This is a genomic window from Amycolatopsis sp. NPDC001319 (genome assembly GCF_042896185.1).
Classification (GTDB): domain Bacteria; phylum Actinomycetota; class Actinomycetes; order Mycobacteriales; family Pseudonocardiaceae; genus Amycolatopsis.
Genome location: NZ_JBIAWY010000001.1, coordinates 692,332 through 748,200 on the forward strand (window position 1 = coordinate 692,332; position 55,869 = coordinate 748,200).

Sequence of the window (55,869 nt, forward strand, 5' to 3'; positions counted from 1 at the left end):
TCGTGCCGCGCGACGAGCTGGCCGTCCTTGGTCGGCACGAGGTCGACGTCGACGAAGTCCACGCCCATGCGGAACGCGAGCTCGTAGGAGGCGAGCGTGTGCTCCGGGCGGTAGCCGGGCGCGCCCCGGTGTCCGACGATCACGGGGTCATCGTGCCGGTGCGCCGCCGCGCCCGCCACCTGCTGCGGGGCCGCCGTGGCGGGACCGATGGCCAGGCTCGCGACCCCGAGCAGGGCGAGACCGGACAGGGCGAGCACACCCACGCGTTTGCGCTTCATGGGAAAGGGACCTCTCTCTACCGGGCGCTCCGTCCTCATCTGACGGATTTGCCACACTGCGCCGTTTATTTGCCAATCCGACCACAGTCACGGCGGAAACTGGCGGCAGGAAGGCGGCTGCCAGTCCGGTACCGCCTACTTTCGGCCGGTTTGGCAACGCCCGCCGCCACCCTCACGGCCGCAAGCGTCCGGTGAGCGGCACAGGGCGGGCAGACGGCTGACAAACCGGTAAACGGTGCATGGAATCCGCTTCCGGACAGCACGGGACAGGTGCCTCACGGACGGCGAAATGCCCCCGCCGACCCGAGCCCGTTACGCTGGTCGGCGTGCGCGTACTGGTAATCGGGTCCGGCGCCCGGGAGCATGCACTCGTCCTCGCGGTGTCCGGCGATCCCGCCGTCACCGCGCTCGCCTGCGCGCCCGGCAATGCCGGGACGGCCGCGGTCGCCGAGCAGATGGGTGTCGAACCGGCTGATCCCGAAGCGGTCGCTGCCCTGGCGAGCGGGTGGAAGGCCGACCTCGTGGTGGTCGGCCCCGAGGTTCCGCTGGTCGCGGGCGTCGCCGACGCGGTGCGGAAGGCGGGCATCGCCTGCTTCGGACCGTCGGCCACGGCCGCGCGCATCGAGGGCTCGAAGGCCTTCGCCAAGGACGTGATGGCCGCCGCGAACGTCCCCACCGCGCGCAGCGAGGTCGTGGACACTCCGGCCCGCCTCGACGCCGCGCTGCAGCGCTTCGGTCCCACCTGGGTCGTGAAGGACGACGGCCTCGCGGCCGGCAAGGGCGTGGTCGTCACGCAGGACGTCGAGGTCGCGCGCAAGCACGCCCTGATGCTCCTCGACGGCGGGCACCCCGTCCTCCTGGAGTCCTTTTTGGACGGACCCGAGGCGTCGCTGTTCTGCTTCGTCGACGGCCGCACCGTGGTCCCGCTGCTGCCCGCGCAGGACTTCAAGCGCGTCGGCGACGACGACGCCGGCCCGAACACCGGGGGCATGGGCGCCTACGCCCCGCTGCCGTGGGCGCCGGAAGGCCTGGTGGACGACGTGGTCGCCCGCATCGTGCAGCCCGTGGTCGACGAGCTCGACGCGCGCGGCGCCACCTTCTCCGGCCTGCTCTACGCCGGTCTCGCGCTGACGTCCGAGGGCCCGCAGGTCATCGAGTTCAACTGCCGCTTCGGCGACCCGGAGACCCAGGTCGTGCTGGCGCTGCTGCGCACGCCGCTGGCCGGCCTGATGCACGCGACGGCCACCGGCAAGCTCGCGAAGCAGCCGCCGCTGGAGTGGTCGGGCGGCGCGGCCGTGACGGTCGTGATCGCGGCCGACGGCTACCCCGGCAAGCCGCGCACCGGCGACGTGATCACCGGCGGCGAGCTCGAAGGCGTGCTCCACGCGGGCACGCGGCGGCGCGAGGACGGCGCCGTGGTGTCGGCGGGCGGGCGTGTGCTGTCCGTGGTCGGCACGGGCAAGTCGCTCAAGTCGGCGCGCAAGCACGCGTACGAGACGGTGGAGCGCGTGCACCTCGCGGGCTCGCACCACCGCACCGACATCGCGCTCAAGGCGGCCAACGGCGACATCACCATGCCGGTGAACGCCTGAGTTTCCGCCTCCCGATCACCCGGCGGTTGGTAGCCTCGTAGCGGGGCCGAACGGTCACACTCCGTATTACCGAGGGGGAGCGCATGGCGGGAAGCAGTCCGCTGTCCGACCTGGCGTCGTCCGTCCCGGCCGCGCCCGGCGTCGCGGACCTCATCGTGGCGCCGGAGAAGCTGCTGGACGTGGCGAAGGCCGTCGACGAGCAGGCCAACGCACTCGAGGACAAGCTGCTCACGCGCCTGGGCGAGCTGCGCATCGACACGCCTTCGGCCGACGCGGTGAGCGTGAATTCCGTGGCGGCGTGGAACATGATCGTCGCGGAAGGTGATCACTCCTACGCGGCCGAAGCGCGCGCGTACGTCGCCAACCTGCGCCGCCTCGGCGAGCAGCTGCGGGCCGCGGCCCAGACCTACCAGGCGAGCGAAGACGACAAGGCCGCGGCGTTCGGGGACCGTGGTGCGCACGGCATTCACTAGTGCTCTCGTCGCGGCGCTCGCGCTCGGCGCGGCCGGGTGCTCGTCCGGCGATGCCGGCACGGCCGTGCCGGTGCCGACCGCGGTGAGCTCGGCTTCGCAGGCCGCGAAGGCTTCGCAGCTGCCGCCGCGCCCGGCCGACCTCCCGCTCACGGGCGTGGACCCGTGTGACCTGCTGGGCCAGGCGCAGCTCGACGAGCTGCAGGTCAACGCCGTGCCGCGCAAGGCCGCCGATCCGCAGGACGGGCCCACGTGCGTGTTCGACGCGGACAAGACCGAGCCGTTCCACGCCTACCACCTGCGCACCGTTACCGCCGACCTGCAGGAGTGGCTCACCGGCGCGCGGCGGAAGAACAGCATGACCACGGCGCCGTTCGCGGTCGAGGGCTACCCGGCGCTCACGAACTACCGCGCGGCCGGCACGCCTTCGGACTGCGAGGTGCTCGTCGGCGTCGCGAAGGGCCAGACGCTGGCGGCGCAAGCGTTTGCGGTCACCGCCGGTGCGTTCACCCAGCAGCAACTGTGCGACCAGGCGACGCAGGCGGCCGACCTGGCGCTGCAGTACCTCAGGACACGGACCTAGGAGGGCGCGTGGAGATCTCCGACCTCGCGGGCAAGATCCGCGACCAGCGCTTCGACGGCTGGACGGACACGTCCCTCGCGGACGAGATCCGGAAGTTCTCCGACGGCGACGGCATCGGCAGCATCGGCACGGCCGTCGACGCGCTGAAGGCCGTCGCGACCGCGCTCGCCGAGACCGACCAGGCGCTGCGCACGCAGCTGACGCAGCTCGGCGTCGAGTGGCAGAGCCAGGCGGGCGGCGCGGCCGGGCAGGTGTTCACCGACCAGGCCGGGTTCTCCCAGGACGCCATGCGGAAGGTGTCCAACACCGCCGAGCTGCTTTTCGCGCAGGGCGAGGCCTTCAACCGCACCAAGTTCAAGCTGCCCGACCCCGCCACGCTGATGAAGGGCGCCGGCGGCTACACGCTCGGCGACTCCGTGCTGAGCCTGATCGGCTTCGAGACCGACCACGCGACGGCGGTCGACGCGGCGCAGAACGCGCGAAGCCAGGCGCTCGAGGCGTTGAACGCGTACGCGCAGCAGAGCGGCGAGAACCTGTTGGCGTCGGAGCCGCTGAGCCAGCCGCAGTCGCTGTCGATGACGGAGCCGGACGGGCGCAAGAGCGTGCTCGACCTGGCCGGGTCGGCGGTGGACGTGACGCCGGACGGCGGAGTGCGGCCGGCTTCGGCCTCGGTGCAGTCGCGGCACGTGGATCCGCCGGTGGTGCAGCCGGTGGCGAACCGGCTGGCGGTGGATCCGCCGACGCCGGCGTTGGGGATCGCGATGCCTGGTGGGTCGGCCGGGTCCGGTGGATCCGGCGGTTACACGGCGCCGGCTTCGGCTCCGGGGCGGCCGGCTGCGCCTCCGGGGCGGCCGGCTGCGCCTCCGCCTGGGGCGGCCCCCGTTGCTCCTCCGGTTTCGGGTCGGCCGTCGACGCCGCCGCCCGGTTGGGAAATGCCTCGGGGTGGCGGCCGGCCGGACGTGCCTGGACGGCCTGGGTTCGGTGGGCCTGTCCGGGGTGGTGGGCCTGGTTTCGGTCCTGGTTTCGAGGGGCAGCCCGGTGCCGGGCGTGGTTTCGTCGGAGGGCCCGGGCCCGGCTCCGGCAGCGCTGCGCCGGGTGGATCGTCGACCGGGCCTGACGCCGTCCTCGGCCGCGGTCCGGCCGGCGGGACCGGTGGTGGCGACCCGGCGTTGAGCCGGGGCCGGATGGTCGGCAGCGGTCCGCAGTCACCCGTTGTGCCGGAGGAGAGCGTGAGCGGTCCCGCCGCGCCGCCGCGGCCGGGTGCGTCGGCCGGCGAGCTCGGCGCGGGTGCCGCGGCGCTCGGCGCGGGCGTGGCCGGCGGTGCCGTGGCCGGTGACCGGGAACGGCAGGGCCGGGGTTTCGGTGGTGCGCCGTCGAAGGGACCCGTGCGTCCGCTGCCGGTGGGCGAGCTGCCGGAGGAAGAGGCGATCGCGCTGCGCAAGACCGAGCAGATCGAGCCCAAGCAGCCTTCGGGCGACGCGAAGTTCCTCGCCCCCGCGGCCACGCAGAACGAGGACGACGCCGACCACGTGCGCCGCTTCGGCGTCGACGACAAGGACCTCTTCACCGACCCCCGCCTGGTCTCCGACGACGTGATCGGCGACGACGCGTGAACCTCGTGCTCTCGACGCTCGAGTTCGACGTCCTGTGGGAGTCGCTCGAGCTGGGCCGCCGTCCCGCCGCGCTCGGCGTGCCCTCGCCGGGCCGCACGCATTCCGAACGCGCTGAGTTGATCGACCAGGCGTGGGCGGGACTTTCGCGCCGCCGCCTCGCGCGCGGGCGCCGCGCGTCGGGCGAGCTGTTCGACCAGCTGCACCTGCTGTCGCGCCCGCAGTCCGCCCTCGACGTCTGGGTCTGGGCCGACCGCGAGATCCACGGGCGCGCCGTCAGCCGCGGCAGCCAGGCCGTGCTCGCCGTCGTCGACCGCGACGAGGTCTGGCTCATCCCCGCCGACGAGGGCGCGCTGGCCGAAGCCGCCGTCCCCGTCGCCGGCGACCTCTCCGCGGGCCTCGGCCAGAGCGTCTCGGTGCCCCACGCCACCCTCGTCGCCGCCGACGCCGAAGCCGGCGGCGACCCGAAAGCACTGGTCACCGCCCTCGAGGATCGCGGCCTCGCCCTGTGGGAAGCCCAGGAACTCGCCGGCATGCTGCTCGGCCAGGAAGCCCGCGGCCAGTTCACCGCCGAACGCACCCTCCGCGACGGCACGATCCGCCGCTCGCCCCACCCCACCGCCTTCTTCGACACCGACGCGGGCCGCTACCTCTTCCAACTCACCGACGACCCCGACGGCCACACCTGGGCCACCATCACCCCGGCGGACAACGCGGTGCTGGTGGAACGGGTACGGGAGCTGCAATCCGCGTTATGAGGCCTTCTTGATGTTCGCCGCGACCACTTCGGCGAACTTGCGCGTGGTGTCACAAGTCGGCCCCGAGGGCGTCGTGTCCTCAGGCCCGATCACCACGATTTCGTCCCACCAGCCGGCTTCGTGCTGCGGGTAGGTCCATTCGACCGTGCACCCTGCTTGGTCGGCCTCGTAGCACACCTGGATGTCACCGACTTGGGTGCGCTGTGGATTGGAGATACCAGCACCGGGCTGCGTCACGCGGTCGACTGAGATGTCAAAGAGCTTGTTGCCTTGCCAATAACACCGGTGGATACCTTGGACCTCGGTCCGCAAGTTGTCTTGGACGGCTTCTTCGAGCGGCTGCCTGAGCTTGGGTGAACAAAGATCGGCGTCGACCAGGCTGCCCGGTGGAAACGGATACGTCGGTCAAGGTGCACCCGTTGGCGTCTTGGCTTTGGTGGCGTTGAACGAGCCGACGTTCGTGCGGTCCCCGGCTTGAACCCGCGAGCGACGCACCGAGAGAAATGTTGAGGCTCGACACCTCGGCGTAAGTCGGGGTCTTTTCGAGGTAAAAATCGCATTGCTCAAAGGGCTCTGAGGTGAGGGCTTGAGGATCGGCCCTGTCTTCGGCAGCGAATCGCGGGTCAGCAGTTGGCACGGGTCCACGCGACGGAGCGCAGCGAGATCGCACCGATTGCACCGGGAGCGGGCCGACGGCGTCGATCGCCTGTCGCAGCGACGGGCCGGCCACGAACACCGACGCGAGCCACGGCAGGTCGGCGTCGGGATCGGCGTCCATCACCGCGGCCGTGTACGCGCCGGACACCATCCGCGACGACTGAACCTCTCGCCGGAACCGCGAGCGGAACCCGGGATCGTGCGCGAACCCGGGATGAACCTGCTTGACCGCGGCAAGCCGACCGTCCTGCGACACCCCCAGCGCGACGCGGCCCATTCCCCCTTCGCCGAGGGAAGCGACAAGACGATAGCGCCCGACTTGTCGTGCTTCGCCCGGATTCAATGGCTTCACTTCTGCTCGTACCTCCCCGATGATCATGCTAGTGCGGTGCACGCGGGTGGAAGTTCCGGAGATCCACACCGGCGGTATGGCCGAGGTCTTAAAGTGAGCGGGAACCGGCCTGGTCAGGTGCGCGTCTGATCGGACGGGAAGCGGAAGGGGATGACGCACGGTGCCTGTTTACGACCCGGACTCCATGGCCATCGTGGCCAAGAAGGTCGAGCAGCTGAAGGACGAGTTCGAGAAGTCCCGGCAGCACCTCACCGGAGTCGACGACGAACCTGAAAGTCCTTTCGGAACAATGGGGGGTTCGAAGGACGTGCACGGTGCCGTCGGTCAGTTCAAGCAGGGTGTGCACGGTGAATTCGAGGCCGCCGGGAAACTGATGGAGGCGACCGGCTTCATTCTCCGCAAGGCCGCCGGCCTGATGGCGGAGACCGATGCCGTGGCCAAGAGCGACCTGACCGTTCACGAAGACCGGAACTGAGGCTGGGACGCATGCGTGAGGGGGCAGCAGGGTGGCGTTGATCGACTTTCCGCCCAACTGGCAGACGGTGACGCAGAAGGCGTCGAAGGTCGACGGGATCAAGCCCGAGGCGATCGAGAAGGCGGCGCAGCAGTTCAAGGACGCCGCGCAGCAGGCGGGTGACCACAGCGCCGCGCTGAAGTCGTCGACCGATTCGCTGGCGAGTGGCGTGTGGAAGGGCGACGCGGCCGATTCGTTCGTCGCGTACGTCCGGCAGATCACCACCGCGGGTGACAAGGTGCAGGGCCACCTCACCGACGTCGGCAACGACCTCAGTCAGCTGTCGTCGAACTTGAGCACCCTCAAGGGCAAGGTCGTCACCGCCAGGGATCAGGCGCACACGGCGATCCAGAACCGCATCAACACCGAAACGCCCAAGGTGCAGGCCGCGCAGAAGGCCGAAGCCGACTACGCGAACTCGGACAAGAAGGGCGCGGCGCCGAGCCCGACTTCGCAGTCGATCATCGACGCGGCGAACGCGGCGAACCTCAAGGACGCCACGGCCGCGGAGCAGACCATCGACCCGCTGCTGACCCAGGCGGACGGCATGGTCAAGAGTTCGCAGCAGTTGATGCAGACGCAGATCGAGGGCGGCTACTCGAAGGTTCCCCTCCCCGGCAAGGACGGCACTGTCCCCCAGAGCACCGGCGGTCTCCACACCAGCTCCCACCACGGCGGTGGCGGCGGAGGAGGCGGCGGCGGTGGCGGTGGGGGTGGCGGCCTCGGACCCAGCGGCGGCCCGCCCGGGTCCCCGCCGCCGGGCAACGTGCAGGAGTGGATCGACGAGGCCATCAAGATCCTGCAGGCCAACGGTGTGAACGTCACGGAAGCCGACGTCAAGAACATCTGGGCGATCATCCAGCACGAATCGGGCGGTAACCCCAACGCGATCAACAACTGGGATTCCAATGCTGCCGCCGGGCACCCTTCCAAGGGTCTGATGCAGTGCATCGACTCGACGTTCCAGGCGCACAAGCTGCCGGGCCACGACAACATCTACAACCCGGTCGACAACATCATCGCGGGTGTGCGGTATTCGCTCGACCGGTACGGGTCGATGAGCAACGTGCCGGGCATCGCCGCGATGGCTCACGGTGGCGCGTACCGCGGGTACTGAGCAGGGCAGCAAGGCACGACAGCAGAGCAAGACAACCGAAGCGCGGCTCGTGAGCGGCAACCGTTGCTCACGAGCCGTGCCCGGTTAGCCTGGCGGCATGGTCGACATCGGTGCTTTCGGTGGGCCCGCGCTGCGGGCCGGCGTTCCCCCGTTCCACGTGATGGACGTGCTGTCCGCGGCGCAGGCGAGGCAGCGCAGTCACGGGGACCTGGTGTCGCTGGCGGCGGGGCAGCCGTCGGCGCCCGCGCCGGAGGCGGTGCGGCGGGCGGCGAAAGAGGCGCTGGACAAGTACACGCTCGGCTACACCGAGCAGCTCGGCATCCCGGAGCTGCGTGAGGCCGTCGCGGGGCATTACCGCAGTACGTACGACGTGGATGTCAGCGCGCAGGACGTGGTGATGACCACCGGGTCGTCCGGGGGTTTCCTGCTGAGCTTCCTCAGCGCGTTCGACCCCGGGGCGCGGGTGGCGATGGCGCGGCCCGGTTACCCGGCGTACCGGAACCTGCTCAAGGTGCTCGGCTGCGAGGTCGTGGAGTTCGCAACGACCGCGGAGACCAACTTCCAGCCCACCGTCGACCTGCTGGACGAGCTGGGGCCGCTGGACGGCCTCATCGTGGCGAGCCCCAGCAACCCGACGGGCACGGTCCTGCCGCCCGGGGAGCTGGCGGCCATCTCGGGCTGGTGCGCGTCCCACGGGGTGCAGCTGATCAGTGACGAGATCTACCACGGCATCTCCTACGAAAAGCAGCTCGACTGCGCGTGGCAGTACGGCCGCGAAGCGCTCGTGCTGGGCTCGTTCTCGAAGTACTTCGCGATGACGGGCTGGCGGCTGGGCTGGATGCTCGTGCCGCAGCGGTTGCACCGGGCCGTGGACGTGCTCACGGGCAACTTCACGATCTGCCCGCCCGCGATCGCGCAGCACGCGGCCGTCGCGGCGTTCACGCCGGAGTCGTATGCGGAGGCCGACGCGCACGTGGAGCACTACCGGCGCAACCGCGATCGGCTGTTCGCGGGGCTCAAGAAAATCGGTCTCGACAAGCTCGCCCCCGCCGAAGGGGCCTTCTACGCGTACGCCGACGTCTCCGCGTACACCACCGACAGCCTCAGCTGGTGCCAGCGCCTGCTCGCCGACACCGGGGTCGCCATCGCGCCGGGCGTGGACTTCGACCCGGTCGACGGCGGGAAGTTCGTGCGGTTCTCGTTCGCCGGGGCCACCGAGGACGTCGACGAAGGCGTCCGCCGCCTGGGGGAATGGCTCAGGTGAACCGGTCAGGGGGAACCCCGATATCCCCCTGAACGTTGGCTGGACGGAGAGAGTTTTCGCGCCGCGGGTGGCACGCTGGACAGCACCGGGCCGGCGTGGCGCGGAAACGTCATGGAGGAGCCATGTTCTGGAAGATCGTCGGAGGGCTCATCGTCGCCTGGATCGCCTTCATGGTCCTCGGCGCGGTGATCGGCTTCGTGTTCAAGGCCGTGCTGTGGATCGCGATCATCGGCGGCGTGGTGTTCCTGGGCACCGCGGCCTACGGCGCGATCAGCGGCAAGAAGGACGCGAAGCGCATCGGGCGCTGATCACTCGGGCTTCAGGGGGACGCGACCTTCGGTGCGGCGACCGGCCACGACGGCTGGGCGCCGCATCGACGTTTTCGCACCCTGACCTGATCCTCATCGCTTCCTCACATCGGTCCGCCACCGTGGAGCGCGTACCGCTCCGCCGAGGAAGGACCGATGAGCACCACTCGAACCGCCGGGTCACTACTCGTTCTGCTGTGTGCACTCGCCGTCACGGCGTGCTCGGCCAACCCCAACGCCGCCGCCAAGCCCCAAGCCACCGCCCCTGACCAGCCGGCACAGCAGACCTCGACGCGGCAGACCTCCACAAAACCACCGGAGACCCAGCGGCCGCCCGCCACCCCGCCGCGGCCGTACGAGGTCACCGTGCCGGAGCGTACGCGCAAGACCGCGTCGGGTTTCCCCGTCAACACCTGCGTGCCCGACCGGCTCGATCCGCAGGTGCTCAGCCTGACCACGTCGGACGGCTTCCACCTGCCGGCGATCGAGTTCGGCTCCGGTGACCGCGGGATCCTCCTCGACCACGAGTCCGGCTACTACATCTGTTCCTGGCTGGACACCGCCGAGAAGCTCGCGGCCAAGGGTTACCACGTGATGGTGTTCGAGTACCGCGGCCATGGCGCGGCGCAGAAGAACGGCGGCTCCATCACCGGCAATTTCGACACCGACACCAGCGCCGCCCTCGCCGAGCTGCACCGGCGCGGCGCGAAGTCGATGCTGCTGGGCGGCGCCTCGTGCGGCGGCAGCTCGGCCGCCCGGCTCGCGGCCAAGGAACCGCAGTTGGTGGGCCTGCTGATCCTGTCCTCGCCCAGCAACTGCGGCGGCGACTCGGTGGCGGCCATCCGCAAGGTCACCAAGCCGGCGTTCTTCGCCGTCGAGCCGGACGACTACAGCGGCAACATGATCGGCGAGGTGAAGAAGCTGTACGAAGCGTCCGGGGCGCCGCCGGCCGACAAGCACCTGGAGATCCTGCCCGGCGGAACCCACGGCACCGACATGTTGCGCGACCCCAAAACCCAGGACCGGCTGGAAAAGCTGATCTTCGACTTCGTCGAATCGTGTTTCCGGCGGAACTGACCACAGTGGACTAAGGAACGCGCGCGACCCCGGCCAGCGTCGTGAAGTTCGTCGGCGTGAGCGGCGCCAGACGCGGGCCGCCCGGCCACCACAGGTGGGGGTACGTCAGGCCAGGCGGCAGGAGCTCGAGCCCGGTGAACAACGACGCGATCTCCTCGCGCGTGCGGTAGAGCGTGTCGAGGCCGGTGGTGGCGAAGCGGGATTCCAGAGACGTTGCCAGCTCGGCGGCCGCGCTGCCGTCCGCGGGGTTGTACTGGTGCAGCAGCACGACGTACGAGCCGGGCGCGAGCGCGTCGACGTAGGCCTTCACCACCGCCCGCGCCACGGCGAAGTCGGGGATGTGGTGCACCACCGCGCACAGGATGAGGCCCAGCGGACGCTCGAAGTCCAGGTGGGCCGTCACGTCCGGGTGCGCCAGCGTGCGCTCGGGGTCGAGCAGATCGGCGCCGACCATGTGCGTGTAGTCGTTCTCCGCCAGCAGCGCGCGGCCGTGGGCCTGCACCACCGGGTCGTGGTCGACGTACACCACGTGCGCCTCGGGGTTCACGCGCTGCGCGACCTGGTGCGTGTTCTCCACCGTCGGGAAACCCGAGCCGAGGTCGAGGAACTGGTCCACGCCCAGGCGGTCGGTGAGCATCCGCACCGCGCGCACGAGCCACTGCCGCACTTCCTGCGCCATCGTCTGCGCGGCCGGCGCGAGCTCCAGGATCTGGCGCAGCACGGCGCGGTCGGCGGCGTAGTGGTCCCGGCCGCCCATCAGGGCGTCGTACACCCGCGCGTTGCTCGGCCGGTCGAAGTCGACCGGCGCGAGGTGGTCGGCCACAGGGCACCTACCGGGGAAGATTCGTCGGGACGCGCACAGCTTAGGTGATCGGGTTCACGCCGGGTGGGCGGCCGGGTCGCGAGGGTGCGGCCTCAGTCGAGCGCGGCGCGGGCGGCCTCGGCGCCGTCCCACAGCTGTGCCCGGATGCCGACGGCGCGCGCTCCCTCCACATTGGACTCGCGGTCGTCGAAGAACAGGCACTCCTCCGGCTTCGCTTCGAGCTTTTCCAGTAACAGGTGGAAAATCTCGGGGTCGGGCTTGGCGAGTTTCACGTCACCCGAGAACAGCGTGACGCGGAACAGCTTCGCCCACTCCTGCTCGCGCACCCACTTGCCGAACGACGAAGGCGCGTTGGACAGCAGTGCCAGCGCGGCCCCGGCTTCCGACAGCGCTTCGAGCAGCTCCAGGGACGACGGTGCCAGGTTCGACCAGCCCGCGACGTCGATGGCGGTGAGCTCCTCCGACATCGTGTCGTCGACTCGTACGCCCACGCGATCGCCGATCGACGTCCAGTACTCGAGGTCACTCGAACCGCGGTCGTACGCCTCGCGTACCGCCCAGTAGACGGGCTCGAACTCCTCGGCGGGCACGCCCATCGTGGCGGCGAGCTTCGGCAACGCGGTGGTGCGCGTGCAGAGGACCTCGCCGTAGTCGAAGACGATCCAGTTCATCGCGAGGCCGCCTTGATGCGCTGCAGCGCGTCTTCGACGGCGGTGGGTTCGAGGTCGCGGTGCAGCACGAAGCGCACCTTGCCGGCCATCGGCAGCGCCTGGATGCCGAGCGAGCCGAGCCACTCCAGGGCCACGGCGAGGTCGGGGACCTCGGCGAGCACGATGTTGGTGTCCGGCGTGGCGACGCCCCAGCCGTGCTCGGCCAGGCCCGCGGCCAGGCGCCGGGCGTGCTCGTGGGTCTCGGCCAGCTCGCCGACGTTGTCCAGCGCGACCAGGCAGGCCGCGGCGAGAACACCGCCCTGGCGCACGCCGCCGCCGAGCATCTGGCGCATCCGGCGCGCCCGCTCCACGAACTCGACGCTGCCCGCGACGACCGAGCCGACCGGCGCGCCGAGGCCCTTGCTGAAACACGCGCTCACGCTGTCGACACCGACGGTCAGCGCCGCAGGCGGCACCCCCAACGCGACCGATGCGTGCCAGATGCGCGCGCCGTCGAGGTGGACGTTGAGCCCGGCCTCCTTCGCGACGGCCACCAGCTGCGCGTGCTCCTCGGGCGGGGTGACGGCGCCGCCGGCCGCGTTGTGCGTGTTCTCCAGGCAGAGCAGCGTGGTGCGCAGTGTGAAATACGGACCGGGGTTGCCGATGGAGGCGCGCAGCAGGTCGGGCGTGGGGCGGCCGGGGCCGGCGTCGTGCTCCAGGATGTCGGGCATGCCGCCGGCGAGCCACGCGGCGGAGCCGAGCTCGTTGGTGAGCACGTGGGCGCCGCGCGTCGCGAGGAAGCGGTCGCCGCGCTGGAGGTGCACGGACAGGGCGATGAGGTTCGCCATGGTCCCGCTGGGCGTCCACAGCGCGGCGGGCATGCCGAGCGTCTCGGCGGCGCGCTCTTCGAGCCGGGCGATGGTCGGGTCGATGCCGATCACGTTGTCGTCGACCTCGGCCTCGGCCATGGCGGCCCGCATGCGCCGATCCGGGCGGGTGACGGTGTCGGAGCGGAAATCGAGCGGAGTCGAGGTCACGCCGCGATCACATCACACCGCCACCCGCGCGATCAATGCGGCGGGGGGTGGAGGGAATCGGCGGTCTCGTGCAACCGTGGACGCCCCCGGTTCCGTCATTGAGGACGGATGAGCAGAAGAGCGGAGCAGCAGACCGCGTGGACCAGCGCGACGAAGACGAGTTCGCGGAGTACTTCTCCGCGAAGCGGGACGCCGTGCGCCGGACCGCGTACTTGCTCTGTGGCGATTGGCACAAGGCCGACGACCTCGCCCAGACGGCGTTCGTCGCGCTGCACCGGAGGTGGAAGAAGATCAGGGACCGCGCCGCGACCGACGCGTACGTCCGCAAGACGCTCGTGCGCGCCGTCATCGACGAGTCGCGCCGGCCGTGGCGCCGGGAGTGGCAGACCGAGGTCATGCCGGAGCCGGCACCGGACGGCCCCGGCCTGGCCGACAGCGTCGCGACCAGGGAAGACCTGCTGGCGGCGTTGAAGGAAGTGCCGCCGAAACAACGCGCTGTGCTGGTGCTGCGGTTCTTCGAGGGCTTGGACGTGACGGCCGCGGCGAAGGCGCTGGGCTGCAGCGAGGGCAACGTGAAGAGCCAGACCGCGCGAGGGCTGGCGAACCTGCGAGAGGTGCTGGAACGGGAGGTGGAGGCCAATGGATGAGCGTGAGTTGTTCTCCACTCTGCCTGGCGAGGTGCCGCCTGCCACGTTCACGAAGGACGACGTCGTGCGCGAGTCGCGCCGGCTGACTTTGCGCCGCCGCAACCGCATTGCCGCTGGTGGCAGCGCTGTGGTCCTGGCTTTGCTGGGCTTCGGCGCGTACGGGCTCGTGGCCGGTACGGGCGGTAAGCCCGATTCCGCCGCTGTCATGAATTCGGCCGAAGCTCCCGCGCAACCCGGTGTGTCGGCTGCGCGTCCTTTGGGTACTGGGGAGGGGAACTTCCCGGCTCTGCCGCCTCAGCAGGGAGGCAGTGGAGACGGGAGGACCGGCCCTCGGGTCGAAGGCGCCTCCGGGTGCGAAAAGGTGGACTGGGAGCTCGCCACCGCCCTCGCTGGCGAGCTCCCAGGCCACTTCACCGCCACGGAAGCCTCCCAGGGCAGCGTCTGTACGACGGGCGCCCGCGGCGCCGGGTTCCCCCTGCCGGACGGCGCGATCTCCGTGGCCGTCTTCCCGCGCGGGGCGCCGGTGACGTACCCGGCCCAGTCGGCCGGAGCGGTCACCGCGCGTGCTGCCACCGGTACCGGCGGGACCCTCGTGCTGGTGAGTGTGCCGGGGACGTTCGGGCACCCCGCGCCGTACGCCGGTGAACTGGCGCGCTTCGCCGCCTCGCTGGCACCCCGGTTCTGACGGCCCGTTGATGGCGCGGCTGGCAGAATGACCGGCCATGACGGCAGCAGCAACCACCCCCAAGGGCGAGCGCCGCCGAGCCACCCTCGTCGAAGCCGCGGCGGAGCTGCTCGCCGAAGGCGGATTCGACGCGGTGCGCCACCGAGCCGTCGCCGAGCGGGCCGGCCTGCCGCTCGCGTCCACGACGTACTACTTCGACTCGCTCGAGGACCTGGTGACCGCCGCGGTCGAGCACCACTCGCAGGTGGAGCTCGCCAACGGGCGGCAGCAGCTGGAGGAGCTGGCCACCCGCAACCGCGGCGTCTCGGCGACCGTGGAGCTCGTGCTCGACCTCCTGCTCGGCCCGCCCTCCGGCGACCCGGAAGCCGACGCCGAGGCCGTGCTGCTGCGCTACGAACGCCTCGTGGCCACCGGGCGGCGGCCGTATCTGCGACCGTTGATGCGGACGCTGTCGGACCAGCTGAACGAACTGCTGCTGGAGATCTTCACCCGCTCGGGCACGCCCGTGTCCGCGGCGGAGCTGGAGCGCCTGGTCGCACTGGTCGACGGCGCGGTGGTGAACGCCCTGATCGCCATCGACCCGGCGCCGCGGGCCGCTGCGGCGAGGATGTTGCAGGCGGCGCTCGCCGAGAGCTGACCGCCTACCGCCGCGACTTCTTCGCCTTGTCCAAGTCGTCCCGGGACTTCGTCACCAACGCGAACATCGCACTCTCCGCCGCCCCCGGATCTCGGGCCAGGATTGCGTCCAGGACCTTCCGGTGGGAGGGCACGGGGTTGTCCGAGGGGCCCGATCCGTGCACCAGCTTGTCGCGCTCCGCGAGGCCGATGGCGATGACGCGTTCGACCTGAAGCAGGAAGTTGTTGTGCGTCGCGGTCATCAGGGCGCGGTGGAAGGTCAGGTCGGCGCGGACGCTGGCTTCGGGGTCGTCGCCGGCGGTGGTCATGTCGTCGAGGGCGGCCTGCAAAGCCGCGAGATCCACGGCGTCCGCGCGTTCGGCGGCGATGCGGGCGGCGGCGGGTTCGACGACGGTGCGGACCTCGGTCAGCTCGTCGAGCAGGCCCGGGTTGTCGCTGGCCGCGGTTTGCCAGCGCATGACGTCGGTGTCGAGCATGTTCCACTGGTCGCGGGGCTGCACGAAGGTGCCGCGCTTCTGGCGCGCGTCGATCATTCCCTTGGCGGCCAGCACTTTGAGCGCCTCGCGCAGCGCGGTCAACGAGATGTCGAGCTCTTCGCGCAGCGCGGGCAGGTCGAGCACGGTGCCCTCGCCCCACTCGTCGGACAGGATCCGGGCGGCGAGCGTCTCCACGGTCTGTCCGTGCAGACCGCGGTGCCGGTGTTCGGACAATGGAGGTCCCCTCAGTCGGCAGTGCGGAGTCATCCTACCTCGGACGCGATTACGTCATAAATTATGAATACATCTTGACAGCCGCCAGCCCGGTTGCAAGTCTGTGCCAGCAGTCACTCCCCCGCAGGGGAGCGACGCTCCATTCAGACAAAGGGGTCACAGCGATGACGACTGCAGCAGGCCTGTCCCGCCGTCATTTCCTGCGCAACGCCGGCCTCGTCGGCCTGGGAGCACTCGGTTCGAGCAGCTTCCTCGCCGCGTGCGCCACCTCGGCCTCCAACGGCCCGGTGAAACAGGCCGCCGGTGCGGTCACCGTCCAGTCGAACCTCTCCTCGCCGCAGGCGAAGGTCGCCATCGAGGCACTCGCCAAGGCGTTCGGGGACAAGGGCGGCGCGACCGCGACGGTCAACACCGTCGCGTCGGAGACCTTCCGCACCCAGCTGCCGAGCTACCTGACCTCGGCGAACCCGCCCGACACGTTCACGTGGTACCCGGGTTCGCTGCTGTCGGGTTACGCGAAGAAGGGCCTGCTGCTCGACGTCGGCGACGTGTGGCAGACGATGGGCAACTACTCCCAGGCCATGCGCACCCTCTCGGGCGACGGCGCGGGCCACCAGGTCTTCGTGCCCACCAGCTACTACTGGTGGGGCTTCTTCTACCGCAAGTCCAACTTCGCCAAGTGGGGCGTGAAGCCGCCGACGAACTGGAGCGAGTTCCTCGCGCTGTGCGAGACGTTGAAGGGCAAGGGCATCTCGCCCATCGGCCTCGGCGCGGGCGGCGGCACGCAGTGGACCGCCTCGGCGTGGTTCGACTACCTCAACATCCGCATCAACGGCGCGCAGTTCCACCGCGACCTGCTCGCCGGGCGCGGCCGCTTCGACGACCCGAAGGTCAAGAAGATCTTCGACCCGTGGCGCCAGGTGCTGCCCTACACCGACCCGAACGGCACGGCGCTCGCGTTCCAGGACGCCACCACCGTGCTGCTGCAGGGCAAGACCGGCATGGTGCTCACCGGCACCTTCTTCGCCGACGCCGCCCCGAAGGACGCGATCGACGACCTCGACTTCTTCCAGTTCCCGATCCTCGACCCGAGCGTGCCCGTCGCCGAGGAAGGCCCGACCGACGGGTTCTTCGCCAGCGCCCGCACGCCGCACGTGGCCGAGGTCAAGGAGTGGTTCAAGTACGTGGCCACGGCCGAGGCGCAGGAGCTCTACATCAAGAACTCCTCCGGCACCGTGCTGCCCGCGAACCCGTCGGCCAAGGACTCCGGTACGCCGCTGGTCCAAAAGGGACGGAAGCTGCTCAACGACGCCAAGGAGCTCACGCAGTTCTTCAACCGCGACTCCTCCGACGCGCTGCAGCCGACAGCCGACGCCGCCCTGATCCGCTTCATCCAGAAGCCCAACGAGCTCGACTCGATCCTGAGCGACTGGCAGACGGCCGCGGCGAAGGTCTGGCAGGGGCAGTCCTGACATGGCGGTGCTCGCTGCCCCGGTGAAGCGTCGACGGCGCGCGGTCCGCCGCGTGCCGCCGACGCTCCTCCTGTTCGTGCTCGTGCCCGTCGCTGTCGAGGGCTTCTGGGTCTTCTGGCCGGCGCTGCAGGGGTTCTACCTGTCGCTGACCAACTGGGACGGGGTCTCCGCACCGACGTTCGTGGGGCTCGACAACTACGCCGAGATGTTGTCCGACGACATCTTCGGCACGGCCGCGCTCGACACGGTGATCTGGATCGTGCTGTTCGGCGGGTTGTCGGCGGCCGGTGGGCTCGGGCTCGCCATGCTGCTCAACCGCGAGCGCAAGGGCGTCGGCTTCTACCGGGCCGCGCTGTTCACGCCCGTGGTGTTCTCGCTGGTCGCGACCGCGCTGATCTGGCAGGCGATCTACCAGCCCGACGGCGTGTTCAACAACATCCTCGGCGCGATCGGCCTGGACAGCTGGAAACACTCGTGGCTCGCCGATCCCGACACGGCGCTCTACGCGGTGCTGGTGCCGGCTTTGTGGCGCCAGCTCGGTTACGTGATGGTGCTGTACCTGGCCGGTCTCAAGGGCATCGACCCCGCGCTGTACGAAGCGGCCAAATTGGACGGTGCCACGGCCTGGCAGCAGTTCCGGCACGTGACGTGGCCGCAGCTGCGCAGCGTCAACTCCGTGGTCCTGTCGGTGATCATCATCGACTCGCTGCGGTCGTTCGACGTGGTGTGGTCGATGACGAAGGGCGGGCCGTACCACTCGTCCGAGCTGCTGAGCACCTACATGTACTCCACCGCGTTCCAGTCGCTGCGGCTCGGTTACGCGTCCGCGCTGGCCGTGGTGATCTTCGTCCTCGCGTTCGGTGTGATCGTGACCTACCTCGTGCGAGCGTTCCGGGAGGACCAGTGAGCGTGACCACGACCCGGCCGGCAGCTCCTGCCGCGCCGGAGGAACGAGTCCCGGCCAAGCGCGGCCACGGCAAGCAGGGCCGCACGTTCGGTTTCCACCTGGTCGCCGGCGGCCTGTCGGTCCTGTGGCTGCTGCCGATCGTGCTGGTCATCACGACCAGCGTCCGGTCCTTTTCGGACATCGCGAGCAACGGCCTCGGCGCGCTGCCGCACTCGTTCGACCTCAGCTCGTTCGGTGAGGCGTGGGGCGTCGGCGGCGGTGGCCACGCGATGCTCAACAGTTTCATCGTCACGATCCCGACCGTGCTGCTGTCGCTGCTGCTCGCGTCGGCCGCGGCGTTCGCGCTGAGCCGTTACCAGATCCCGTTCCGCCGCACGATCATCCTCGTGATGCTGTCGGGCAACCTGCTGCCGCCGCAGATCCTGCTGGTGCCGGTGTCGAAGCTGTCCGAGCTGCTCGGCATCTACGACACGCTCACGGCACTGATCATCGTGCAGGTCGGCTTCGGGCTCGGCTTCTACACGTTCGTGCTGCAGGGTTTCATGCGGTCCATTCCGGACGAGATCCAGCAGGCGGCGCTGATCGACGGCGCCGGGCCGATCGCCATCTTCTGGCGCATCATCCTGCCGATGACCCGCCCGGCACTGGCGGCGCTCGGCGCGCTGGCGTTCACCTGGACGTTCAACGACCTGCTGTGGTCGATCACCGTGCTGCGCACGGAAACCGTGATGCCGGTGACGCCGGCGTTGCTCGGCCTGCAGGGCCAGTACGTGTCCAACTGGAACGTGATCGCGGCGGGTTCGGTGATCGCCGCCGTGCCCACCGTGGCCGTGTTCCTGCGGTTCCAGAAGCACTTCATCTCCGGGCTCGCGATCGGGGCGATCAAGTGAACCAACGGTGGACGCTCGAACTCGAGTCCACTTCGTACACCGTCACGCTGGAGCCGGGGAACCGGTGGCTGGAGCTCGTCGCGTGGGGTCCGCGCGGCGTCGAGCGTGGTCCGTCGCCGCTGGCCAATCGTGGTGACGTGCACTTCATCACCGACGCGGACGCCGCGCCGGTCGAGTACGCGCCGCGCGGGCTGCGGCCGTTCTCGGGTGCGGACCTCGCGGTGGCGGGGGATTCGTGGTGGCGCTTCGACGCCGACGAGTCCACCGAAACCGTGCTGCGGCTGGCGTTTGTCGACGAGGTGACCGGGCTGCGGGCGGTGCAGTGTTACCGCGCGGAACCGGGCACCGACGTGCTGTGCCGGTGGGTCGAGTTCACGAACACCGGCAGCGCGACCGTCGAGATCGACCGCCTCGGGTCGGCGGGCGTCTGCGTGCCGACCGGACTCGACGGTGCACGGCTGACCTACCTGACCGGCCAGTGGTCGCAGGAGTTCACGCGCCGCGCGACCGTGCTCGAAGTCGGCGGCTTCCGCATGGAGAGCCGGTTCGGCGTGCCGGGGCACCAGTACGTGCCGTGGCTCGCGGTGCAGGACGCGGGTGAGCCGGACGGTCCCGCGTACGGCGTTTCCCTGGCCTGGTCGGGTTCGTGGGAGCTCGACGCCGAGATCGAGCCGAGTGGTCTCACGCGCGTGCGCGCGGGCCGGCTGGCCAATCCCGGCCCGATCCGGCTTGAGCCCGGCGCCGCACTGTCCACTCCGGAACTGGCCTTGGCGTCCAGTGTGGCCGGACTCGCGGGCCTGGCCGACGTGTGGCACGCGTACTCGCGCAAGCTCGCCGGGCCGCGGCTCGAGAAGCGCCGCCCGGTGCTCTACAACTCCTGGGAAGCCACCGGGTTCGAGGTCAACGGCGCACGGCAGCTCGACCTCGCCAAGCAGGCCGCGGACCTGGGCGTGGAGCTGTTCGTGGTGGACGACGGCTGGTTCGTCGGCCGCGACGACGACACCGGCGGCCTCGGCGACTGGACACCCGAGGAATCGTCGTTCGAGGGCGGTTTCGGCGCGTTCGTCGACTCAGTGCGTGGGCTGGGGCTGGACTTCGGCCTGTGGGTGGAGCCCGAGGCGATCAGCCCGAAGTCGCAGCTCTACGCCGAGCACCCCGACTGGGTCTACCGCCTCGACGGCCGTCCCGCGACGCTGATCCGCAACCAGCTGCTGCTCGACCTCGGCAAGCCCGAGGTGTTCGAGTACGTGCGCGGAGTGCTCGACGACCTGCTCACCGCGTACCCGATCTCCTACCTCAAGTGGGACATGAACCGCCCGCCGACCGAACGCGGCCGCCCCGGCGCGCCGGCGGCGGACCTGGACGCCGAGCACGTCGCCAACTACCACCGGCTGCTCGACCACCTGCGCACGACGTACCCCGACCTCATCGTCGAGTCGTGCGCCGGCGGTGGTGGCCGCACGGACCTGGCGACGGTCTCGCGCAGCGACGTCGTGTGGCCCAGCGACAACACCGCGCCGCTCGACCGCCTGCGCATCCAGGACGGGTTCCTGCTGATGCACGCGCCGCACCTGATGAGTTCGTGGGTCACGGACGCACCCGGCGTGTTCGACCCGCGGCCGCGCTCGCTGCGGTTCCGGTTCGTGCTCGCGATGGCGGGAGTGCTGGGCATCGGGGCCGACCTGTCGCACTGGAACGCCGACCAGCGGGCAGAAGCCGCAGAGCTGATCGCGCGGTACAAGGCTTTGCGGCCGATCCTCCACACGGGACGGTGCCGCGTCCTTTCCGGACCGGAGAAGCCGACGGCGGCCAACCAGTACACGCTGGGCGACGAGATCGTGGTCTTGGCGTGGAACACCGGCCAGGTGATCGGCACGCCACTCGTGCCCGGTCGCTCGTCCCGCATCCGGCTGCACGGCCTCGACCCGGCCGCCGCTTACCGCGACGAGGCGGGCCAGGAGTACTCCGGCGCCCACCTCACGCACGTCGGCCTGCCGGTCGAATGGACCGCGGCGCACGACGCGGACGTGTTCGTCCTGACCCGGGTCTGAACACAGAACAACGCCCTGCCGGCTTCACCGAGCCGGCAGGGCGTTGTTCGTTCTCCGAAAGACTTACAGGTCCAGCGGCAGCACGAAGCTCGGCGAACCCGTCGGGTACTTCACGACTTCGGCCTTCCCCAGCTGACCGAGCGGGAACGCGGTGATCGTGTCGTCCGACTGCGCCGCGACGTAGCAGGTGCCGTCCGCCACGGCGAAGTGGCGCGGGTGCGCGCCGCAGGGCTGGTCGGCGACGGCGGCCAGCGGTGAGCCGGCGAACGACGTGATGCAGTCCGCACCGCGGTTCGACAGGTACACCTCGGAGCCCAGGATCTCCAGCTGCGCCACGATGTTCTCGCCCTCGAAGGCGCCGTGCGTGGCCGGTGTCGAAGCCACGACCTCGAATGCGCCCGGGGACGTCTCGCGCACCGTCAGCACCTCGCTGGACAGCTCACAGGCCACGTAGGCCAGGTCCGAGCCGGGAATCCGCACGAGCTGGCGAGGCCCGCTGCCCGGGGGCAGCTTCGACACGGCGAGCGGCGACAGCGTGCCTTCGGAGGACAGCGTGTAGCTGCGGATCTCGTCCGTGCCCAGGTCCACGGCGCTCACCACGGAGCCGTCGGCGTTCGGCACGGCCATGTGGACGTGCGCGGACTCCTGGCGTGCGGAGTTCGGGCCGGTGCCGCTGTGCTGCACCAGGTCCGTGCGGCCGGTGATGCGGCCCTCACGCGACAGGCCGAACACCGCGAGGCTGCCGCCGGTGTAGTTGGCGCACAGCAGGAACCGCCCGTCGGGAGTCACCGCGAGGTGGCACGGGTGCGCGCCGCCGCTGGGTACCTCCTCGTCGAGCAAGGACGGCTCTCCGTCCACAAGCGACACCGAGCTGACCGCGCCCTCGTCGGTCTCATTGGTGGCGTAGAGCACCGGCAACGTCGGGTGCTTGACCAGCCACGACGGCGACCTCAGCACCAGCGTCGACTCCCAGGCCAGCCCCCCGGCCGAGTCCCGGCGGAACGTGGCGATGCCACTGCCCTTCCCGCCCATCTCGGCGGTGTAGCAGCCGACCAGCACGACGTCCGTCACGAGCCCTCCCTCACCATCGCGGCCACGCGGGCCCGGATGTCGTCGGCGGTCCCGCGCGTGAGCGCCGAGCCCATGCCGACCGCGACCGCGCCCGCCGCGAGCCACTCTGGCACGTCCTCGGGAGCGATTCCACCCGTCGGCACGAGCGGCGCCTGCGGCAGCGCCGCGCGCACGTCCTTGACCCATCGCGGGCCCAGCGCCGTGGCCGGGAAGACCTTCACCGCGTCGGCGCCCTCTTCCAGCGCCCGCACGATTTCCGTCACCGAGCCGGCGCCCGGGAACGCGGCCGCGCCGTACCGGTGAGCGGTGCGGATCACGGCGGCCTCGAAGTTCGGCGACACCAGGAACCGCGCTCCCGCACGGATCGCGAGCACGGCGGAGGCCTCGTCGAGCACGGTGCCGGCACCGATCACGGCGTCGGGGTACGCCGCCGTGAGCTCCTCGATCGCCGCCAGGGCACCGGAGTTGGTGAGCGGGACCTCGATCGACCGCAGGCCCGCGTCCACGGCGGCACGAGCGGCGACCACGGCGGACGCGGCATCCGCGGTCCGCACGATGCCCACGACCCCTTGCCGCAGGGCGGCGTGCGTGATCTCCCAGCGGTAGCTCATCGGTGTACCTCCTCGCCGCCACCGAGGGCGGCGCTCGTGCGGGCCAGTTCGGCCCGGTCGGGCAGTCCTTCCAGATCCGTGTGCGTGCCGACGACCAGCGCCGCCGACACCGCGCCGGCCAGCAGCGCTTCGGCGGGCGAACCACCGCGCAGCCAGGACGACAGGTAGCCGGACGTGAGCGCGTCGCCTGCGCCCACCGGGTCGACGACCTGCGTGACCAGGGTTTCCTGGCTCCACTCGTACTCGGCCGTGACCGCGCGCGCCACCTTGTCGCGCTGCTTCACCACGACCGTGCCGACACCCTTGGCGACCAGGTCGGCGGCCGAAGCGTCGAGCAGCTCCAGCTCGTCCTCGCCGGCGAACACCAGATCCGCCTGGTGCAGCAGCGGTCCCACGGTCTCGCGCCACTGCGCGGGCGACGCCAGCTTGAGCCGCACGTTGGGGTCGAACGCGATCGTCGCCCCCGCCGCGCGCGCCAGCTCGAACAACGCCAGCACCGCGTCGCGCGCGGACAGCGACAGCATCGCCGTGATGCCCGAGACCAGCACGAGCCGCGCGCCGCCGAGGCCGGCGGCGCGGACGTAGTCGGCCGACAGCGAGCACGCCGCCGAACCCGCGCGGTGGTACTGCACGTCGATGCCGCGGCCCGGGGTGTCGTCGCGCAGCAGCAGTCCGGTGAACCCGGCCGGGTCCACCTCGACGCCCGAGACGTCCACGCCTTCGGCCCGCAGCGTGCTCAGCACGGCGGCGCCGGACGAGTCGTCGCCGACGCGGCTGAGCCAGCGCACGCGGTGGCCGAGCCGCGCGAGGCCGACCGACACGTTGGCTTCGGCCCCGGCCACGGACGCGGTGAAGGTGTGCGCGCGCCGCAGCGCGACGCCGGGTTCCGCGAGCAGCAGCCGCATCGCTTCGCCCAGGGTGAGGACTTCGATGTCGTTCATCGCAGGCAGCATACCGCGTGAAATCTTAATTTAGGATTTATTCTTGACGCGACCTCCGCGACCCCGGCATGCTGCTCGCGGGCCGGACGATCACGGCCCCCTTCGGCGCTGTTTCGACGACGAAAGGTGTCGCCACATGCTCCCGCGCTCCCCACGCAGATCCCGCAGGGCACTCACGATCACGGTGGTGGCCGCGGCCGCCGCCACCGTGGTCGGGCTCGCGACCCCCGCTTCCGCGGCCCCCGCCGCGCCCTTCCCGCAGCAGTCCACCGCCGCCGACCAGGGCGCCCCGGACTACTACAACTCCGGCCTGGCGCAGACGCCGTACATGGGCTGGAACAACTACTTCGGCATGCCGACCGTGACCGAGGCCGGCGTGAAGGGTGTCGCCGACTACCTCGTCTCCAGCGGCCTGGCCAAGGCCGGCTACAAGTACGTCTGGATCGACGGCGGCTGGAACGCCAAGGTCCCGCGTGACGCGCAGGGCAACCTCGTGCCCGACCCCGAGCGTTTCCCGTCCGGCATGTCCGCGCTGGTCAAGTACATCCACGACCGCGGCCTGCTCGCCGGCATCTACACCGACGCCGGCCCGTCCGACGGCAAGAACTGCGCCGCGGGCAGCCAGGGCTACTACGAGCAGGACACGAAGCGCTTCGCCACCTGGAAGTTCGACGCGATCAAGGTCGACTTCCTCTGCGGCATCGCGAACAACCTCGACCCGGCGAAGGCGTACACCGAGTTCAGCGCGGCCCTGCAGAAGGCGGGCCGCAAGATGATCCTGAACATCTGCAACCCGGTGACCGACGACTGGGGCGTGCCGCACACGCCCAGCCAGACCGCCGGCGTCTCCTACACCTTCGGCCCGCTCGTGGCCGATTCCTGGCGCACCAACACCGACGTGGCCTTCGGAACCCCGTACGAGGGGATCTACAAGGACATGCTGCGCAACGCCGACGTCAACGCGGCGCACCCCGAGGCCAACGGGCCCGGCCACTGGAACGACCCCGACTTCCTGATCCCGATGCGCAAGACCGAGCAGGGCACCCTCGAGATGAACGAGGAGGAGTCGACCACGCAGCTCGTGCTGTGGGCGGAAATGGCTTCCCCGCTCATCATCGGCTCCGACCCGCGCACGCTGCCGCAGTCGATGATCGACACGCTGAAGAACCCCGAGATCATCGCCGTCGACCAGGACAAGCTCGGGATCCAGGGCGTTCGCGTGGCTTCCAACGGCTCGACCGACACCTACAGCAAGCGGCTCTCGAAGGACGGCGACCGCGCGGTCGTGCTGCTCAACCGTGGTGACGCGGACACGCAGATGACGCTGAACTTCGCCGACGCCGGCCTCACCGGCAAGGTCTCGATCCGCGACCTGCGCGCCCGCGCCGACCGCGGCTCGGCGACCGGCACCTACACCGTCACGGTTCCCGCGCACGGCACGGCGTTCCTGAAGCTGCACGGCACGGACCTGGTGCCCGGCACCAGCGTCGCGAGCGGCGCTTCGGCCAGTCCGGCCGTGGTCCGCAGCGGCGACAAGACCGTGACGTTCACCCGCGGCCCGCTCGGTGTGCTCCAGACGCAGGGCCTCGGCAAGGGCACCTCGGTCATCGGCGGCCCGTTCCTCGGCCAGCCGGCGGCGAACGCGCACGGATCGGCCATCGACGTCTACGTCCGTGGTCTGGACAACGCCGTGTGGCAGCTGACCTACGACGGGAAGCGCTGGGGCGCCTGGCACCGGCTCGGTGGCAACCTCACCGACTCGCCGTCCGTGACCGCCGACGGCACGCTCTACACCCGGGGCACCGACGGACAGGTCTGGACCCGCACCACCGACGGCCGCTGGTCCTCGCTCGGCTCGCCGAACGGCGCGCAGATCTACGGCCGCCCCGGCGCTGCGACCTCGACGGCCGGCACCACGGTCGCCGTCCGCACCCCGGACGACGGCGTGTGGGTCCGTACCCGCGGCACCGACGGCACGTGGTCGGACTGGACGTCGATCGGCGGCACCGTCTCGAGCAGCCCGACGCTCGTCGCGCAGGGCGACAAGGTCTCGGTGTTCGCGCTGGCCAGCGACTACACGCTGTGGCAGAACGACCGCACCGGCACCACGTGGGCCGGCTGGTTCAAGCAGCCGAAGTACCCGTCCGGCAGCGTCGTGGGCACCCTCGGCGGTGCGGCTGACGCGAATGGCGTCTGGCTCGGGGTGCGTGGTCCGGACGACCATGTCCGCGTAGACAAGCTCTGAGTACCAGGCTCTGAGCACGAGGAGGATTTGGCGATGTCCACACCAGACAACCCGACGGCCGTGGTGACCGGTGCCGCGTCAGGCATCGGCGCGGCGACGGCCCGGCGCCTGCAGGCCGACGGCTACCGCGTCGTGGGTGTGGACCTCGCCCCCCTCCCCGACGACCTCGCCGGCGTGCGCGGCGATGTGACCGCCGACGAGACCTGGGCGCAGGTCGTCGCGATGGCGGGCGAGGGCGGGGGCATCACTGCGCTGGTCAGCAACGCGTATGTACCGACCACCGGTCCGCTGCACGAGATGCCGCGCGAGCAGTGGCAGCACCAGCTCGACGTGAACCTCACCGGTTCCTACCTCGCGGTGAAGGCGTGCCTGCCCTCGCTGCGGGCCCGGCGGGGTTCCGTCGTGCTGGTGTCTTCGGTCCACGCGCGGTTCGGCCTGCCGGGCCACCCGGCGTACGCGGCGAGCAAGGGCGCGCTGGTTTCGCTGGCCCGCCAGCTCGCGGTGGAGTACGCGCCGGACGTGCGCGTGAACTCGGTGCTGCCCGGTCCCGTGCGCACGCAGGCGTGGGACCGGCTCACCGAAGAGGACATCGAACGCAGCGCGCGGGCCACGCCCGTCGGACGGCTGGGCGACCCGGGCGAGGTCGCCGCCGTGATCGCGTTCCTGCTCTCGCCGGCGGCCTCGTTCGTCACGGGCGCCGACCTGACCGTCGACGGCGGCTGGTCGGCCGCCAAGGATTCCGCTTAGACCGCGTCTCTTAGGAAGTGGGGGTCAGGTGAAGATCACCGGTATCGAGACGTTCCTCGTCGCACCACGTTGGTTGTTCCTGAAGGTGAACACCGACGAGGGCATCTCCGGCTGGGGCGAGCCCGTGGTCGAGGGCCGCGCCGAGACGGTGCGCGCGGCGGTGCACGAGATGGCCGAGCTGCTCGTCGGCCAGGACCCGCTGCGCATCGAGGACCACTGGCAGACGTTGCGCCGCGGCGGGTTCTACCGCGGCGGGCCCGTGCTCTCCAGCGCGCTCGCGGGCTTCGACCACGCGCTGTGGGACATCGCCGGAAAGGTGCACGGGGTGCCCGTGCACGAGCTGCTCGGCGGGCCCGTGCGCGACCGCGTGCGCGTGTATTCGTGGGTGGGCGGCGACCGTCCTTCGGGCATTTTCGACGCCGTGTCCGCGCAGGTGGAGGCCGGTTTCACGGCGGTGAAGATGAACGTGGCGGGACCGCTCGCGCCCATCGCGTCACCCGCCGAAGCCAACGCCGCGCTGGCCCGGGCGCGTGAGGCGCGTGAGGCGCTGGGCCCGGAGCGCGACCTCGCCATCGACTTCCACGGCCGCGTCTCGCCCGCGATGGCGCGGCGGCTGGTGAAGATGCTCGAAGAGGTCCAGCCGATGTTCGTCGAGGAGCCGGTGCTGCCGGAGACGCAGGGAGGCGCGCTGGCGTCGGTCGTCTCCGCGTCGACGGTGCCGATCGCGGTCGGCGAACGGCTGTACTCGCGCTGGGAGTTCAAGCCGGTGCTCGACGCGGGCGTCGCCGTGGTGCAGCCCGACCCGTCGCACGCCGGCGGCATTTCGGAGCTGCGGCGCATCGCCGCGCTGGCCGAGGTCTACGGCGCGAGCATGGCCCCGCACTGCCCGCTCGGCCCGATCTCGCTGGCGGCGTCGATGCAGGTGGCCTTCGCGACGCCGAACTTCCTGATCCAGGAACAAAGTCTCGGCATGCACTACCACCAGGGCACCGAGGCGCTGAGCTACCTCACGGACTCCGCGCTGTTCCGCTTCACCGACGGCTACGCCGCGCGGCCGACCGCCCCGGGCCTAGGCATCGAGGTCGACGAGGAAGCCGTGCGCCGCGCCGACGAGGTCGGCCACCACTGGCGTTCGCCGGTGTGGCGCCTGGACGACGGCGGGCTCGCCGAATGGTGACCGACGTCGTGTGGCTCGACAACGGTGTGCTGCGGCTCGGCGTCGTCCCGGCGCTGGGCGGGCGGCTGTTGTCGCTGGCGCACGGAGACGTCGAGCTGCTGTGGCGCAACCCGGCGTTGCTGGGTCCCGACCTGCAGCCGCTCGACGGTCACGTCCTGGCCCCGAACTCCGGCCGGATGGGCGACTGGGTCAACTACGGCGGAGACAAGACCTGGCCCGCACCGCAGGGCTGGGACGGGCCCGGCCAGTGGGCGGGGCCGCCGGACCCCGTGCTGGACTCGGGCCCGTACTCCGTCTCCGGCCTCACCGGGTGCTCGGTCACCCTGACCAGCGGCGTCGAACCCCGCACGGGCCTGCGGTTCACGCGCGAGCTGACGCTGGGCTCGGGCGCTTCGTACACCCTGCGGCTCACCGCGGCGAACTGCTCCGAGGCGCCGGTGCGCTGGGCCCTGTGGAACGTCACCCAGCTCCCCGGCGGCGGCACCGTCAGGGCGGGCCTGACCGGCGTGCGCACCCCGGCCGTCGTGGAGCTCGTGGCGGGCACCGGAAACCCGAAGTACACAGTGGACGGTGGCACGCTCGTGGTGCCGGCGCAGGACGTCGTCGGCAAGCTCGGCGTGCCGGACACCGCGGGCTGGGTCTCGTGCACCATCGGCGAGACCACGCTCACGCTGTCCTTCGACGTCGACCCGGCCGCGGAGTACCCCGACGCCGGGTCGCCGCTGGAGATCTGGCTGGAACACCCGCTGCCGGAACCCCTCGCCGACCTGGGCGACCTCGACCCGCCGGCGCGCATCGTGGAGCTGGAGGCGCTCGGCCCGCTGACCACGCTCGCTCCCGGTGAGACGACGTCGCTGACCGTGACCGGAACCGTCTCGGGCTGACGGCTCAGGCGTTCCAGCCGGGCGCGCGCGACGTGGTTCGTGCCCGTTCGTCACCGTGAGTGCCTCCGATAAATCCCTCGCGCACCCGCGGTCGGGTGTGTCAGGCTCTCCGCCGGCTCGGTGCACGGGGTGCCGAGGCCTTCGCGAGGCCGAACCGGTGGGAGTCACTGTGATCCCACCGGCCCCGCCCACGTCTGACCTGCGCGGGTATCGTGGCCGCGTGACGGACAAGCCCCGGATTCCCAACGTGCTCGCTGCCCGCTACGCCTCGCCCGAGCTGGTGCGGCTCTGGTCGCCTGAGCAGAAGGTGGTGCTGGAGCGGCAGCTGTGGCTCGCCGTGCTCCGCGCGCAGAACGAACTGGGCGTCGAGGTGCCCGAAGGCGTGCTCGCGGACTACGAGCGCGTGATCGACGACGTGAACCTCGAGTCGATCGCCGAGCGCGAGCGCGTGACGCGCCACGACGTGAAGGCCCGCATCGAGGAGTTCAACGCCCTCGCCGGCCACGAGCACGTGCACAAGGGCATGACCTCGCGCGACCTCACGGAGAACGTGGAGCAGCTGCAGCAGCTGCGGTCGCTGGAGCTCATGCGCAGCCGTGTCGCCGCGGTGCTCGCGCGCCTGGCCGCGCTGGCCGTGGAGCACTCCGACCTCGTGATGGCCGGGCGCTCGCACAACGTCGCCGCGCAGGCCACCACGCTGGGCAAGCGGTTCGCGACCGCGGCCGACGAGCTGCTGGTCGCGTTCTCCCGCCTGGACAACCTCATCGAGCGCTACCCGCTGCGCGGCATCAAGGGCCCGGTCGGCACGGCGCAGGACATGCTCGACCTGCTGGGCGACGAGTCCACTTTGGACCTCCTGGAATCCAAGATCGCCGAGCACCTGGGGTTCCGCAACCACTTCGTGAGCGTCGGCCAGGTCTACCCGCGTTCGCTCGACTTCGACGTGCTGTCCACGCTGGTGCAGCTGGCCGCGGCGCCGTCGAGCCTCGCCAAGACGATCCGCCTGATGGCCGGCCACGAGCTCGTGACCGAGGGCTTCAAGCCGGGCCAGGTCGGCTCGTCGGCCATGCCGCACAAGATGAACACGCGCTCGTGCGAGCGGGTCAACGGCCTCGCGGTCGTGCTGCGCGGGCACCTGTCGATGATCGGCGAGCTCGCGGGCGACCAGTGGAACGAAGGCGACGTGTCCGATTCGGTCGTGCGTCGCGTCGCGCTGCCTGACGCGTTCTTCGCGCTCGACGGCCTGCTGGAGACCTTCCTCACGGTGCTGTCCGAGTTCGGCGCCTTCCCGGCCGTGGTCGAGCGTGAGCTGGATCGCTACCTGCCGTTCCTCGCCACCACGAAGGTGCTGATGGCGGCCGTGCGCGGCGGCGTCGGGCGGGAGACGGCCCACGAGGCGATCAAGGAGAACGCCGTCGGCGTGGCCCTGGCCATGCGCGAGCGCGGTGCCGAGAACGACCTGCTCGACCGGCTGGCGGCCGACGACCGGCTGCCGCTCGACCGCGGTGACCTCGACAAACTCCTCGCCGACCGGATCTCGTTCACGGGCGTGGCGCCGGCGCAGGTCGAGGAGGTGGCCCAGCGCGTGGAGACCGTGCTGGAGCGCTTCCCCGAGGCGGCGCAGTACGCGCCGGGACCGATCCTGTAAGCGGAACTGACGGGACCCGACGGAAAATCCGGCTACTGCGGAGCGAGGCTGCTTCCTAGCCTCGGGGCACTGGCGACAGAAGAGAGTCGACGATGCCCCTCGCCCGCCGTGGCCTGGTTCTCCTGCTCACCGCCGTGCTGGCGGCCGCGTGTTCGAGCGGCCCGCCGGCCGCTCCCGCCCAAGCTCCGGCGCCGGCGTGCCGGGTGGTGAAGACCCCGGTCTCGATCCCCGGTGTCGCCGCGCCCGGCCAGCTCACCGGTGATCTGTGCGCGCCCCCGAGCGGCAACGGCACCGTGCTGCTGCTCGTCGCCGGGGGCGGCGAGAACGCCGACTACTGGGACCTGCCCGAGCTGCGCTCGAACAGCCTCGTGCGCGCAGCCCTGGCCGAGGGCTACGCCACCTACGCGCTCGACCGGCTCGGCACCGGACGCTCGACCGTGCCGGCGTCGAGCAAAGCGGTGACCTACGACGCGCAAGTGTCCACTGCGGACCAGGTGGCGACGGCCTTGCGCAGCGACGCCCAGGTGTTCGGCACGACCTGGCACACCGTTGTCGGCATCGGCCACTCGCTGGGCTCCGGCACGCTGGCCGGCGTCGCGGCCAAGCACGCCGGAGTGCTCGACGCCCTGATCCTCACCGGGTACGGCGCCGCCGTGACCCCGGAAACCCTGCAGCTCGACAAGCTCTACCAGGTGCCGGCGCGGACCGTCGGGACCCGGTGGCAAGGCCTGGACGACGGGTACGTGACGGTGCTGCCGGACAAGGTCGAGCAGATCGGCCTCGTCCACGGCCCGGGCACCGACCCGAAAGCGCTACCGGTGATCGGCGCCCACCAGGGAATCCTGTCCGACACCGAGCTGTCGTCCCGGCCGCAGGGCGCCGCCGCGGCCGCGCAGGCGGCCCGGATCACGGTGCCGGCGCTGGTCGCCGTCGGCCAGTTCGACCGCCACTACTGCGAGGGCAATCCGGTGGGCGCGCCGCCGTCGCCGACGCCGCAGTGCGGTGGCGCGCCCGCGTTCCAGAGCTACGAGAAGAAGCTGCTGCCGAACGCGTGCCTCGCCACGCACCTGGTCGCCGGCAGCGGGCACGCGATCCAGGAGGAGCTCGCCGCGCCGGCGGCGAACGCGTTGTACCTGTCGTGGCTGCGAACCACCTTCGGCGGCGGAAAAGCGCAGTGCGCGGAGACCGGCCCGATGCCGTGAGCTACTTCATTCGCGAGCGCCCGCAAAGCCCGCGAGTCCCGTTCACCGGGAAACCGGTTCCGGCTCGACCAGCGCCGGCGCGAATTCCTGTGACCGCGGGCACGAAGTCCACGTACTGAGACGAAGTTACCCGATCGGGCGAAATCCCTAATCTCGGACGCTGAACCCGGAAGCGCCAGGCCGCACCCCGCGGCCTGGCGTTTTTCATGTCCGTGAGCCAGGAAGAAGTCATGCGCAAGCTCCTCAGCACCCTCGCCGTCGTAGTCGCCTCTGCCGTCACGCTCACCGCGTGCGGCTCGTCGGACGCGTCGGGTCAGACGCTGCGCGTCGGCACCCTCACGGACGCGCCGCCGAGCATCTACCTCGAAAACGGCCAGTTCACCGGCTACGACAACGAGCTGCTGCGCGACATCGCCAAGCGCGAAGGGTTCCAGGTCGAGTTCGTCGGCACCGAGTTCTCCGGCCTGCTCGCCAAGGTCGCGGGCGGCCAGCTCGACATCGGCAGTTCCACGATTTCGGCCACCACCGCGCGCAAGAAGACCGTCGCGTTCTCCAACGGCTACGACACCAGCTACACCACCGTCGTGAGCAAGAAGGGCGCGAACCTGGCCGACGCGAGCGCGTTCGCGGGCAAGCGCCTCGGCGTGGTGCAGGGATCGGTGCAGGACGAGTTCGCGGGCAAGCTCGCGGGCGCCGAGGTCGTGCGCTTCCCCGACTACAACGCGGGTTTCGCGCAGCTGCGCGACGGCGGCCTCGACGGCTGGGTGGTGCCCAAGGACATCGGCCAGAAGTACCTCGACCAGAACCCGACCGTGCCGCTGGAGTTCGGCTACACGGTGCTGGACAAGGACACGCCCTCGGCCTACGCGGTCGCGAAGTCCAATCCGGACCTGCTGAACAAGCTCAACGACGGCCTCGCCAAGGCCGTCGCGGACGGCACCGTCGCCCGCCTGCACGCCCAGTTCTTCAAGCAGGCGCCCGTGGCCCCGGAGCTGGCCAAGGGCGGTCCCGGTCTGCCGGTGAAGAACGCGTGACTGTCTTATCCTGCATCGACGGTTCCGGCCGGGAAGCTGAGGAGTGACATGAAGAAGACATTGGTCACAGCCGTCACGGCGGCGGCCCTGCTCGCCACGCTCACCGCGTGCGGAGGGGGCAGCGGCAGCGACGGTGACACCCTGCGCGTCGGCACGCTGAGCGACTCGCGACCCAACGCCTACCAGGAGAACGGCCAGTTCACCGGGTTCGACAACGAGCTGCTGAAGGACATCGCGGCCAAGGAGAACCTGAAGGTCGAGTTCGTCGCGGTAGACTTCTCCGCGCTGCTGGGCCAGGTCGCCAACGGGACGTTCGACATCGGCAGCGCGGGCATCGCGCAGACCGACGCGCGCAAGCAGACGGTGGCGTTCTCCGATCCGTACAACTACCAGTCGCTCGGCATCGAGGCCAAGGAGACGGCGGGCATCACCGACGAGAACTCCTTGGCGGGCAAGCGGATCGGCGTGGTGCAGGGCACCGTCTCCGACACCTGGCTCGCGGCCAACGCACCCAAGGCCCAGGCCGTGCGCTTCCCGAACGACGCGGCGGCGCTGAGCGCGCTGAAGTCGTCGGCGATCGACGGCGCGGTGTTCGACGCGGCCTCGGCGGAGGACTACTCGGCGAAGAACCCGGGCCTCAAGGTCACCAAGACGATCACCACGACGATCCCGCACGGGTACGCCGTGAAGAAGGGCAACACCGATCTGCTGAACAAGCTCAACGACGGCATCAAGAAGGTCGTCGCCGACGGCACCTGGAAGAAGGTGCACCAGCAGTTCGAGCCGAACGAGCCCGTGCCCACCGATTTCGCCACGGGGCAGTAGCGCGTTATGGATCAGTTTCTCGACACGTTCCTCAACTGGGACTACATCTGGCAGGTCTTCCCCGACCTGCTCAAGACGGGCCTGGTCAACACGCTGATCCTCGCCGGGGTGTCGGCGGTCATCGGCACCGTGCTCGGCATGGTGCTGGCCGTGATGGGGCTGTCCAAGAAGATCTGGCTGCGCTGGCCCGCGCGGGTGTACACCGACATCTTCCGCGGCCTGCCCGCGATCCTGACGATCCTCGTGATCGGCCAGGGTCTCGGCACGCTCGCGCGGCCGATCGTCGGCCACAACCCGTACCCGCTGGGCATCACGGCGCTGAGCCTGATCGCCGCGGCCTACATCGGCGAGATCTTCCGCGCGGGCATCCAGAGTGTCGAAAAAGGACAGCTGGAGGCCAGCCGCGCGCTGGGCATGACCTACACCAAGGCGATGCTGCTGGTGGTGATCCCGCAGGGTGTGCGCCGCGTGCTGCCCGCGCTGGTGAACCAGTTCATCGCGCTGGTGAAGGACTCGACGCTGGTGTACTTCCTCGGGTTCCTCACCTCGCAGCGCGAGCTGTTCCGCATCGGCCAGGACCTGGCGGCCAACACGGGCAACCTGTCGCCGCTGGTGGCGGCCGGCGCGGTGTACCTCGTGATCACCGTGCCGCTCACGCACCTGGTGAACTACATCGACAAGCGCCTGCAGACCGGCCGCAAGGTCCGCGCCGACCCCGGCGACGACGGCGGCAGCAACCTGTCGCTCGTGAACACCGAGAGGGTGAGCCTGTGACCACCGCCGTGCGTTCGTCCAGTGTGGAGCTGCGCGACATCCACGTCAGCTTCGGCACGCTCGAAGTCCTGCGCGGCGTGGACCTGAGCGTGCCCAGCGGCCGCACGACGTGTGTCATCGGGCCTTCGGGCTCGGGTAAGTCCACGTTGCTGCGCTGCGTCAACCGCCTGCAGGAACCCGACAGCGGCGACCTGCTGCTCGACGGCACCAGCGTGATCCACTCGAACCCGGACGTGCTGCGCCAGCGCGTGGGCATGGTGTTCCAGCACTTCAACCTGTTCGGTCACCGCAGCGTGCTGGACAACATCGTGCTGCCGCTGCGGAGCGTGAAGCGACTGTCCAAAGAGGACGCAACGGCGATCGCGCACGCGCGGCTGGCCGAGGTCGGCCTGGAGGACAAGGCCCCGTACCGGCCGTCGGCGCTCTCCGGCGGGCAGCAGCAGCGCGTGGCCATCGCGCGGGCGCTGGCGATGGACCCCGAGGTGATGCTGTTCGACGAGGCCACCTCCGCGCTGGACCCCGAGCTGGTCAAAGGCGTGCTGAACCTCATGGCGGGCCTGGCCGAGCGGGGCCTCACGTTGATCGTGGTCACGCACGAAATGGGCTTCGCTCGCAGCGTCGCCGACGAGGTGGCGTTCATGGACGCGGGCCGGATCGTGGAGCAGGGCAGCCCGGACCAGATCTTCGACAACCCGCGCAGCCCGCGGTTGCAGCAGTTCCTTTCGCAGGTGCTCTGAGCGCTCTCGGCAATTTCCCCGAATCGTTCGCCCGTATCACGAAATTCGGTGACTTGACCGGAGAGTTCCGGAGCGTAGTCTCGGCCCCGCACTTCATCGCATTCACGCTCGAGGCGAGAGCGAGGAAGCCGAGATGGGTGGAGCCGGGGAGCTCACCGCGCGGGTCAAGGGCGGCGTCTATTTTCCGGGCGACGTGGGATACGACCGGGAACGGGCCGGGTTCGACCGCGCGCTCGACCACCGGCCCGAGGTGGTGGTGGCGGCCGGGGCCGAGTCCGACGTGGTCGCGGGCGTGCGCTTCGCCGCGGAGCACGGGCTGGCCGTCGACGTGCAGGCGACGGGCCACGGCGCGCACCGCTCGATGGGCGGCGGCCTGCTCGTCACCACGCGGAGCCTGAACCGCGTCGAGGTCGATCCGCGCCGGCAGGTCGCGCGCGTTTCGGCCGGCGCCACCGCGGGCGACGTGCTCGCCGCCACCGCCGCACACGGCCTGACCGCACCGGTCGGGTCCGCGCCCGGCGTCGGCTTCGTCTCCTACAGCCTCGGCGGCGGCCTCGGGATGCTCGGCCGGCGCCACGGGTACGCCGCCGACCACGTGCGCCGCCTCGAGGTCGTGACGGCCGACGGCCGCGAGCTCACCGTCACCGGCGAGCAGCACCCCGAGCTGTTCTGGGCCCTGCGCGGCGGCGGTGGCAACCTCGCCGCGGTCACGGCGCTGGAAACCCGCCTGGTGCCGCTGCCCGAGCTCTACGGCGGCGGCCTGTTCTTCACCGCCGAGCGCGCGCCGGTGGTCATCGAGCGGTTCCGGTCGAGCCTGGCGACGGCGCCGCGGGAGCTGAGCCTGTCGCTCGCGTTCCTCGCCTTCCCGGACGTGCCGGGCGTGCCCGAGCCGCTGCGGGGCCGGTTCTGCTGCCACCTGCGCGTGGCCTACCTCGGCGCCGCGGACGCCGGCCGGCGGTTCGTCGAGCCGCTGATCACGGCGGGCCCGTTCCTCGACACGGTGAGAACGATGCCGCTGACCGACCTCGGCTCGATCCACGCGGATCCGGTGGGCCCGATGCCGGTCGACAGCGAGAGCGTCGCGCTGACCGGCGAAGACGCGCTGGAGGTCGTGCCCTCGCTCGTGGACCCGCACGCACCGTTCATGCTGGAGCTGCGCCACCTCGGCGGCGCGCTGGCCGACCGGCCGGCGATCGCGAACGCCGTCGGGCACCGCGCGGCGCGGCTGAACCTGTTCACGTCGGCCTACCCCGGCACCACGCCCGGGTCACAGGCGCACGTCTACGACGCCGTTTCGGAATGGAGCGTGGGCGGTCCACTGAGGACGTTCCTGCCGACGAGCCACGTCGACGCGTCGTCCTGCTACGAACCGGCCACGGCCACGGAACTCGCGCGGCTCAAGGAGGTCTGGGATCCGGGTGACGTGTTCAGCTTCACGCCGGCCGTGGTGGCACCAGCTCTTCGAGCCAGTCGAACATCCGGTTCTCGGTGAGCAACCGGCCCATCGGCTGCACGTGCTCGTTGGCGCCCTCCTCGACGGTGAACCGCAGCAGGTCGGCGCGGCCGCCGCGCCCGCGCACCAGCTCGGCGAGCCGGCTGGACTGACCGGGCCAGAACTGCTCGTCGTCGGGGTCGGTGATGAGCAGGGGCGTGCTGATGGCGGCGACGGTTTCCTCGTCCAGCCGGTACTTCTCGACGGCCTTGAACAGGTCGTACCAGTCCTCGTGCGAGTACGGCCGCGCCCGGAACGTCAGGGTGCGGCGCAGGCCCGGCAGACGGACGGCGAGGCCCATGTCGCGGTTGAACGCGTCGCGCTCGCTGTGCGCGAGCGCCGACCGCATGCCCCTGGACAGCGGGTGCATCCACGACGCCGACACGTCGACCACACCCGGGTCGAGCACCGCGGCGGCCAGGCGGTGCTCGAACGCGAGCGCGCGGGGCAGCCAGTAGCCGGCCTGGCTGATGCCGTAGCCGGCGAGCTCGGCGACGTCTGGACGGTCGACGAGCGTGTCGACGACCGGGGTGAGCACGGCTTCCCAGTCGTGGCGGAAACACGTTTCGCTCTCGAACAGCATCGACTGCTGGCCGGGGCCGTCGTAGAGGAAGGCGTTCCAGCCGCGGGCCAGCGCGCCGGCGGCGGCGGAGGTCCACAGGTCGCTGAGGGCGCCGTCGCTGCCGTTGGTGATGACGAGCGTCCGGCGTGCGGTGCCGGAGGCGTCGGGGCGCAGGAGGTAGCCGGGCAGCTCTGTGCCTTCGTAGGGAACCGGGACGCGGAGGAAGGCGCCGTCGGAGCAGTCGACCACGGCTTCCCAGCATTCCCGGTGGTGGCGGAACGCTTCGGTCAACGCGGCCGTGTCGTCCCCTGTGGACAGTCCGTCGACGACGCAGGCCCAGTACGTCGCCGCGCGCAGGTAGTGGGAGCCGGCGCTGACCAGGTGCCCGGCTTCGCGCGCCTTCAGGGCTTCTTCCTGGACACGGGCCGCGGTCCGTTCCCATTCGCGCGCCCAGTCCGCTTGCCGGCCGACGCGGGCGATCGTCGCCAGCACCTCGCCGACCTCACTCGCCCCGCGCACCGCTCGGCCGAGCACCCCGCGCGTCGCGAAATCGAGCTCGTCGTCGCGGAAGAACCCCGCGGAAATGACCTTGTTGCCGTGGGAAACCAACGCCGCCATTCGTGCCTCCCCATTTTTCGTCCACACTCGCCTCTCGGTGCGGGCGTTGACAAGGCGGCGTTCTGCTCAGCCGGCGGGGGAAGCGGTGATCGTGCATTCCTCGGCGGCGCCCAAATTCAGCACGGCAGCAGCGGATCCGCCGTTGACGGCGACCGCCAGGTGGCCGGCGGAGTCGGTGAAAACCAGGTTCGCGCCCGGGGGCACGTCGCCGAACGTCCGCCCGATCGTCGCGGACACCGCGACGCGTTCGCTGTGGACCGTCACGCCGCCGGCGAGCCCGGTCAGCTCCAGGTCGGCGGGGGTGGCGGCGAGCTGGACGTTGCCGAAGTGGTCGACCGTCAGCACGTCCGACACGAGCTTCCCGGGGAACGCGGCGATCAACGGCTCCGGCAGCCGGACCAGGTCGTCGACCTCGGGCCCGAAGCTCGCGGGTTCGGCCCCGAGCGCGATGCGCGCGGCGGCGGGGGCGAACACGTCGCGGCCGTGGAAGGTCGCCGACGCCGGGCCGGGCACGTCGATCTCGTAGGCCTCGGTCACACCGCCGAGGGCGGCCGCGGCGGGCAGGAGCAGCCCGTTGTCGGGCCCGACCAGCGGACCTCGGGGGGTGACGACGACCAGTCCGCGCCGGGTGGTCCCCACGCCGGGGTCCACCACGGCCAGGTGCACGGCATCGGGCAGCGAGGGCACGGTCTGCGCCAGCACCGCCGCGCCCGGGCGCACCTGGTGCGGTGGCACGAGGTGCGTCACGTCGAGCACCCGGACGTCGGGCGCCAGGCGCGCGATCACCCCGTGGCAGGCCGCGACGAAGCCGTCGCGCAGGCCGTAGTCGGTGGTGAACGAGATCCAGCGGTAGCGCATGACCTGCATCATCCTCGGTTCCGACGGCCTCGGGTTAGGGTGCAGCCGTGACGACGCTCGCCGAATACCCGAAGATCGCCGCCGGCAAGGTCCGGGAGCTCTACGCCGTGGGGGACGACCACCTGTTGCTGGTCACGTCCGACCGCATCTCGGCGTACGACTTCGTGCTGGACACGCCCATCCCCGACAAGGGCCGCGTCCTCACGGCGATGAGCGTGTTCTGGTTCACCCAGCTCGCCGACCTCATCCCGAACCACCTCGTGGCCTGGGACGACCCGCGCATCCCCGCCGAGGTCCTCGGCCGGGCGCTGCTCGTGCGGCGCCTGGACATGCTGCCGGTGGAGGCCGTCGCGCGCGGGTACCTCACCGGGTCGGGTTTCTCGGACTACCAGCGCAGCGGCTCGGTCTGCGGCGTCGAGCTGCCGGGCGGCCTGGTCGAGTCGGCGCGGTTGCCCGAGCCGATCTTCACGCCGGCCACGAAGGCCGAGCTGGGCGAGCACGACGAGAACGTGTCGTTCGAAACGGTCGCCGCGCAGATCGGCGCTCCGCGCGCGACCGAGGTCCGCGACGCGACGCTCGCCATCTACCGCCGCGGCGCCGAGTTCGCGGCCGAGCGCGGCATCCTGCTGGCGGACACGAAGTTCGAGTTCGGCCTCGACGCCGAGGGCCGGCTCGTCCTCGCCGACGAGGTCCTCACGCCCGACTCGTCGCGCTACTGGCCGGCCGAGGGCTACGAGCCCGGCCACGCGCAGCCGTCGTTCGACAAGCAGTACGTGCGCGACTGGCTCACCGGTCCGTCCGGCTGGGACCGTGCGTCGAACACCCAGCCGCCGCCGCTGCCGGACGACGTCGTGGCCGCCACGCGCGCGCGGTACGTCGAGGCCTACGAGCGGATCAGCGGGCTTTCGCTGGCCGACTGGCCGGGCGCCTGAAACTGTCGGTGGTCGCTGGCAGACTGGGGGCCATGAGCGAGGCTTTGGTACTGGGCGGCGGCGGGGTCGCCGGAATCGCGTGGATGACGGGCCTGCTGGCGGGCCTGGCCGACGCGGGGCGTGACGTCAGCGGGGCGGACCTGATCGTCGGCACGTCGGCGGGCTCGACCGTCGCCGCGCAGATCGGCAGCGGGTTGAGCCTGGGCGAGCTGTACGTCCGCCAGACCGACCCGGCGCGCCAGTCCCCGGAGATCCCGGTCGAGGTGGACCTGGAGAAGTTCGGCGAGCAGTTCGGCGCCGCCGTGTCGGCCGGCTCGGTGCTCGAGGTCCGGCGCGCGGTCGGCGAGTTCGCGCTGGCGGCCTCGACGGTGCCCGAGTCCCGCCGCCGCTCGGTGATCGAGGCGCGGCTGCCCTCGCACGAGTGGCCCACCCGCGAGCTGGCGATCGTGGCCGTCGACGCCGCCTCCGGCGAGCCCCGCGTCTTCCGCAACGACTCGGGCGTTCCGCTGGTCGACGCCGTCGCCGCCAGCTGCGCCGTGCCGGGCATCTGGCCGCCGGTCTCGATCGAGGGCCACCGCTACGTCGACGGCGGAGTGCGCTCCGCCGACAACGCCGACTACGCCGCGGGCTACGACCGGGTGCTCGTGGTCATGCCGCTGGGCTCGGCCGACGTGTTCCCCACGGAAAAGCCCTTCGCGGACGTCGTGGCCTCGCTGCGCGCCGGCGGTGCTGCCGTTGCCGTCGTGGAACCCGACGAGGCCTCCCTCGCGGCCATCGGCCAGAACCCCCTCGACCCGGCGACGCGCCGCCCCTCCGCCGAAGCGGGACGCGCGCAGGGGAAGGTGTTGGAGATCGTCTGGTCGTGATCGCTTCGCCCGCCGGCTGATCGAGAGTGAGGAGCCGGCGGGAAGCGACAACACCAACTGACTGTTACGCAGTACTTCCCGGAGAGCACCTCACGCCGTCTTTGCTCGTGGCGATCGGCGCGACCGCCTGGGCCGGGTTTACCGCTCGGCCCCAACAGCCCGGCCGCTCGCCGTCCGGCGACGGAGGCAGGGCGAGCGCAGGGGAGGGCCGGAGATCGCCTGGTGGTGACTCGACGTTCCTCGCGGTTCGCCCGACCTCTGGCAACTCCGTCCTCAGACTTGTCCACACCTATCCACCCGAGCCGCACTTGTCCACAGGTCCTGTACGCGCCGTTTTCGGGCGCCGGCGTCGATAAGCTGGGACGGGGAGGCCCCGCCGGAAGGGCGAGGGCTTGTCCGCGGTGTGATCGCTTCATGAGTGAGGCAGAAAACAGGCAGCCGACTCGACTTTCACTGGCAGACTGGCGCCCGTGATCCTGCTCATCTGTGGCAGTCTGCGGGGCGGTTCGGTGAACGCGGCGGTGATCGGGACCGCTGCGGGGTTCACCGAGTCCAAGGTCTACGCGGGCCTCGGCGACCTTCCGCACTTCAACCCCGACGACGACCAAGATCCCCTGCACCCGGCCGTGGTGGCGTTGCGCGCGGAGGTCGGGGCGGCCGATGGCGTGCTGATCTGCACGCCGGAGTACGCGGGCGGCCTGCCGGGGTCGTTCAAGAACCTGCTGGACTGGACCGTCGGCGGCGGCGAGATCTACGGCAAGCCCGTGTCGTGGATCAACGCGTCGTCCGTGGCGGCCCCGACCGGCGGCGCGGACGCCCACGAGTCCCTGCGCAAAGTCCTCACCTACGCCGGCGCGCGCATCATCGAAGACGCCTGTGCGCGCATCCCGATCCCGCGCCACACCGCGTCCGGTGGCGTGATCACCGACCCTGACCTCCGCGGCCGGATCGCGATGGCCGTGAGCCGGTTGGTGGAGGCCACCAAAGCCTGACACTGCGTAACTCTCATGTGTCCTTTCTGTGCAGTTCACGGCGTTGTCAGGCACGCGCCACCGGGCTGAGGCGCAATGGGACACGTGGATGCTCGCCTGCTGGTATCGCTGTCCGGGGCCACCCCGCGCACGCTGCACCGCTGCGCCGACCTCGCGTCGGAGCTGGAGCGGCGGCGGGTGCCGCTGTCGATCCTGCACGTCGCGCGGACCGAGGACGGTCCCGTGACCGCGTGGGTGCGCACGCGCGCCGCCGCGGGCGACTCGGTGCTGCTGCACGGCTACGACCACCGCATCACGCCGACGCACCGCACCGTCCAGCTCGGCCGCCGCGCGGAATTCGCCGCGCTGCCCGCGCACGAGGCGCGCCTGCGCCTGATCGCCGCGAAGGCCGCGCTCGACACCACCGGCGTCGCCGTCGACGGTTTCGCGCCGCCCCGCTGGCTCGCTTCGCAGGGCACGCTGCAAGCGTTGCGGGAACACGGTTTCACGCTCTGCGCCGACGCGGGTTCCGTCCGTGACCTCGTGACGGGCGAGGTGCGGCGGGCGCGCGTGCAGGAGTTCACGAGCCAGTCACACCGCACCGAAACGGTCCGCTGCTTCGCCCTCGTGCTGGCGTCGGCCCGCGCCGCCCGCCGAGGCGGACTGGTCCGCCTCGGCATCGACGCGGCCGACCTGACCCGCCCCGGCCTGCGCCAGGCCCTGCTCGACGCGGTCGACGTCGCCATCGAAAACCGCGCTTTCGGCAGCACCTACGGCTCCCTGCGCCGCGCGGCCGCGGCCTGATCACTCCGCGCCGAGGCCCGTCGCCGCCCGCACGCGCAGCTCGGTGAACTTCGTGTCGTCCTCGCGCGCCCGGCTCAGCTTCGACCCGACAACACAGCCGAGGAAGCCCAGCGGGATCGACACGAGCGTCGGGTAGTCCAACGGGAACGGCGCGTGCGCCGCCCCGCCCGGCCACACGGCGGGGCTCAGCACGATCAGCACCACCGAGCTCACCAGCCCGCTCGCGATGCCGGCCAACGCGCCCCACGTGGTGAACCCGCGCCACGACAACGCCAGCACGAGCGCCGGGAAGTTCGCGCTCGCCGCGACGGACAACGCGAGCCCCACGAGGAACGCGACGTTGAAGTTCGGCCCCGCCAGCAGCGTCACCGCCACCGCGATCGCGCCGATCACGGCGGACGACAGCCGCGCCACGAGCTTCTGCTCCCGCTCGGTCGCGTCGCCGCGCCGGATCACGTTCGACCACAGGTCGTGCGAAGCCGAACCCGACGCCGACAGCACCAGCCCGGCGACGACCGCCAGGATCGTCGCGAACGCGACCGCGCCGACGAACGCCATGAACACCTGGCCGCCGAACGCGTCCGGCCCGCCGCCGAGGTGCTGCGCGAGCAGCGGCGCCGCCAGGTTCGCCCCCGGCCCGGCCGGCTTCTCGCCCGCGGACCCGAGCAGCGCGCGAGCGCCGTAGCCGATGATCGACGTGAGCACGAAGAACGTGCCGATCAGCCCGATCGCCCAGCCCACCGACGCCCGGGCCGTCTTCGCGTCGGGCACGGTGAAGAAGCGGATCAGGATGTGCGGCAGCGCCGCCGTCCCGATCACGAACGCGACCGCCGCGGCGACGGTGTTCAGCGGGGTGCGGTGCGAACCGCCGGGCGCGAGGTACGCGTCGCCGAGCGGGTGTGCCGCGGCGGCGCGGTCGAACAGGCTGATCGGGTTCCAGCCGACCTGGCTCAGCACCCCGACCGCGAGGGCCAGCCCGGCCGCCATCAGCAGCGCGGCCTTGATGATCTGCACCCAGGTCGTGGCGAGCATGCCGCCGAACACCACGTACAGGAGCATCGCGGCGCCCGTGATGATCACCGCCAGCGTGAACGCGAGGCCCGTCAGTGCCCGGATCAGCACACCGGCGCCCACCAGCTGCGCGATCAGGTAGATGGTGACGATGAACAGGTTCGCCGACGCCGTCATCGCGCGCACGGGCCGCGCGCGCAGCCGGTACGACAGCACATCGGCGACGGTGAACTGGCCCGCGTTGCGCATGCGCTCGGCGAAGAGCAGCAGTACGAGCAGGAACGCGACGGCCGCGGCGATCGCCAGCACCCAGCCGTCGAAGCCGCTGAGGAAGATCAGCCCGGTGAACCCGAGGAAGGTCGCGGCGGACATCAGGTCGCCCGCCACCGCGAAGCCGTTCTGCGCCGCGGAAATCCCGCGGCCCGCGGCCAGGTATTCGGTGGTCGTGCTGGTCCGGCGGGCCGCGAAGAACGTGACCACCAGCGTCACCACGATCAGCACCGCGAACGCGGTGAGCCGCACGGCGTTCACCGGGCCACCACCGCGGTACGGCCGAGCGCGGCCGTCTCGAGCGGGTCGAACACCCGGGCCGAGCGGCGCAGGTAGGCCCACGTGATGACCCCGACCAGCGCGAATTGGCTCAAGCCGAGCGCGTACGCGAGCGTCAAGCCGCGGAACACCGACGAGCCCAGCGAGCCCGGCAGCCACGCGACGAGCACGAGGAACAGCGCGAACCAGCCGAGGCCGGCCGTGAGCGCGACGGCCACGAACCGGCGCCGCGACCGGACGAGCGTCTGGAACGCGGGCGTGGCTTCGACCTGCGCAAACTCGGTGTCCAAAGAGGAGGGGGAGGGAGTCGGCATGGACTGCTCCTTTCAAAGTGGACAGAGGCTAGCTAACGCTCGTAAGTAAGACAAGTGTCCGGTTCGCGAAGTTGGTTCCGGTCCCGGTCGGGTGACTGCGCTCGCCGCTTCGGGGAGCTGGAATCATGGACCCATGGCTCCAGGGGCGGTCGGCAAGTCCGAAGCGAAGACGACGGTGAGCCCGGCCGCGGTCCGGGACGCCGCCCTCACGCTGTTCGCCGAGCGCGGCTACCACGGCACGGCCCTCAGTCAGATCGCGGCGGAGCTCAAGATCCGCACGCCCAGCCTGTACAACCACATGCGCGCCAAGCAGGACCTGCTGCGCGACATCGTCGCCGACACCACCGAGCAGGTCTGGGCCGACTACGAGGAAGCGGTCGAGGGTGTCGACGACGTCGCCGAGCGGCTGCGGAACGCGACGCGCGTGTACGCGTTGCGCCACGCCACCCACCGCCGTGAGGCTCTCGTCGTCAACCGTGACATCGCCAGCCTCGAAGAGCCCGCGCGCAGCAATGTGCTGGAGCTGCGCCGCCGCCACGCGCAGGCGTTCCGGAGCCTCATCGAGGAAGCGGGCGGCGCCGACCGGGAGTCGGCGACGCTCGCCGCGTTCGGGATTCTCGAGATGTGCGTGAGTATCGCCCGCTGGTTCCGCGAAGACGGCCCCCTCACGGCCGAAGAAGTCGCGGCGAAGTACAGCGAGTACGCGCTGCGCGTCGCCGGTTTGGCGTAGCGAACACACCTTGCCTCGGCTCCGGCCGCTCTCTACACTCCAGCAACTAACTATCATTAGTTAATATCGTGGTGGAGATGCCGATGCTCAGAGTCGAGTTGATCCGTCCCATCCCCCAGCTGCTGGTCGGGCACGCGGCGCGCTTCGGCGGGAAGGTCGCGTTCTACGACGACCGCCGGTCGGTCACCTACGCGGACCTGGCGGAACGCACGCGGCGGCTCGCGGGGAACCTCGTGGACGAGGGTGTGGTGCACGGCGATCGCGTGCTGATCTACCTGGACAACAGCGTGGAGACGGCCGAGTCGTACTTGCTGACGACCCGGCTGGGCGCGGTCGGGGTGTGCGCGAACCCGAACGCGGCGCCGGCTGAGGTGGCCTACCAGCTGGGCGACAGCGCCGCCCGCGTGGTGATCACGGACGACGCGCACCTCGACCACGTCCGCACGATGGTGGCGGCGCGCGGCGTCGACACGCTGGTCCTGCTCGTCACCGACGGGGCCGTCCCGCCGGACGCCCGGTCGTACGAGAAGTTCGCGACCACGGAACCGAAGAGCTCGCCCCGCGACGACCTCGGGCTGGACGACGTCGCGTGGATGCTCTACACGTCCGGCACCACCGGCCGGCCCAAGGGTGTGCTGCTGACGCAGCGCAGCTGCCTGTGGGTGGTCGCCGCGTGCTGGGCGCCGATCGTCGGGCTGACACCGGCCGACCGGGTGCTCTGCCCGCTGCCGCTGTTCCACTCCTACGCACTGGACCTGTGCGTGCTCGGCGTTTTCGCCGTCGGTGCCACGGAACGGATTCTGCCGCGGTTCACGACGTCGCGGGTGCTGGAGCTGTTGACCGAGGAGCCCTTCACGTTCATGCCCGGCGTGCCCACGATGTTCCAGTACCTGCTCCACGGTGCGCGCGGGAAAGGCTTCCACAGCACCACGCTCAGGATGTGCGTGTCCGCGGGCGCGATCATGCCGGCCGCGCTCAACGCCGAGTTCGAGCAGGAGTTCGGGGTGCAGCTGCTGGAGGGCTACGGCATTACCGAAACGTCCACAATGGTCACCATGAACACGCCGGGCGGCGGCCGCGTGCTGGGCTCGTGCGGGCTGCCGCTGCCCGGTGTCGGCGTGCGGCTGGTCGACCCGGTGACCGGCGAGGACGTGGGTGTCGGCGACGAGGGCGAGCTGTGGGTCAGCGGCCCGAACATCATGCAGGGCTACCACAACCGCGCCGAGGCGAGCGCCGAGGTGCTGCGGCTCGGCTGGTACCGCACGGGTGACCTCGGGCGGCGCGACGCCAACGGGTTCCTCACGATTTCGGGGCGCACCAAGGAACTCATCATCCGCGGCGGGGAGAACATCTACCCCGCCGAGGTGGAGGCGGTGCTGCTGAAGGTGCCCGGGGTGGCCGATGCGGCCGTGGTCGCGCGCAAGCACGCCGACCTGGGCGAGGTGCCCGTCGCGTTCGTCGTGCCCGAGCGGCCGGGCAAGCTCGACGAGCCGGCGCTGCTGGCCGCGTGCCGGGAGGAGCTTTCGCACTTCAAAGTGCCCGAGCGGATCGTCGAGATCGACGCGATCCCCCGCACCGGCTCGGGCAAGATCATGCGCTTCCGCCTGCAGGAACGCCTGATCGACGCGTGACGCGCGCCGCCCCGGGTTGACCGGGAGCGGCCGTGCTCGTACTCTACAAACTAACGTTAATTAGTAAGGTGGTGTGCGTGGACCTCTCCAACACCTTCACCGTCGACCTCCCGGTCGACGACGCCTGGCGAGTGCTGACGGACCTCGAACGCGTGGCGCCGTGCATGCCCGGTGCGGCGCTGCTCGGCGTCGAAGACGGCGTGTACCAGGGCGCGGTGAAGATCAAGGTGGGCCCCGTTTCCGCGAAGTACCAAGGGACGGCGCGCTTCGTCGAGAAGGACGACAGCGCCCACCGAGCGGTGCTGCGGGCCGAGGGCAAGGACGTCGGCGGCCAGGGCAACGCGGCCGCCACCGTGACCGCGACCCTCACCGCGCAGGGCAGTGGGACCAAAGTGGACGTGCGCACGGACCTTGCCTTGTCGGGACGGGTCGCGCAGTTCGGCCGCGGCGTGATCGCCGACGTCACCGGCAAGCTGCTCGGGCAGTTCGTGCAGCGGCTGGAGGCGGAAGTCGCCGGCAAGCCGGCCAACGTCCAGCCCATCAACGGCAAGGCCGTGAACCTCGACGACGTCGAGCCGCTCGACGTGATGGCGAGCGTCGGCGGCACCATCGCGAAGCGCGCGCTGCCCGTCGCGGCTGTGGCCCTGGTGCTGGCCCTGCTGGTGATCCTGGTGGCGCGCAAGGGAAAGGGGACCGAATGAGTGACCTGGTGCGCGAGCCCCACCTGTACGTCGGTGGCCGGTGGATCGCCGGTGGCGGCGACGACTGCGAGGTCGAGAACCCGGCGACCGAGGAACCGGCGGGCGTCGTCACGCAGGCCTCGTCCGCCGTGGTCAACCTCGCGGTGGCCTCGGCGAACGCGGCGTTCGACGGCTGGGCCACCACCCCCGCCACCGAGCGCGCCGCCGCGCTGCGCCGCCTGCACGACGTGATCACCGAGCGCGCCGACCGGTTCGCCGAGCTCATCACGCTCGAACAGGGCTCACCGCCGCCGGTGGCACGGAAGCTGCACGTCGACACCCCGCTGGCGGTGCTCGCCCGCACGGCCGACGCGCTGGACGAGTTCGAGTTCCGCCGCGAGCTCGGCAACTCCGTGATCCTGCGCGAGCCGGTGGGTGTGGTCGCCGCGATCACGCCGTGGAACCTGCCGCTGCACCAGATCATCGTCAAGGTCGCGCCCGCGCTGGCCGCCGGCTGCACCGTGGTGCTGAAGCCCGCCGCGCTCACGCCGCTCACCGCGTTCGAACTGATGCGCGCCTTCGACGCCGCGGGCTTCCCCGCCGGCACGATCAACCTGGTCACGGGCAGCGGGCGCGACGTCGGCGACCAGCTGACGCGCAGCGCGAGCGTGGACCACGTGTCGTTCACCGGGTCCACGCCGGTCGGTGCGCAGGTCGCGGCGGCCGCGGCGGAGACGATCAAGGGTGTCACGCTGGAGCTGGGTGGGAAGTCCGCCAGCGTCGTGCTGTCCGATGTGGACGACGCACTGCTCGCCAAGGCCGTGAAGGTCACCGTGGCCAACTGCTACCTCAACGGCGGCCAGACGTGCACCGCGCTCTCGCGCCTGATCGTGCCGGCCGACCGGTTGCAGCAGGTCGAAGAGCTCGCGGCCGCCGCGTCGGCGAAATACGTGCCGGGCGAGCGGCTCGGGCCGCTGATCTCGGCCGGGCAGCGCAAGGAAGTCGAGAGCTTCCGCACGGACGAGGCCCGGGCGATCACCGGTCCGGCGGAGCTGCCGGAACGCGGGTACTACGTCCAGCCGACTGTCTACAGCGGAGTCGACCCGGACTCCCGGCTCGCGCAGGAAGAGGTCTTCGGCCCCGTGCTGGCGATCCTCGCCGCGGAGTCGGACGACGAGGCCATCTCCATCGCCAACAACTCGCGCTATGGGCTCGGCGGTGCACTGTGGACCGGGGACCCGGACCACGCCCTCGACCACGCCGCGCGCATCCGCACCGGCCAGGTCGACGTCAACGCCGCGCCGTTCAACCCGCGTGCGCCGTTCGGCGGCTACAAGGCCTCGGGCGTCGGGCGCGAGATCGGCGACTACGGGATCGAAGACGTGCTGGAGATCAAGGCGGTGCAGCTGTGACCGAAGTCAACGCGTTGGTGCTGCGGGAAACCGGCGCGCCGATGACCGTGGAACGCATCCGCCTGCGCGACGTCGGGCCCGGCGACGTGCGGGTCCGCATCGACGCGACCGGCGTCTGCCACTCGGATCTGTCGCTGGCCCGCGGCGTGCTCGCGCAGCAGCTGCCGGCCGTGCTCGGCCACGAGGCGTGCGGCACGGTGCTGGAAGCCGGCGCGGAGGTCGCGGACCTCAGCGTCGGCGACCGCGTGATCCTGCTGTGGATCACGCCGTGCGGCGATTGCGTCCACTGTGGACGCGACGAAGCCCACCTGTGCGTGAACGGGTCCGCACGCGGTGCCGAGCCGTACGCCCAGGACGCCGACGGCAACCCGGTCTACGCCGGGCTCACGGTCGGCTCGTTCGCCGAGCAGACCGTCGTTCCGGCGGCGGCCGCGGTGAAGGTGCCCGAGGACATCAGCTCGGCCGACGCCGCGCTGCTCGGCTGCGCGGTGACCACCGGCGTCGGAGCCGTCACGAAGACCGCGCAGGTCACGCCGGGTTCGTCGGTGCTGGTCGTGGGCCTCGGCGGGGTCGGCCTGGCGGCCATCCAGGGCGCGAAACTCGCCGGGGCGAGCACCGTGATCGCCGTGGACCGCAACGTCGCCAAGGCGGCGTACGCGACCAAGCTCGGCGCGGACCACTTCGTGCCGGCCGACGACACGACGAAGAAGGCCGTGCGCGCGCTGACCGGCGGCGAGGGCGTGGACTACGCGTTCGACTGCGTCGGCTCCGCCCGCACGATCCGCGACGCGTGGGGCATGACCCGCCGCGGCGGCACGGCGTGCGTGGTCGGCGTCGGGGGCAAGGACGACCAGGTGTCGTTCAGCGCGCTGGAGCTGTTCCACTTCGCCCGCACCCTCGTCGGCTGCGTCGCCGGCTCACTCGACGCGGCCCACGACCTGCCGCGGTACTTCGACGACGTCCGCGCCGGCCGCCTGGACCTGGCCGCGATGGTGACCGGCCACGGCGGGCTCGCGGACATCGAGGACGCCTTGACCGCCATGGCCGCCGGACAGGGCGTGCGGACGCTGGTGGTGCCGTCATGAATGTCGGGGCACTGAGGATCGAACCGGTCTACGACGGCTACGGGCGCGAGCCGGGCCGCGAGGTCCTGACCCGCCCGGGCGACGCCGACGCGTGGGCCTGCCACGAGCACCTGCTCGACGAACGTGGCGACCTCGACCTCACGCTCGGCGGGTTCCTGCTGCGCACGGGCGACCGCGTGGTGCTGGTCGACGCCGGCGTCGGCACGATCGACAACGACAAGTACCACGGCGGGCAGTTCCTCGAAAGCCTGCGTGAACACGGCGTCGCTCCCGACGACGTGACCGACGTCGTGTTCACGCACCTGCACTTCGACCACGTCGGCTGGGCCACCAAGAAGGGCCAGGTCGTGTTCCCGAACGCGACCTACCGCGTGCACGCCGACGACTGGGCGCACTTCGTCGAGAGCCCGGACGCCGAACCCGGCGCGGTGCGCAAGCTGTCGCCGCTGGCCGAGCGGCTGGAGCCATTCACCTCGGACACCACGCTCGCGCCCGGCCTCGACTCGCGGCACGTGCCCGGCCACACGCCCGGCTCCACGATCTTCGTGGTGTCCAGCGAAGGCGAGCGCGCGCTGCTGCTCGGCGACGTCGCACACTCCACAGTGGAGCTGACCGACCCGACGTGGGAAGCGATCTTCGACGTCGACCGCACGGCGGCCCGCCAGGTGCGTGCCGGGCTGATCGACGAGCTCACCGACAGCTCCGACGCGGTCGCCGCCGCGCACTTCCCGGGCCTGCGCTTCGGCCGGGTGGTGACCGTCGCCGGCGAGCGCCGGTTCGAGTTCATCTGAAAGGGGACCTCGTGGACCTCAAGCTCAACGGCAAGAACGTGCTGGTCACCGGCGCGGGCCAGGGGCTCGGCCGCGCGCTCGGCATGGCCTTCGCCCAAGAGGGCGCCAACGTCGCCTTCCACTACAACACCTCGGCCGACGGTGCCGAAGCGGCGGCGAAGGAGGCGGCCGCGCTCGGCGTGAAGGCCATCGCGGTCGGCGCGAACCTGCGCGACGCCGACTCCGTGCGCACCGCGATCGACGACGTCGCGACACAGCTCGGCTCGATCGACGTGCTGGTCAACAACGCGGCCGCCACGCAGAGCAAGCCGTTCCTCGAAACCACCGAAGAGGACTGGGCGCCGCAGATCGGCGTGACGGTGGAGGGCACGCTGCGGATCACGCAGGCCGTGGCCAAGAAGATGGTCGAGGCCGGCGGCGGCGCGATCGTGAACCTCATGGGCGACTCCGGCCGCGTCGGCGAGTCCCGGCTGCTCGTCACCGCCACCACGCGCTCGACCACGGTGGGCCTGACCAAGTCGCTCGCGAAGGAGCTGGCGCGCCACGGCATCCGAGCGAACGCCGTCTCGATCGCGCTCGTGCAGACGTCCAGTCTGGACGACCACACCGGACACGCCGACGACGCCAAGATGAAGAAGATCCTGTCCGCCTACCCGCTGCGCCGCCTCGGCCGGGCCGAGGACGTCACCCCGACCGTGCTGCTGCTGGCCTCCCCGCTCTCGTCCTGGACCACGGGACAGATCGTGTCGGTCAACGGCGGCTACACGATGCCGTGACGACCATGGAGGAGAAGCCGGCCGGCGCCATCGGAAAGGTCGTGCGCCGCAAGGAAGACGTGCGGCTGATCACCGGGCGCGGGCGGTACGTCTCCGATCTGCAGCTGCCCCGGATGCGGCACGTCGCGTTCCTGCGCAGCCCGTTCGGCCACGCGCGGATCACCCGCCTGGACGCGTCGGCCGCGCGCGAGCGGGCCGACGTGTTCACCGGCGACCAGCCGGAGTTCGCGACCGTGCCGCTGCGGGCGCTGTCGGCTCTTCCGTCCTATGTGGAGACCGAACAGCCGTTGCTGGCGCGGGACAAGGTGCGGTTCTCGGGTGAGCCCGTGGCCGCCGTCGTCGCCGCCGACCGCTACCGCGCCGAAGACGCGCTGGAGCTGATCGACGTCGACTACGAGCCGCTGCCCGTGAACGTCACGGCATGGCTGCCGCCGACAGAGCCGCTGCACGCCGAAGCGCCGGACAACGTGCTGCTGGAGCGCACCTTCGACACCGGCGAGGTGCCCGACGCGCTGGCCGGGGCCCACCTTGTGGTCGAACGCGAGCTGATCACCAACCGTCACGCCGGCAACCCCATGGAGTGCCGAGCGGGGGTCGCGCTGTGGGACCCGGCCGACGACAAGCTCACGTTGTGGTCGGGCACGCAGGTTCCCCACATCGCGCGCAACATGATCGCGGAGCTGCTCGGCATTTCCGAGGGCAACGTGCGGGTGATCGCGCCGGACGTCGGCGGCGGCTTCGGCGTGAAAGCCGTGGTGTACCCGGAGGACGTCGCGCTGTGCGTGATCGCGCGCCAGCTGCGCGGCACGCCCGTGAAGTGGGTCGAGGACCGCGCCGAGCACCTGCTCGCGGCCACGCACGCGCGCGACCACCGCTACGTCGTGAAGGCCGGGTTCACGGCCGACGGCGAGCTGGTGGCGCTCGACGCGGACGTGACCTGCAACGTCGGCGCGTACTCGGTTTACCCGTGGACGGCCGGGATCGAACCGCTGATGGCCGGCGGGCTGCTGTCCGGGCCGTACCGGCTGCAGCACTACCGCTGCACCGTGCGGGGCGTCGCGACGAACACCGCACCGTCCGGGCCCTACCGCGGGGTGGCACGGCCGGCGAGCGTGTTCGCGATGGAGACGGTGCTCGACGCGGCGGCGGCCGAGCTCGGACTGTCCGCTTTGGACATCCGGCGGCGGAACTTGATCACGCCGGAGGAGATCCCGTACCGCATGCCGTCGCGGCTGGTCGACGACTCCGGCTGGTACGGGGAATGCCTGGAGAAGGCCGTCGAGTCGATCGGCTACGACGAGTTCCGGGCGGAGCAGCGGCGCCGGCGCGAAGAGGGTGAGAACCCGATCGGCCTCGGGCTCGCCTGTTACAACGAGCTCACCGGTCTCGGGCGCGCGGCCGCGGCCGGGCCGCGGATGCCGTTCCGCACCGGCCACGACGCGTGCACCGTGCGCGTCAACCCCGACGGCCGGGTCACCGTGCTGTCCGGCGTGACGTCGCAGGGGCAGGGCCTGGAGACGACCGTGGCGCAGATCGTCGCGGACACGGTCGGGGTGTCCTATGCGGACGTCGAGGTGCGGATCGGCGACACGAACGAATCGCTGTGGGGCTTCGGCGCGTTCTCCTCACGCCAAGCCGTGATCGGCGGCGGCGCGGCCCACCGGTCGGCGGTCACCGTGCGGGAGAAGATCCTGCGGCTCGCGGCCGAGCTGTACGAGGCCAATGTGGACGATCTCAGCCTCGTGGACGGTGACGTGCGCGTCGCCGGAGAGGCCAAGCCGCTGGGCACCCTGGCGGAGCTGGCACGCGTTGCCTACCTGGAGTCCAACCGGCTTCCGCAGGGCATCGAGCCCGGCCTCGAGGCCACGCAGTTCTACGACCCGATCCGCGGCGCGTTCGCGGCCGGGGCGCAGGCGGCGGTCGTCGAGGTGGACCGGGCGACGGGCGCGTTGAAGATCCTCAAGTACGTGTGCGTGGAGGACGCCGGCACGGTGATCAACCCGCAGGTCGTCGAAGGCCAGATCGCCGGCTCGATCGCGCAGGGCATCGGCGGCGCGCTGTACGAGCACCTCATCTACGACGAGGGCGGCAACCTCTCCACGGGCACGCTGATGGACTACCTGATGCCCACGAGCGCCGAGGTGCCGGAGCTCGTGATCGGCCACCTGTCGCACCCCGCGGACAACCCGCTCGGTGTCCGCGGGGTCGGCGAAGGCGGCACGCTCGGCCCGAACGCGGTGCTCGCGGGGGCGATCACCGACGCGCTGGGCGTGCAGGTCACGCACCTGCCGCTGACACCGGCCGCGATCTGGGAGGCGCTGCGATGATCACCTCCGAGGTCCGCGACGACGTCGGCGTCGTCGCGATCGACCGGCACGAGCGGCGCAACGCACTCGACGTCGAGCACCTCGACGACCTGCGTGCCGCCGTTGAGGACGTCGGTCCTCGCGTGCACGCGCTGGTGATCACCGGCCGGGGCACGAGCTTCTGTGCCGGAGCCGATCTGCGTGGCGTGCACGGCGACGGTTTCCGCACCGCGCTGTACGCCGCCCTGCACAGCATCACGGCGCTGCCCGTGCCGGTGCTCGCGGCTGTCAACGGCCCGGCCATCGGCGCGGGCACCCAGCTCGCGATCGCCTGCGACCTGCGGGTGGCCGCACCGTCCGCGGTGTTCGCGGTGCCGACCGCGCGCAATGGGCTGGTCGTCGACCCGTGGACGGTCCGGCGCCTCGCGCTGCTGGCCGGCGGCGGTGCGGCGCGCGCGATGCTGCTGGGCTGCGACCGGCTCGACGCTTCGCTCGCCCACGCTCGGGGGCTCGTCGACCGGCTCGGCGACCTCGACGCGGCGTTCGAGTGGGCGCGCGAGATCGCCGGATTCTCACGGTCTTCGTTGCGGTATTCGAAGCTGGCTCTGGACACGTTGTTCGAAGGCCCCTGGGAGACCACTTTGGACACCGAGTTCGAGGACAGCTGGCCGAAGGAGGTGCCGACGTGAAACCCGCCCCGTTCGACTACGTCCGGGCGCGCAGCGTCGACGAGGCCGTGCGGACGCTCGCCGACGCCGACGGGGACGGCAAGCTCCTCGCCGGCGGGCAGAGCCTGATGCCGGTGCTCGCGCTGCGCATGGCCCGCCCTCGGGTGCTCGTGGACGTCAACCGGATCCCCGGCCTGGCCACGATCATGCCGACCGACGACGGCGTGCGGCTCGGCGCCCTGGTGCGGCACGCGCGCCTGCTGGAGCAGCCGCACCACCCGCTGCTGGCCGAGGCCGCGCGCTGGATCGGCCACACGGCGATCCGCTCGCGCGGGACGAGCGGCGGCAGCATCGCACACGCCGACCCGTCGGCCGAGCTGCCGGTGGTGGCCGCGGCGCTGGAGGCGACCGTCCACATCGCCGGGCCCGGCGGGCAGCGCTCCGAGGTGGCCACAGACTTCTTCGCCGGGCCACTGGAAACCACGCTCGCGGACGACGAGATGATCACCGCGATCGACCTGCCGGTGCCGTCGCGGTGGGGGTTCGCGGAGTTCTCCCGGCGGCACGGCGACTTCGGCCTCGTGCTCGTAGTCGCCGCGGAGGTCGCGGGCCGGTGGCGGCTGGCGATCGGCGGCGTCGGCGGGGTGCCGCTGCGGCCCGCGGAAGCCGAGCGGCTGCTCAACGACGGCGCGGACCTCGACGCGGTCGCGGCCGCCGCCGCGGCGGAAACCCAGCCGCAGAGCGACATCCACGCGTCGGCCGACTACCGGCGGGCGATGACGGCAGAGTTCGTCCGCCGCGCCCTGACGCCCCACGGGAAGCGAGCCGCCGCATGAAAGCCGAATTCACCGTCAACGGCACGCGCCACGACGTCGACGTCGAACCACGCCGGACGCTCGCCGACGCGTTGCGCGAGGACCTCGGCCTGACCGGCACGCACCTGGGGTGTGAACACGGCGTGTGTGGCGCGTGCACCGTGCTGGTCGACGGCGAGCCGGTGCGCGCGTGCCTGATGCTGGCCGTACAGGCCGACGGGTGCTCCGTCAGCACCATCGAGGGCCTCGCGGCCGACGACGGCACGCTGCACCCGTTGCAGGAGGCCTTCTGCGGCAAGCACGGGCTCCAATGTGGATTCTGCACACCCGGCATGCTGATGACCGCGCTCGACCTGCTGGACCGGGAACCGGCGCCGGACCGCGAGCGCATCCGCGAGGAGATGTCGGGCAACATCTGCCGCTGCACGGGGTACGTCGGCATCGTCGACGCGGTGGAGGCCGCCGCGCGCGAGCTCGGCCGATGAAAACCGCCGCGTGGCTGCGCCTGTCGGGCGTGCCCGTCGAGGCTGCGCGCCGCACCTGGCGCGAACTGGACGGGCACGGCTGCTCGACCTTCTACGTCGAGGGCGACCTCGGCCTGTGCGCGGCGCTCGCGGTGGCGACGGAATCCTCCCGCATCTGCTGTTTCGTCCCGCCCGGCCGCCCCGAGCACGTGCTGGCGGGTGCGCGGACGGTGCAGTACCTAAGCGGTGGGCGGTTCACGCTCGGGCTGCGGCCGGCCGATGACGACGACGGCGCGTTCGGCTCGGTCACGGCGTTCGCGCGGCTGGCCGAGGAGGTGCGTGACGTGCTCGGCGGTTTACCGATCACCGTGGCCGGAACCGGGCGAGGTACCGTGCGATTGGCGGCCGAGTTCGCGACCTGCTGGCAGACCACGGACGTTCCGGGCGAACCGGACGTGATGGCGGCCGGCTGCGCAGAGTTCGGCAGACCGGCGCCGGAGAGATCCGTGGTGGTGACCGACGCGCGGCGGCGGGAGTTCGCCGTCGACGA

At 71.1% G+C, this 55,869-nt stretch carries 57 protein-coding genes and 1 pseudogene (2 of these 58 cut by a window edge); 44 read left to right on the plus strand and 14 right to left on the minus strand.

Annotation, left to right across the window (positions count from 1 at the left end; genetic code table 11):
• Positions 1-278 carry the 5' end (the start) of a glycerophosphodiester phosphodiesterase gene (locus tag ACFY1H_RS03300; RefSeq protein WP_386944250.1) on the minus strand. The gene continues 853 nt to the left of window position 1, outside the view, so the window shows 278 of its 1,131 coding nt (coding positions 1-278); it begins with the start codon at positions 276-278; the stop codon falls past the left edge of the window.
• Between the two features lie 326 nt (positions 279-604).
• Here ACFY1H_RS03300 and purD point away from each other — a divergent pair, with 326 nt between their 5' ends.
• The 5 genes from purD (at position 605) to ACFY1H_RS03325 (ending at position 5,291) form a co-directional block, all read left to right on the plus strand.
• Positions 605-1,870 (plus strand): phosphoribosylamine--glycine ligase, encoded by a 1,266-nt coding sequence (purD, locus tag ACFY1H_RS03305; protein ID WP_366580335.1) that lies wholly within the window; start codon positions 605-607, stop codon positions 1,868-1,870.
• A gap of 83 nt (positions 1,871-1,953) precedes the next feature.
• On the plus strand, positions 1,954-2,343 hold the full coding sequence (locus tag ACFY1H_RS03310; protein ID WP_386944252.1) for a PE domain-containing protein: 390 nt from the start codon (positions 1,954-1,956) through the stop codon (positions 2,341-2,343).
• Positions 2,324-2,923 (plus strand): DUF3558 domain-containing protein, encoded by a 600-nt coding sequence (locus tag ACFY1H_RS03315; RefSeq protein WP_386944254.1) that lies wholly within the window; start codon positions 2,324-2,326, stop codon positions 2,921-2,923. Before ACFY1H_RS03310 ends, ACFY1H_RS03315 begins: the two co-directional genes overlap by 20 nt.
• An 8-nt stretch (positions 2,924-2,931) precedes the next feature.
• Entirely contained in the window at positions 2,932-4,536 is a 1,605-nt protein-coding gene (locus ACFY1H_RS03320; RefSeq protein ID WP_386944255.1) for a hypothetical protein, read from the plus strand.
• Complete coding sequence (locus ACFY1H_RS03325) at positions 4,533-5,291, plus strand: ESX secretion-associated protein EspG (RefSeq protein WP_386944256.1); 759 nt, start codon at positions 4,533-4,535, stop codon at positions 5,289-5,291. The genes ACFY1H_RS03320 and ACFY1H_RS03325 overlap by 4 nt, the downstream gene beginning before the upstream one ends.
• Here the strand turns inward: ACFY1H_RS03325 and ACFY1H_RS03330 are convergent.
• Positions 5,286-5,528, minus strand: coding sequence for a hypothetical protein (locus tag ACFY1H_RS03330; RefSeq protein ID WP_386944258.1), 243 nt, complete (start codon positions 5,526-5,528; stop codon positions 5,286-5,288). The genes ACFY1H_RS03325 and ACFY1H_RS03330 overlap by 6 nt on opposite strands.
• A 427-nt stretch (positions 5,529-5,955) precedes the next feature.
• Positions 5,956-6,300, minus strand: a pseudogene (locus ACFY1H_RS03335) (serine/threonine protein kinase); the annotation flags it as partial.
• A 160-nt stretch (positions 6,301-6,460) separates the two neighbouring features.
• On the opposite strand from ACFY1H_RS03335, the gene ACFY1H_RS03340 reads away from it, so the two are divergent.
• The 5 genes from ACFY1H_RS03340 (at position 6,461) to ACFY1H_RS03360 (ending at position 10,580) form a co-directional block, all read left to right on the plus strand.
• Complete coding sequence (locus tag ACFY1H_RS03340) at positions 6,461-6,775, plus strand: hypothetical protein (RefSeq protein ID WP_386944260.1); 315 nt, start codon at positions 6,461-6,463, stop codon at positions 6,773-6,775.
• Positions 6,776-6,806: 31 nt separating this feature from the next.
• Positions 6,807-7,931 (plus strand): WXG100 family type VII secretion target, encoded by a 1,125-nt coding sequence (locus tag ACFY1H_RS03345; RefSeq protein ID WP_386944262.1) that lies wholly within the window; start codon positions 6,807-6,809, stop codon positions 7,929-7,931.
• A 97-nt stretch (positions 7,932-8,028) separates the two neighbouring features.
• Positions 8,029-9,195: an aminotransferase class I/II-fold pyridoxal phosphate-dependent enzyme gene (locus ACFY1H_RS03350; RefSeq protein ID WP_366580345.1), complete on the plus strand. Its 1,167-nt coding sequence runs from the start codon at positions 8,029-8,031 to the stop codon at positions 9,193-9,195.
• A gap of 122 nt (positions 9,196-9,317) precedes the next feature.
• Entirely contained in the window at positions 9,318-9,503 is a 186-nt protein-coding gene (locus ACFY1H_RS03355; RefSeq protein ID WP_220245147.1) for a hypothetical protein, read from the plus strand.
• A gap of 156 nt (positions 9,504-9,659) precedes the next feature.
• Positions 9,660-10,580, plus strand: coding sequence for an alpha/beta hydrolase (locus ACFY1H_RS03360; RefSeq protein WP_386944264.1), 921 nt, complete (start codon positions 9,660-9,662; stop codon positions 10,578-10,580).
• Between the two features lie 10 nt (positions 10,581-10,590).
• Here the strand turns inward: ACFY1H_RS03360 and ACFY1H_RS03365 are convergent, their stop codons facing one another.
• From ACFY1H_RS03365 to ACFY1H_RS03375, 3 genes are all read right to left on the minus strand, one after another.
• Entirely contained in the window at positions 10,591-11,403 is an 813-nt protein-coding gene (locus tag ACFY1H_RS03365) for an SAM-dependent methyltransferase (protein ID WP_386944266.1), read from the minus strand.
• 92 nt (positions 11,404-11,495) lie between these two features.
• Entirely contained in the window at positions 11,496-12,074 is a 579-nt protein-coding gene (locus tag ACFY1H_RS03370) for an HAD family hydrolase (protein WP_386944268.1), read from the minus strand.
• Positions 12,071-13,090 (minus strand): threonine aldolase family protein, encoded by a 1,020-nt coding sequence (locus tag ACFY1H_RS03375; RefSeq protein ID WP_386944270.1) that lies wholly within the window; start codon positions 13,088-13,090, stop codon positions 12,071-12,073. Before ACFY1H_RS03375 ends, ACFY1H_RS03370 begins: the two co-directional genes overlap by 4 nt.
• Before the next feature lie 137 nt (positions 13,091-13,227).
• Between ACFY1H_RS03375 and ACFY1H_RS03380 the strand changes: the two genes are divergently transcribed.
• From ACFY1H_RS03380 to ACFY1H_RS03390, 3 genes are read left to right on the plus strand one after another with little or no spacing between them, the layout of a single operon-like run.
• Positions 13,228-13,737, plus strand: coding sequence for a SigE family RNA polymerase sigma factor (locus ACFY1H_RS03380; protein WP_386944271.1), 510 nt, complete (start codon positions 13,228-13,230; stop codon positions 13,735-13,737).
• On the plus strand, positions 13,730-14,422 hold the full coding sequence (locus ACFY1H_RS03385) for a hypothetical protein (RefSeq protein WP_386944273.1): 693 nt from the start codon (positions 13,730-13,732) through the stop codon (positions 14,420-14,422). Before ACFY1H_RS03380 ends, ACFY1H_RS03385 begins: the two co-directional genes overlap by 8 nt.
• Before the next feature lie 37 nt (positions 14,423-14,459).
• A complete protein-coding gene (locus ACFY1H_RS03390) occupies positions 14,460-15,059 on the plus strand; it encodes a TetR family transcriptional regulator (protein ID WP_366580359.1) in 600 nt (199 codons plus the stop codon).
• A 4-nt stretch (positions 15,060-15,063) separates the two neighbouring features.
• Here ACFY1H_RS03390 and ACFY1H_RS03395 read toward each other — a convergent pair whose 3' ends face one another.
• Entirely contained in the window at positions 15,064-15,768 is a 705-nt protein-coding gene (locus tag ACFY1H_RS03395; protein WP_386944276.1) for a FadR/GntR family transcriptional regulator, read from the minus strand.
• A 164-nt stretch (positions 15,769-15,932) separates the two neighbouring features.
• Between ACFY1H_RS03395 and ACFY1H_RS03400 the strand changes: the two genes are divergently transcribed.
• Genes ACFY1H_RS03400 through ACFY1H_RS03415 form a run of 4 tightly spaced genes read left to right on the plus strand, consistent with a single transcriptional unit; the run spans position 15,933 to position 21,088 of the window.
• Positions 15,933-17,240 carry an ABC transporter substrate-binding protein gene (locus tag ACFY1H_RS03400; protein ID WP_386944278.1) on the plus strand — a complete coding sequence of 436 codons (1,308 nt, stop codon included), beginning with the start codon at positions 15,933-15,935 and terminating at the stop codon, positions 17,238-17,240.
• Position 17,241: 1 nt separating this feature from the next.
• The gene (locus ACFY1H_RS03405; RefSeq protein WP_366580364.1) at positions 17,242-18,147 is read left to right on the plus strand and encodes a sugar ABC transporter permease; all 906 of its coding nucleotides are present in this window, start codon (positions 17,242-17,244) and stop codon (positions 18,145-18,147) included.
• Positions 18,148-18,149: 2 nt separating this feature from the next.
• Complete coding sequence (locus tag ACFY1H_RS03410; protein WP_366580366.1) at positions 18,150-19,037, plus strand: carbohydrate ABC transporter permease; 888 nt, start codon at positions 18,150-18,152, stop codon at positions 19,035-19,037.
• Entirely contained in the window at positions 19,034-21,088 is a 2,055-nt protein-coding gene (locus ACFY1H_RS03415; RefSeq protein WP_386944280.1) for an alpha-galactosidase, read from the plus strand. Before ACFY1H_RS03410 ends, ACFY1H_RS03415 begins: the two co-directional genes overlap by 4 nt.
• A gap of 63 nt (positions 21,089-21,151) precedes the next feature.
• On the opposite strand, the gene ACFY1H_RS03420 is transcribed toward ACFY1H_RS03415, so the two are convergent.
• From ACFY1H_RS03420 to ACFY1H_RS03430, 3 genes are read right to left on the minus strand one after another with little or no spacing between them, the layout of a single operon-like run.
• Positions 21,152-22,159 carry a lactonase family protein gene (locus ACFY1H_RS03420; RefSeq protein ID WP_386944282.1) on the minus strand — a complete coding sequence of 336 codons (1,008 nt, stop codon included), beginning with the start codon at positions 22,157-22,159 and terminating at the stop codon, positions 21,152-21,154.
• Entirely contained in the window at positions 22,156-22,770 is a 615-nt protein-coding gene (locus ACFY1H_RS03425; protein ID WP_386944283.1) for a bifunctional 4-hydroxy-2-oxoglutarate aldolase/2-dehydro-3-deoxy-phosphogluconate aldolase, read from the minus strand. The genes ACFY1H_RS03420 and ACFY1H_RS03425 overlap by 4 nt, the downstream gene beginning before the upstream one ends.
• The gene (locus ACFY1H_RS03430) at positions 22,767-23,711 is read right to left on the minus strand and encodes a sugar kinase (protein ID WP_386944285.1); all 945 of its coding nucleotides are present in this window, start codon (positions 23,709-23,711) and stop codon (positions 22,767-22,769) included. Before ACFY1H_RS03430 ends, ACFY1H_RS03425 begins: the two co-directional genes overlap by 4 nt.
• Before the next feature lie 136 nt (positions 23,712-23,847).
• On the opposite strand from ACFY1H_RS03430, the gene ACFY1H_RS03435 reads away from it, so the two are divergent.
• The 11 genes from ACFY1H_RS03435 to ACFY1H_RS03485 all read left to right on the plus strand — a co-directional run bounded on the left by ACFY1H_RS03435 (position 23,848) and on the right by ACFY1H_RS03485 (position 36,476).
• On the plus strand, positions 23,848-25,956 hold the full coding sequence (locus ACFY1H_RS03435; protein ID WP_386944287.1) for a hypothetical protein: 2,109 nt from the start codon (positions 23,848-23,850) through the stop codon (positions 25,954-25,956).
• Between the two features lie 33 nt (positions 25,957-25,989).
• The gene (locus tag ACFY1H_RS03440) at positions 25,990-26,703 is read left to right on the plus strand and encodes an SDR family NAD(P)-dependent oxidoreductase (protein WP_386944289.1); all 714 of its coding nucleotides are present in this window, start codon (positions 25,990-25,992) and stop codon (positions 26,701-26,703) included.
• A 28-nt stretch (positions 26,704-26,731) separates the two neighbouring features.
• Positions 26,732-27,880: a galactonate dehydratase gene (gene dgoD / locus ACFY1H_RS03445; protein WP_366580377.1), complete on the plus strand. Its 1,149-nt coding sequence runs from the start codon at positions 26,732-26,734 to the stop codon at positions 27,878-27,880.
• Positions 27,874-28,764, plus strand: a complete 891-nt coding sequence (locus ACFY1H_RS03450; RefSeq protein ID WP_386944291.1) for a DUF4380 domain-containing protein — start codon at positions 27,874-27,876, stop codon at positions 28,762-28,764. Before dgoD ends, ACFY1H_RS03450 begins: the two co-directional genes overlap by 7 nt.
• 220 nt (positions 28,765-28,984) lie before the next feature.
• Complete coding sequence (purB, locus tag ACFY1H_RS03455) at positions 28,985-30,412, plus strand: adenylosuccinate lyase (protein ID WP_366580381.1); 1,428 nt, start codon at positions 28,985-28,987, stop codon at positions 30,410-30,412.
• A gap of 92 nt (positions 30,413-30,504) precedes the next feature.
• Positions 30,505-31,614, plus strand: a complete 1,110-nt coding sequence (locus tag ACFY1H_RS03460; protein WP_366580383.1) for an alpha/beta hydrolase — start codon at positions 30,505-30,507, stop codon at positions 31,612-31,614.
• A gap of 230 nt (positions 31,615-31,844) precedes the next feature.
• Positions 31,845-32,648, plus strand: coding sequence for an ABC transporter substrate-binding protein (locus ACFY1H_RS03465; protein ID WP_366580385.1), 804 nt, complete (start codon positions 31,845-31,847; stop codon positions 32,646-32,648).
• Positions 32,649-32,696: 48 nt separating this feature from the next.
• Entirely contained in the window at positions 32,697-33,473 is a 777-nt protein-coding gene (locus ACFY1H_RS03470) for an ABC transporter substrate-binding protein (protein ID WP_366580387.1), read from the plus strand.
• A gap of 6 nt (positions 33,474-33,479) precedes the next feature.
• Positions 33,480-34,247 carry an amino acid ABC transporter permease gene (locus tag ACFY1H_RS03475; RefSeq protein ID WP_366580388.1) on the plus strand — a complete coding sequence of 256 codons (768 nt, stop codon included), beginning with the start codon at positions 33,480-33,482 and terminating at the stop codon, positions 34,245-34,247.
• Complete coding sequence (locus tag ACFY1H_RS03480) at positions 34,244-34,984, plus strand: amino acid ABC transporter ATP-binding protein (RefSeq protein ID WP_386944295.1); 741 nt, start codon at positions 34,244-34,246, stop codon at positions 34,982-34,984. Before ACFY1H_RS03475 ends, ACFY1H_RS03480 begins: the two co-directional genes overlap by 4 nt.
• A 133-nt stretch (positions 34,985-35,117) precedes the next feature.
• On the plus strand, positions 35,118-36,476 hold the full coding sequence (locus tag ACFY1H_RS03485; RefSeq protein WP_386944297.1) for an FAD-binding oxidoreductase: 1,359 nt from the start codon (positions 35,118-35,120) through the stop codon (positions 36,474-36,476).
• Here the strand turns inward: ACFY1H_RS03485 and ACFY1H_RS03490 are convergent.
• Together ACFY1H_RS03490 and ACFY1H_RS03495 are read right to left on the minus strand one after the other, a co-directional pair.
• Positions 36,418-37,656 carry a hypothetical protein gene (locus ACFY1H_RS03490; RefSeq protein WP_366580393.1) on the minus strand — a complete coding sequence of 413 codons (1,239 nt, stop codon included), beginning with the start codon at positions 37,654-37,656 and terminating at the stop codon, positions 36,418-36,420. The two genes, ACFY1H_RS03485 and ACFY1H_RS03490, sit on opposite strands and share 59 nt — an antisense overlap.
• Positions 37,657-37,722: 66 nt before the next feature.
• Entirely contained in the window at positions 37,723-38,514 is a 792-nt protein-coding gene (locus tag ACFY1H_RS03495; protein WP_386944299.1) for an S-adenosyl-l-methionine hydroxide adenosyltransferase family protein, read from the minus strand.
• Positions 38,515-38,561: 47 nt separating this feature from the next.
• On the opposite strand from ACFY1H_RS03495, the gene ACFY1H_RS03500 reads away from it, so the two are divergent.
• From ACFY1H_RS03500 to ACFY1H_RS03515, 4 genes are all read left to right on the plus strand, one after another.
• On the plus strand, positions 38,562-39,446 hold the full coding sequence (locus tag ACFY1H_RS03500) for a phosphoribosylaminoimidazolesuccinocarboxamide synthase (RefSeq protein WP_366580397.1): 885 nt from the start codon (positions 38,562-38,564) through the stop codon (positions 39,444-39,446).
• A 32-nt stretch (positions 39,447-39,478) separates the two neighbouring features.
• Complete coding sequence (locus ACFY1H_RS03505; protein WP_386944301.1) at positions 39,479-40,312, plus strand: patatin-like phospholipase family protein; 834 nt, start codon at positions 39,479-39,481, stop codon at positions 40,310-40,312.
• A gap of 521 nt (positions 40,313-40,833) precedes the next feature.
• Complete coding sequence (locus ACFY1H_RS03510; protein ID WP_386944848.1) at positions 40,834-41,304, plus strand: NADPH-dependent FMN reductase; 471 nt, start codon at positions 40,834-40,836, stop codon at positions 41,302-41,304.
• Between the two features lie 75 nt (positions 41,305-41,379).
• Positions 41,380-42,087, plus strand: a complete 708-nt coding sequence (locus ACFY1H_RS03515; protein WP_386944303.1) for a DUF2334 domain-containing protein — start codon at positions 41,380-41,382, stop codon at positions 42,085-42,087.
• Here ACFY1H_RS03515 and ACFY1H_RS03520 read toward each other — a convergent pair whose 3' ends face one another.
• Both ACFY1H_RS03520 and ACFY1H_RS03525 read right to left on the minus strand, forming a co-directional pair.
• Complete coding sequence (locus ACFY1H_RS03520; RefSeq protein ID WP_386944304.1) at positions 42,088-43,629, minus strand: cation acetate symporter; 1,542 nt, start codon at positions 43,627-43,629, stop codon at positions 42,088-42,090.
• Positions 43,626-43,961 carry a DUF485 domain-containing protein gene (locus tag ACFY1H_RS03525; protein WP_386944306.1) on the minus strand — a complete coding sequence of 112 codons (336 nt, stop codon included), beginning with the start codon at positions 43,959-43,961 and terminating at the stop codon, positions 43,626-43,628. The genes ACFY1H_RS03520 and ACFY1H_RS03525 overlap by 4 nt, the downstream gene beginning before the upstream one ends.
• A gap of 133 nt (positions 43,962-44,094) precedes the next feature.
• Between ACFY1H_RS03525 and ACFY1H_RS03530 the strand changes: the two genes are divergently transcribed.
• The 12 genes from ACFY1H_RS03530 to ACFY1H_RS03585 form a co-directional block, all read left to right on the plus strand.
• The gene (locus ACFY1H_RS03530; RefSeq protein ID WP_366580406.1) at positions 44,095-44,691 is read left to right on the plus strand and encodes a TetR/AcrR family transcriptional regulator; all 597 of its coding nucleotides are present in this window, start codon (positions 44,095-44,097) and stop codon (positions 44,689-44,691) included.
• Positions 44,692-44,768: 77 nt separating this feature from the next.
• The gene (locus ACFY1H_RS03535) at positions 44,769-46,322 is read left to right on the plus strand and encodes a class I adenylate-forming enzyme family protein (protein WP_366580408.1); all 1,554 of its coding nucleotides are present in this window, start codon (positions 44,769-44,771) and stop codon (positions 46,320-46,322) included.
• 77 nt (positions 46,323-46,399) lie between these two features.
• Positions 46,400-47,023, plus strand: a complete 624-nt coding sequence (locus tag ACFY1H_RS03540) for an SRPBCC family protein (protein WP_386944308.1) — start codon at positions 46,400-46,402, stop codon at positions 47,021-47,023.
• Positions 47,020-48,414, plus strand: coding sequence for an aldehyde dehydrogenase family protein (locus tag ACFY1H_RS03545; RefSeq protein ID WP_386944310.1), 1,395 nt, complete (start codon positions 47,020-47,022; stop codon positions 48,412-48,414). The genes ACFY1H_RS03540 and ACFY1H_RS03545 overlap by 4 nt, the downstream gene beginning before the upstream one ends.
• Entirely contained in the window at positions 48,411-49,499 is a 1,089-nt protein-coding gene (locus ACFY1H_RS03550) for a zinc-binding dehydrogenase (protein WP_386944312.1), read from the plus strand. The genes ACFY1H_RS03545 and ACFY1H_RS03550 overlap by 4 nt, the downstream gene beginning before the upstream one ends.
• The gene (locus ACFY1H_RS03555) at positions 49,496-50,290 is read left to right on the plus strand and encodes an MBL fold metallo-hydrolase (protein WP_366580415.1); all 795 of its coding nucleotides are present in this window, start codon (positions 49,496-49,498) and stop codon (positions 50,288-50,290) included. The genes ACFY1H_RS03550 and ACFY1H_RS03555 overlap by 4 nt, the downstream gene beginning before the upstream one ends.
• A gap of 11 nt (positions 50,291-50,301) precedes the next feature.
• On the plus strand, positions 50,302-51,066 hold the full coding sequence (locus ACFY1H_RS03560; RefSeq protein ID WP_386944314.1) for an SDR family NAD(P)-dependent oxidoreductase: 765 nt from the start codon (positions 50,302-50,304) through the stop codon (positions 51,064-51,066).
• 5 nt (positions 51,067-51,071) lie between these two features.
• The gene (locus tag ACFY1H_RS03565) at positions 51,072-53,393 is read left to right on the plus strand and encodes a xanthine dehydrogenase family protein molybdopterin-binding subunit (protein WP_386944316.1); all 2,322 of its coding nucleotides are present in this window, start codon (positions 51,072-51,074) and stop codon (positions 53,391-53,393) included.
• Positions 53,390-54,061, plus strand: a complete 672-nt coding sequence (locus tag ACFY1H_RS03570; protein ID WP_386944318.1) for an enoyl-CoA hydratase — start codon at positions 53,390-53,392, stop codon at positions 54,059-54,061. Before ACFY1H_RS03565 ends, ACFY1H_RS03570 begins: the two co-directional genes overlap by 4 nt.
• Entirely contained in the window at positions 54,058-54,876 is an 819-nt protein-coding gene (locus ACFY1H_RS03575) for an FAD binding domain-containing protein (protein ID WP_386944320.1), read from the plus strand. The genes ACFY1H_RS03570 and ACFY1H_RS03575 overlap by 4 nt, the downstream gene beginning before the upstream one ends.
• Positions 54,873-55,340, plus strand: coding sequence for a (2Fe-2S)-binding protein (locus ACFY1H_RS03580; protein ID WP_366580420.1), 468 nt, complete (start codon positions 54,873-54,875; stop codon positions 55,338-55,340). Before ACFY1H_RS03575 ends, ACFY1H_RS03580 begins: the two co-directional genes overlap by 4 nt.
• A protein-coding gene (locus ACFY1H_RS03585; protein WP_366580421.1) for a hypothetical protein crosses the window boundary here: on the plus strand, positions 55,337-55,869 show its 5' portion. It continues 67 nt past the right edge of the window; the window shows 533 of its 600 coding nt (coding positions 1-533); it begins with the start codon at positions 55,337-55,339; its stop codon lies beyond the right edge, outside the window. Before ACFY1H_RS03580 ends, ACFY1H_RS03585 begins: the two co-directional genes overlap by 4 nt.

Bases quoted from the DNA above. Each gene is read 5' to 3' on its own strand.
- ACFY1H_RS03435 (WP_386944287.1), top strand. From the start codon at position 23,848: ATGCTCCCGCGCTCCCCACGCAGATCCCGCAGGGCACTCACGATCACG.
- ACFY1H_RS03400 (WP_386944278.1), top strand. From the start codon at position 15,933: ATGACGACTGCAGCAGGCCTGTCCCGCCGTCATTTCCTGCGCAACGCC.
- ACFY1H_RS03450 (WP_386944291.1), top strand. From the start codon at position 27,874: ATGGTGACCGACGTCGTGTGGCTCGACAACGGTGTGCTGCGGCTCGGC.
- ACFY1H_RS03355 (WP_220245147.1), top strand. From the start codon at position 9,318: ATGTTCTGGAAGATCGTCGGAGGGCTCATCGTCGCCTGGATCGCCTTC.
- ACFY1H_RS03490 (WP_366580393.1), bottom strand. From the start codon at position 37,656: ATGGCGGCGTTGGTTTCCCACGGCAACAAGGTCATTTCCGCGGGGTTC.
- ACFY1H_RS03385 (WP_386944273.1), top strand. From the start codon at position 13,730: ATGGATGAGCGTGAGTTGTTCTCCACTCTGCCTGGCGAGGTGCCGCCT.
- ACFY1H_RS03505 (WP_386944301.1), top strand. From the start codon at position 39,479: ATGAGCGAGGCTTTGGTACTGGGCGGCGGCGGGGTCGCCGGAATCGCG.
- ACFY1H_RS03555 (WP_366580415.1), top strand. From the start codon at position 49,496: ATGAATGTCGGGGCACTGAGGATCGAACCGGTCTACGACGGCTACGGG.
- ACFY1H_RS03310 (WP_386944252.1), top strand. From the start codon at position 1,954: ATGGCGGGAAGCAGTCCGCTGTCCGACCTGGCGTCGTCCGTCCCGGCC.
- ACFY1H_RS03390 (WP_366580359.1), top strand. From the start codon at position 14,460: ATGACGGCAGCAGCAACCACCCCCAAGGGCGAGCGCCGCCGAGCCACC.
- ACFY1H_RS03430 (WP_386944285.1), bottom strand. From the start codon at position 23,711: ATGAACGACATCGAAGTCCTCACCCTGGGCGAAGCGATGCGGCTGCTG.
- ACFY1H_RS03535 (WP_366580408.1), top strand. From the start codon at position 44,769: ATGCCGATGCTCAGAGTCGAGTTGATCCGTCCCATCCCCCAGCTGCTG.
- ACFY1H_RS03515 (WP_386944303.1), top strand. From the start codon at position 41,380: ATGGGACACGTGGATGCTCGCCTGCTGGTATCGCTGTCCGGGGCCACC.
- ACFY1H_RS03425 (WP_386944283.1), bottom strand. From the start codon at position 22,770: ATGAGCTACCGCTGGGAGATCACGCACGCCGCCCTGCGGCAAGGGGTC.
- ACFY1H_RS03470 (WP_366580387.1), top strand. From the start codon at position 32,697: ATGAAGAAGACATTGGTCACAGCCGTCACGGCGGCGGCCCTGCTCGCC.
- ACFY1H_RS03405 (WP_366580364.1), top strand. From the start codon at position 17,242: ATGGCGGTGCTCGCTGCCCCGGTGAAGCGTCGACGGCGCGCGGTCCGC.
- ACFY1H_RS03580 (WP_366580420.1), top strand. From the start codon at position 54,873: ATGAAAGCCGAATTCACCGTCAACGGCACGCGCCACGACGTCGACGTC.
- ACFY1H_RS03485 (WP_386944297.1), top strand. From the start codon at position 35,118: ATGGGTGGAGCCGGGGAGCTCACCGCGCGGGTCAAGGGCGGCGTCTAT.
- ACFY1H_RS03465 (WP_366580385.1), top strand. From the start codon at position 31,845: ATGCGCAAGCTCCTCAGCACCCTCGCCGTCGTAGTCGCCTCTGCCGTC.
- ACFY1H_RS03370 (WP_386944268.1), bottom strand. From the start codon at position 12,074: ATGAACTGGATCGTCTTCGACTACGGCGAGGTCCTCTGCACGCGCACC.
- ACFY1H_RS03475 (WP_366580388.1), top strand. From the start codon at position 33,480: ATGGATCAGTTTCTCGACACGTTCCTCAACTGGGACTACATCTGGCAG.
- ACFY1H_RS03350 (WP_366580345.1), top strand. From the start codon at position 8,029: ATGGTCGACATCGGTGCTTTCGGTGGGCCCGCGCTGCGGGCCGGCGTT.
- ACFY1H_RS03440 (WP_386944289.1), top strand. From the start codon at position 25,990: ATGTCCACACCAGACAACCCGACGGCCGTGGTGACCGGTGCCGCGTCA.
- ACFY1H_RS03545 (WP_386944310.1), top strand. From the start codon at position 47,020: ATGAGTGACCTGGTGCGCGAGCCCCACCTGTACGTCGGTGGCCGGTGG.
- ACFY1H_RS03530 (WP_366580406.1), top strand. From the start codon at position 44,095: ATGGCTCCAGGGGCGGTCGGCAAGTCCGAAGCGAAGACGACGGTGAGC.
- ACFY1H_RS03525 (WP_386944306.1), bottom strand. From the start codon at position 43,961: ATGCCGACTCCCTCCCCCTCCTCTTTGGACACCGAGTTTGCGCAGGTC.
- ACFY1H_RS03460 (WP_366580383.1), top strand. From the start codon at position 30,505: ATGCCCCTCGCCCGCCGTGGCCTGGTTCTCCTGCTCACCGCCGTGCTG.
- ACFY1H_RS03360 (WP_386944264.1), top strand. From the start codon at position 9,660: ATGAGCACCACTCGAACCGCCGGGTCACTACTCGTTCTGCTGTGTGCA.
- ACFY1H_RS03495 (WP_386944299.1), bottom strand. From the start codon at position 38,514: ATGCGCTACCGCTGGATCTCGTTCACCACCGACTACGGCCTGCGCGAC.
- ACFY1H_RS03570 (WP_386944318.1), top strand. From the start codon at position 53,390: ATGATCACCTCCGAGGTCCGCGACGACGTCGGCGTCGTCGCGATCGAC.
- ACFY1H_RS03565 (WP_386944316.1), top strand. From the start codon at position 51,072: ATGGAGGAGAAGCCGGCCGGCGCCATCGGAAAGGTCGTGCGCCGCAAG.